The sequence below is a fragment of the Nitrosomonas sp. Nm132 genome (assembly GCF_900100485.1).
Classification (GTDB): Bacteria; Pseudomonadota; Gammaproteobacteria; order Burkholderiales; family Nitrosomonadaceae; genus Nitrosomonas.
Window position 1 is genome coordinate 1 of sequence record NZ_FNDH01000019.1, and the last position, 48,954, is coordinate 48,954.

Below are 48,954 nucleotides of genomic sequence, written 5' to 3' on the forward strand. Positions count from 1 at the left end.
TTGTTTGACTGCCTATTTTTGTATCTCCTCCCCTGGCACATGTAATCGATTGATTTATATTTGTTCTTTAGAATGCTTTAAAAACGAGGGATGCTCCGAGATCAGGTTGTCTGTATTTGAGGAAAATGAGGCCGAGCACGACATGCTTGTAGACAGCGACATCGAGCATGGGCAGCAACTTGTTGGCCATGGTCCACAGGCGTTTGTCGAGATCGTTGAGGAATTGCTGTTCTGCAAGGTTCATAGGGTTACTGCATGGCTGTATCTGTTTGGGAGTGCCGATTTGAGCACTTGGCAACGCATGAGTCAAGCAGGCTATATTCAATACGGATATTCAAATGCGATTCTTCAACACCCAGCGATCAATCAATTCACATAGTTCATCAGGATGGGTGGCAGGCAACCAGTGCTCGGAGTCAACCGTGGCAAATTCTACTTGTGGTAACTGCTGCAGCAGGGCTTGGGTGCGCTTTGGGTCGGTGATGCTGAGTCCGCCTGACTGGATGACGAGGGCAGGGCAACGCACCTCAGCAACGGGCAAGGGGCGCATGATTTCGATCAGGTTGTTAAGGTACTGCGCGGTCGGAATCACCTTGAGGTCATGCTTGGGTTTGCCATAGTCTGCCAGTATTGTTTTCAACTCGTCTGGGCCTGCTTGATGCACGCGGCGATCCAGCACCTGCAGGTCCAGCGTGCCGAGCTGGCGCCGATAGAAGCCGAGCCAGTTGAACAGTTTGATCAGCGCTACGGCAACACGCAGCAGCGGAATGAATGGCCGCAGCCGGGCGAGCACGCCAGTGACAGCTTCAGGAGCTATCGGTTCGATCAGCACCAGTCCAGCGCAGCGATCGGGATAGCGCGCGGCAAAGTTGAGCGCGATGTTGGCGCCGAGGCAGTGACCGACGATAATCGCGCGCGATTGCTGCTCGTGCTGCAGCAACTCAGCGATATCTTGACACCATTTCTCGATGCGTGCCGGGCCACGCCAAATCGATTCGCCGTGGCCGCGCAGATCCGGGCGCAGCAGCAGCCGGCCGGCTGCTAGGCGGCTGTGCTGAGTGAAATGCCACCAGCGGCTGGAGTTGCTAGCAGCACCATGCAGCAGCACGAGAGGCATGCTTTTTTCATTTTGTGCGGGTGTCCATCGCCGGTAGGTGAGCGTGACGCCGTCTTTACTCTGGAAATGCCGCTTTTCATCGATTTGCAGGCGTCCACTTTTTTTCAAGCGGCGATTGACCATCCAGTGATAGAGCCGCGACAGCAAGGGCCGAATCACTGGCAGACCGATTAACCAGGCGAGCGGTTTGAGTAGCGGCACCCGGGCCATCAGCACAATATAAGCATCCAGTTCAGAAACAATCCGCTGGTGTTCATCGTGAACATGCAGTTCGCTCAAGGCTTTGTGCGGATCGATGCCGATATCATGCAGGTGGGCGTCCTGCCCGGTAATATCGAACCAGCATACGTCCTCACCCCCTTTGCCTGCCAGTTTTTCATAATTTTGCCGATCCTTGATGCAAGCCGGGCAGGCGCCATCGTAATAGACCGTGATTTTTTTCTTTTCCTCTCCCATTAGCTACTTCCCCCTAATGAAAAGTCATCCGCCTGGTAGAATCATTACCATTTGCGGGAGTTTGTCGAATCGCCAGACTGCGTCAATGCTGGTTTTCGACAGGGACTTAGACCGAACAGCATATTGGTAACTATGCTACTGGAACGGTTTTCTAGCCAGCCGTGAAAAAAGTTTTACACATAAAGAAGCACATTTGAAAGTGCATGGCTCATTTACATTCTAAATCAAAACCGGCTTTGCCAGGCTCCTTTGCGGAAACCTGAAGCGATGCAGGACGCAACCGCCTGAGGTTATCCTTAGTTTGCGCTATCGAGCACAATCAGTTTGCGTGTTGCGCGTGTCATGGCAACATATAACAGGCATGCTTCTTCTTCATTACTCGTGCCTGCGTCAGCTTGCATGTTTGCCGCGGGAATGGCGACCAGTGGAAATTCCAGTCCTTTGCTGCTGTGAAAAGTGAGCAGTCTGACGGTGTTCTGCTTTTCGCTAAATTGAATAGTGTCTTTCCAGCTAAAGGGAATTCCTGCACCAGTAAGCGCATTATTGATAGTCTTGCCTACGGGATCCCAGTGACGATAAAGAATCGCCATCTCCTTCCAGGGCATGCCGTCTTGATGGGCCGCTTTCAGTTGCTTAGTGATGTATCTTGCTTGTTCCTGAAGACTGGGGAGCTTGATCAGCAATGGTTTAGGACCTTGGCGTCCGGCAGAAACCGGCATCAGCCTCGGTGCACTGTCTTCGTCTGTTTCGGTGGGCGTGAGCAACTGTCTGGCAAATTGACCCGCAAATTGAAGAATTTCCTGGGTATTGCGGTAGTTGATTTTGAGTATGGTGGTTCGCCCTTGTGCCTGGATGCCTATGCTCTTAAAGCTGAAGTGGCGTTTTTCTTTTGTGTGGTAAATGGATTGAACGTCATCATACAGAACCAGCAGTGAATTCGTGCGTGCATCTACCATTTGGACTACCAGCTTGAGCCATTCCGGACGAAAATCATGGCCTTCATCGATCAACACTGCTTCGTACTGTCCGGAAGGAATGAGTTTGTTATCTACCGCGCGGATGAGCCGATTCACCATGTCATCCCAATAACCATCGCGCTCGCCATCTCCTTCGGGCAGGTCAACGTGATAAGCCGTGAGCTGGCGGCGGCACCAGGCATGGAAAGTATGGACATTGACTTTGCTGCCGATTTCTTTTTGCTGTATCCAATGTTCAAGGCGTTTGGCAAGTATCCTGTTATAGCAAAGTATCAGAATCGGTTTAGCGCAAACCTTGGCAAGATATTTTGCGCGGTAGCCGAGAATCAGCGTCTTACCAGAGCCCGCCACCCCGTGGATAACTCGATGACCGTCGCCAAGGCTGCGCGCAAGTTGTTCCTGCTGTAAATCCATGACTTGTAAAATATCCGGTAGCTCGCCAACCGGTGCTGTAGCACTGTTCAATAGCTCGTCCTGTTTTGCGGGTATCCGGATTTCCGGGAACATATGCCAGCGTATCCGATCCATCTGCGGCAGGCTCAGATTGCCATAACCACTCACGGTAAACATATCCCACAAGCGTTTCTGGAACACTTCCATCTCCACCGATTCAACCATTTCATCCTGACAGATGACACGGCGGGGTTCCAATACTTCACCTAAATCAGTGCTTTCAAACTGCTTGCGGCTGATATTGGGAAGCACTACTCCATACGTCCAGGGGAAGAGGAGCTGACCCTGCATCCGGCCGTTGCTAAAAACCAGTTGCGGATCTCTTTGCAGCATATCGGCCACTACCTGAGCATATTGACGAGCTTGTTCAAGCGGATTGCGCTTGTGTATCAATCCTTCGGGCATAAGCAAAGTCACATCCGTTTTGGTAATGACCTGGATGCTATCCCGTTTCCAGTCCTTGATTTCCAGAATCAGCAAGCCACGTTTGGGGTGCAGCATAATAAAATCCGGATGCCTCATCGATTGACCGATAGGGATGTCATACCAACAAAGGTAATCGTCTTCCAGCTTTGTTTCCAGACGCTGAGCGAAACGTCTTTCGCCGGCAGTCATGCGGGAAACGCAGCTAGAGTAGCTAGGGATTAAAGTAGTCATGTTTTTATTAACGGCGATTACAACCTTCTTTTTAGCGCCAAGAGCATTCTAATTTTTTAAAGAAAGGTATTTTTGAGTTGTGTAATTGAACATTACCGCCTGAGCGATGGTGCTTCTTTCGTTGTCGACGCAGAATTGGTGATATTCTAAAGGAGAAATTCTAACCTGGAAGGCTTCCCGGTTAAATCTCTTGTGAAAGGAGCGCGTTATGACGATTACACTCAACCATACTATTGTTCCGTGTTTTGATAAGCAGGCATCCGCAGCGCTTTATTGCAGACTATTTGGCTTTGAATATTTGGGTAATTTTTCTCGTTTCATCGTGGTGCGCGTGAATGATACGCTGTGTCTGGATTTTGATAACAGGGAGAAATTTGAATCCCATCATTATGCATTTAAGGTTTCCGAGCAGGAATTTGATGAAATATTTGCGCGCCTGCAAGCGGAAAAACTCAAATATGGCAGCGGCCCCGGCGAGGCCGAGAATATGACAATCAATCATAATTATGGTGGGCGCGGAGTTTATTTCCGTGATCAGAATGGCCATTTGCTGGAAATGCTGACCGCAGATTATGAAATGCCGCCTCAATAATTGCTGTCATCGAGCTGTGCGTTACTCACATTAGTCTGGGCACCCAAGGAATGCTGCGGACGGAGAATTGGCTGATGAGAGGAGGCCTATATTCTTTGTCATGCAATCTTTTCTTATCAAGGCCACACCTCACTGAATACGGCCAGCGGATAGGTTATCCTCAAGCGCCCTGGAGTACGCCAGCGAAACTTCTTCGATAACTGATGATATATCTGCGTTGGCACCAGTAATATCTGCTAGAGGCACGCCACGCAGAATAGCCATCCAATACAGCAGCTCTATCATTTCCGCTGCAATGCATGCTGAACAAATCCCTGATCCCGACGGAATTTCCAGTGATTTTGAGTCTGGATTATGATCTTCTTTCACCGCGTCAGCGAGAGGATTGGTCAGCTTAGCAATTGCTTTTGCTGTAGCAACATTGACATTGCCTGGATTGAGTATAGGAGCAGATCTGAACGCTTTATTGTTAGGGGGAGTTGAAAATGCCATTTTTTTCTCTTTTCGTTAGTTTTTCATCAATAAATGCGTCATAACCCTTAGAGGAGACGCAAGCTTTGGTTGGTAGTACATCATCATCTCTCTTGATCCAGCTTGTGTGCTGTAGATCGCAAGTGACCGATGATGATTACAAGATAACTGATCCAGATTGGATCCTCTGTGAGAAAAATCACACCAAGTGGTGCCTATGGCCCAACTGCCAATTAATCCGACCAGCTGGCCTCTTTGATTCGTCCTCCCTGAAAGCAACATTGCACACCACAGCTGGGATAGCGGCAGGCAGAATCAAGGCATGCTAACCCGAATATTTCATAAATTCGCGTGATGATCGCGCAGGATTTTGATTAATAGGGAAGTTTTGAGAAAGAGGGGTGTAGTGACTCATACACCCGACTGAGCAAAATCTTTCTTATTAATCAAAAGACAAGTGAGGGCACGTGCCAATTTATGAAATATTCGGGCTAATCTGATTCTGCCATCATTTGCTGCTGGCAATGCTTACATGCCTACTACACCGCCATCTTCACGGGATACGACTACTGTGGCGGAACGTGGACGCGCGCCGCTGGGATTAACCATTACAGCTGGCTCGCCGGGATGTTTGAAGACTTTGCCATTATCCGGCCAGTTACTGGTAAAGCTGTTTGCGCCGGATCGGTCTCCAGGGTGTTGCAAGTTGACAAACAAGGATTTGCCATCGGGGGTTGAGGTGATACCGGTTACCTCACAGTCCTGTGGTCCCACCAAGAAACGTTTGATTTCTCCGGTAAAGGGATGGGCGGCCAGCATCTGGTTGTTGCCAAAAGGACCGCTACTTTGTTGTGAGCCGCTCATGTCGGTCTGAATCCAGAGAATGCCATTTTGATCAATCCAGAGACCATCTGGACTGGCAAAGATATTATCCTGGGTCAAGGCGAGGCCGCTTTGCTCTGGCAGAATCTGACTGTCAGTTTCAGGGCCGGCCAGCACGAAAATATCCCAAGTGAATTGGGTTGCCCAGGGGCGATTGCCTTCCTCGCGCCAGCGGATGATATGGCCATAAGGATTGGGGGCCCGTGGATTGGCGGCATCAATGGTACCTGCACTGCGGCTGCTGTTGTTGGTCAGGGTCATGTAGACTTCACAGGTTTGCGGATGCACCGTACCCCATTCTGGCCGATCCATTTTGGTTGCGCCTACCACATCGGCTGCCAAGCGGGTATTGACCAGGACATCGGCTTGATCCATGAAGAAAACACTCTTGCTGAGTGACATGGCATGAAAATACGGATCATTGATATCCAGCGCGAGCCATTCTCCCGTACCTTCATCGTTAAAGCGGGCTGCATATAGAATGCCTTCATCCAGAATATCCCCATTGATCTCTTTGCTGTAGCGAGCCTTGGTGACGAATTTGTAAATATACTCATTTTGCGCATCGTCACCCGAGTAGAAAACGACTGGCTGGCCGAGTTGTGGCGGTGCGACCCAGCAACCTTCATGGGCAAATCGACCCATGGCGGTACGCTTGATGGGCTTGCTGTTGGGATTGAATGGATCGATTTCCACAATCCAGCCGTGTCCATTGGCTTCGTTCCGATAATCCTCGTTTGCACTGCTTCCTTTTACCGATACGTCGAAACGAATGTGCTCATCAGCGCCACTTTGTGCAGTTTCCCAGCGGTAACGGCCATTATGGGTACTGACTCCATAGCGACTGTGTTCTCTGGGAAGGCTGGCGCGATTAACAAAATAGCTCGCCCAATTTTCTTCGCAGGTCAGGTAAGTTCCCCAAGGGGTATAACCATTACCACAGTTGTTGATAGTACCGCGTGCTTCGATTCCAGCAGGACTATACTTGGTTTTGACCAGATCGCTGCCGCGAACGGGGCCTCTGATTTCCATGGGTGTGCCTGCGGTGATGCGGCGGTTATAAAGTCCATTGATGATCCGCCAGTTACCGTCTGTGTCTTTACTGATTTCGACGATGCTGACACCATGTGCGGCAATTTCCTTGCTGACTTCATCAGCTGGACGTTGTCCAGCGATCAGGCTGGGGCCATGGGTATGCAGCACATTTTGGTCGACGTATTCATGATTGACAGTCAGCAAACCATGGGTGTTGGGGTTATCTTCAAATGGAAAATAATGCATCCCATCGTGATGCGCGCCGACTTGCTGTTCCTGATCAACACCAGAGTTGGATGCATCCGGAGCATAAGCAGGGTAACTGCCGGTAATGGGGGTGCCCCAAGGAATCACGGTTTGTGCTTTATAGCCAAGTGGGATAGTAACGGTATCAGAGCGCGTGATGGGGATGGCATTGAAACCTAAAGTAGGGTTCAATACAAATGGCGGGTTAGGTGATTGTGTGAATTTTGTGGCGATCGAGGCGCTTGATGCTGCCTCAGCCTGAGTCGTTAACTCTGGTAAACCGAACATGCCTGCCACCGCTATACTCAGACTACCGGTCAGCATTTGCCGGCGTGACAATCTTTTCTCAAGGAGGGTTGAAAAATGGGGATTGTCCGAATGATTGCTCATGGGTTCATCCCCATGATCGCTTTCCACGCTATTGTTATCTTTATCGCTCATATCTGTCCTCACTTCAAATAGGAATAGGGAGCAAGGAGTTATAAACGATGAAGATGTTATTTTTGTGACATTTTTGTAACGAAAAGATTGCCAGCGCTCGGTAAAAGAGCGGCTTTCATTAGGCAACGTTTTAACAAGAATAAAGACTCAATGACGCTGGATCCGCTCCAGAGAAAGGATAATATTCCGTCAGTTTTCTCCGCTCATGCCATATTCAATAGGTGTTTTGATGAAGAAGACATTGATTCCTTCTTCGCGTAGCCGGGTGAGTATGCGCTCAACATCTGCTGCACTGAGCGCCATTGTGACTTCAATGGGTTGATCACTCAGCTCAAAGAAATGTGCTGAATGCAGCTTGCCGTCATGACCAAATCCTTCGGCTGCGACAAACAAGGTGGCCCCCCTGATGCCAAGTTTACGCGCTTCCTGCAATAACCACTCGCCTAAGGGTAAACCACCATGTTGGCGGGACTGCTGGGTAAGAAAAGTTAATTGATAGCCGCGCATAATCTTGTTTCCTTGAATTTAGGCGTTCCTGAACAGTGAAATCGTCGCTAGCCCGAGCATCGTCATCAACAATGATCCCATCACATGTAAGCCGATGGCGCCGGCTGCCCAGAGTAGCCGACCCTGTTGAATGAGTGTCACTATTTCTGCAGAAAAGGTGGAGAAAGTGGTGAGTCCACCCAGGAAACCGGTGATGATGAATAAGCGCCACTCGGGCGCCAGTTCGGGATGATTGGCAAATAGAGCAAGCGCCACTCCGATCAGATAACCGCCAATGAGATTGGCGACGAGGGTTCCCGGTGGAATGGCTGGAAACAGCGCATTGAACGAAATTCCAAGAAACCAGCGTAGTACGGCGCCCAGCGATGCACCAATGCAGATGGCGAGTATGGAATGAAACATTAACTTGTATGATTGTGAGTAGTGATTAATTTACTGGTGTTTGCAGATGATATGTTGTACAACCATTAAATAGGCGGATTCAGTATTCTAGCTGGTATGGTGCCGCCGGTAAGTCCATTATCTATGATTATATCTGTGTTATCCGAAAGCTGATTAGCTCACTTTATTTCTTACCGATTTTCTTCAAATGATTAAGATGTTGCATGTCCTGCGCGATAGCTGGCAGAAAGCCAGAAAGGTGGTGGCCTTTATTGCACCCTACAAACGGCAAGTCGCTTTCAGCCTAGTGGCGCTCTTATTTACAGCAACGATTATGCTTTCGATCGGGCAAGGCATCCGGTTATTGATCGATCGTGGCTTGGCGACCCAATCGATTGAGCTGCTGACGCAGTATATGGTTATTTTTATTTTGCTCATTGTCGCGCTTGCTGTGGGGACCTTTACTCGCTACTACTGGGTGACCTGGCTGGGTGAGCGTGTGGTAGCTGACATTCGCTGTAAGGTATTCGATCATTTGATCAATTTGCACCCTGGTTTTTTTGAGAATAATCGCAGCCTCGAGATTCAATCGCGCCTGACCGCGGATATGACCTTGCTGCAATCCGTTATTGGCTCATCCGTTTCTGTCGCCTTGCGCAATCTCGTGATGCTGATTGGTGGAATTGTCTGGTTATTTATAACCAATACCAAATTGACAGCGCTGGTGTTGATCAGCGTACCGCTGGTGGTGGCGCCTATTTTGGTGTTTGGCCGCAGGGTGCGGCGTCTGTCCCGTCAAAGCCAGGACAGAATTGCAACAGTGGGCGCCTACATTGGAGAGATTCTGGGGCAGATAAAGACCGTGCAAGCCTATAACCATCAGGAGATCGATAAAGATATCTTTCATCGATATGTCGAAGATGCCTTTGCCATAGCCAAGCAACGCACCACTCAGCGTGCCATGCTGATTACCGTGGTCATCATGTTGGTGTTCGGCGCAGTCGGTTTGATGCTTTGGGTGGGCGGGATGGATGTGATTGCAGGGCAGATTAGTGGCGGTGAATTGGCGGCATTTATTTTTTACAGCATTATCGTGGGTTCTGCAGTAGGCTCGATCTCGGAAGTGCTGGGAGAGCTTCAGCGCGCTGCGGGTGCCGCTGAACGTACCGTGGAGTTATTGTCTGCTCCCAGTGAAATAGTGTCTCCAGCAAGCCCGAAATCTTTGCCGGTCTTAACGGGGCGCATCGAAATAGAGCGATTGTGTTTTGCTTATCCTTCCCGTCCTGAGGTGCTTGCTATCAACGAATTGTCACTGACTATTAGGGCAGGTGAGATGTTAGCTTTGGTCGGTCCATCCGGAGCAGGAAAGTCGACCTTGTTTGATTTGCTATTACGTTTCTTTGATCCTCAATCTGGTGGCATAAGGCTGGAAGGTATCGATATCCGTCAGTTGGAAATCACAGGCTTACGAGCTTGTTTTGCGCTGGTCTCACAAAATCCGGTCTTGTTTTATGGCAGTATCAGCGACAACCTTCGCTATGCCTGCCAGGACGCAACGGATGCGGAAGTGGAAGCCGCCGCCAAAGCAGCCTTTGCACATGAGTTTATCGTTAGTCTTCCCGAAGGGTATCAAACCCATTTGGGTGATACAGGATTGGGATTGTCAGGCGGGCAGAAGCAGCGAATTGCCATTGCCCGTGCGATTCTGGCCGGTGCGCCGATTTTGTTGTTGGATGAAGCAACCAGTGCGTTGGATGCGGAAAGTGAATACTGGGTACAACAGGCGCTGTCTCAATTGATGGCACACCGTACCACGATAGCGATTGCGCATCGTTTGAGTACTGTGAAATCAGCAGATAGGATTGCAGTCCTCAATCATGGATATTTAGAAGCGCTCGGCACACATGCGGAGTTGATGGCAACCAGTGAGCTCTATGCGCGATTGGCATCGTTACAATTTCATATGCAATGAGTGGAGTGGTGTGGTGACACGTAAACTAATTTGCCAGCTTTCAGTAGGCTTTTCTTGTTGCGCTGCAGTTGCATGCTTCGCATGCAGGATCTTTTTTTAAGTTGATTGTTCGCCATTTCATGGTCAGCCCATCAAGTATCAGCAAACGACCATTAAGCGTTTCGCCTATGCCCAGCAAAACCTTGATCGTTTCTGCTGCCTGAGTGCAGCCTATGATACCGGCCAGGGGTGCAAATACGCCCATTACGGCGCAATTGGGATCATCATCTTCGCCAGCAACGGGAAAAAGACAATGATAACAAGGACTGTTGGCATAACGCAGGTCAAATACCGAGACTTGGCCGTCAAAGCGTACAACAGCACCTGAGATCAGCGGTTTTTTCTGAATGATACAAGCTTGGTTGATGGCATGACGGGTGACAAAATTGTCGCTGGCATCTACCACGGCATCAACGGAAGAGAGCAGATGCAATAGAACCTCTTCAGTTACCTGTTTCTGTAAGGTCGTGATTTCAATCTCTGGATTGATATGATGCAGGGTTTTTCGGGCGGAAGCCGTTTTGGGCAGGCCGATCGCGTCGGTGCTGTGAATGATTTGCCTTTGTAGATTGGTGAGATCGACGTTATCTTTATCGCAGATGACGATTTTTCCGATACCACTGGCGGCAAGATACAACGCGGCGGGTGAGCCAAGCCCCCCCGCCCCAATGATCAGGACGCTTGATTGCGTTAACTTTTCTTGTCCCCGTACATCGATTTGGGGCAGCAAAATATGGCGACTATAACGCAATAGCTGATTGTCATTCACGGCCCTCCCACCTCACTTTTTCAGCTATTGCTTTTTATATTTCAGGAACTCGCTGCTTTTTTAGCAGTTTTTGTAGACTTTCTTTTTGAATCTGCCTCAATTCCCTTTAGATGCTTAATGGCTTTGGTGAGCAAGAGATCATCGCTCGAGCCAAACTCCATGGGAGCACTCTTTTTCTTAGTCGTAGATTTTTTACTTTTGGGTTTATCTTCAGATCCATTGGGTTTTTTTGCGCTGGTAACATCATCTCCATTATTCCCCTCATTTTGGTTGCTACGCAGATGCCGGGTAAGATCTGATTCACGCAATTGCCGGGACGCATCATCCGTTTCATCGACTATATCCGGCGTAATCCCCTTAGCCTGAATGGACTGTCCGTTAGGTGTGTAGTAACGCGCTGTTGTCAGCTTGATTGCTGTATTGTTGCCAAGGGGAAGAATAGTCTGTACTGAACCTTTGCCAAAAGTTTGGGTACCCATGACGACAGAGCGCTTGTGATCCTGCAGGGCACCTGCGACAATTTCAGAGGCCGAGGCTGAGCCCCCGTTTACCAGTGTGATCATAGGTACCGTTTTAATTTCCGACGGTAATCCTGTTAAATAATCCTTACCTGGATTACGCAAGTAATATTCAGGGCTAGCCATGAGTCGCATTTTTGCATCGCTTGTGCGCCCTTCAGTATAGACGACGAGTGCGTTGGTCGGAAGAAATGCGGCTGATACGGCCACAGCACTGTTTAGCAATCCGCCGGGATCATTTCGTAAATCAAGCACAAGTCCTTTCATGGGAATTTTGCTTTCTTTGAATAATTTTTCAATCGCCTGAGCTAAATTTTCACCTGTATGTTCTTGAAATTGTGTGACACGTAAATAACCGTAACCAGGTTCAATTAACTTGGCTTTGACGCTTTCGATTTTGATAATGGCGCGAACTAATGTGAATACTAGGGGTTCAGCTTCGCCTTCCCGAGCGATCGTAAGTGTAATCGAGGTGTCAGGCTTACCACGCATGCGCTTGATAGCCTCGTTGAGTGTCATGCCTTTAACCGCGGTATCATCCAGTTTGATAATCAGATCACCTGTTTTGATACCGGCCCGGAATGCTGGAGTATCCTCAATCGGCGAAATGACTTTGACCAAACCATCTTCCATAGTAACTTGGATGCCGAGTCCACCAAATTCGCCTTGTGTGCCGATTTGCAGTTCCTTGTATTCCTCGCTATCCAGATAGGCAGAGTGCGGATCCAAGCCAACCAGCATGCCGTTGATGGCTTCAGTAATAAGTTTTTTGTCCTCGACGGGTTCCACATAATCGCTTTTAATGCGACCAAATACCTGTGTAAAGGCACGTAACTCTTCGATTGGGAGAGGAGGCAACTCTGCTTGGAGCGCTTTATCGGCTACAGCGGAAAAGTTGAGACTGATCAACACCCCGGCAGCAACACCGGAGAGGACTAAACTGAGTTTTTTAACAAAATTATGCATCACGTATTCTCCGCACCTATCAACTTTACAATTTTTACCATAAATTTCATTCTATTTTTACCCAGGTTAATGGGTCAAATGGTTTACCCTGGTGTCGCAATTCAAAGTATAAACCCGATTCACGATTACCACCGCTGTTTCCTACAGTCGCAATCGTGTCGCCGCTCTGAACCCGATCACCAACACGTTTGTAGATAGTTTCATTGTAACCATAGAGACTCATGTAGTTGTTGCCATGATCCAAAATCATAAGGTTCCCAAATCCACGCAACCAATCAGCAAATACAACTTGCCCGTTCGCTATGGCTTTTACCTCATTACCATTTTGGGAACGAATAAATAATCCTTTCCATTTAATTCCTCCTTCTTGCCGTGGACTGTCAAAACGATTGACAAGTTCCCCTCGTACCGGTAATCGTAGCTGTCCTCTGAGTGATGCAAATGAACTTCCCTTCACAGAAGAATCAGGAAGCAAGCGGTTATGAAGCGAGGATGGAGATGATTTATGAGCAGAAGGAGGGGGGGATTTTTTTTGAGTGAGTAGTCTATTGATTTCTTTTACCAGGTTGGATAGGCGTTGCTCATCACTTTTGAGTTTGCTGATTTCTTGTTGTTGCTGGGTAATTTCTTCGGAGAGGTTTGCAAGAATTTTTTCACGTTTGCTTTTTTCTTGTTCCAGCTGATGCTTTCGGTTGGTCTGCTCAGTTTGAATCTTTACGATCTCTTCTCTTTTTAGGTGACTCTCGTCAGCTAATATGTCTAGCCGTTCAAGCTGAGTGCGTAGGGTATCAATATTTTCAGAGCGTGCCCGCTTTAGGTATCCATAGTAATGAAGATTGCGTGCTATTTGATTGGGATCTTGCTGCCTGAGTAGCAACTGCATGTAATCCTGCTGTCCCTTGAGGTATTGATAGTAAAGCATTTTACCGAGCTGCTCTTGCTGCACTTTAATCTGGTTTTGAATTTGTTTGGATTGATCCAGTAATTGATCGAGACTGCTATTGGCGTCAATCTGTTGTTGAGCAAGCGTAGCCAAGATTCGGTTAGTTTCGCTGATGGCACGTTCCGAGTCGCGTAAAGCATCTGCCGCTTCAGTTTTAGATGTTTCCTTGCTGGCCAGATCTTGTTGTAAGGCTTTAATGCGATTTTGTAATTGCTTTAAGTTTTCTTTGTTCGCTTGGGGATTGGCATATAGTTGGCCTGTGCATATCAGAGCTAAAAAAAACATCATGATTCTGCACAGTGTAACACTTGCACTGTAACACATGGCTTATTTCAAATATCGTGCAAAATGTATATGAATCCGAGATTTTCTAGGGTACGCTAAGTTAAACATTTACTTTAGCCTGGTTTGCTACAGCTGACGTGGCTTCTTCAATTTCGGCTGAGTTGCCAAGATAGTAGCTGCGCATGGATTTTAAATTATCGTCGAGCTCATAAATCAGGGGAATACCCGTAGGTATGTTGTAGTTAAGAATATCCTGATCTGAAACATTATCAAGATACTTGATGAGTGCTCGCAAGGAATTACCATGCGCCACAATGATTGTTCGTTGCCCCGCTTTGACTTGAGGTGCAATAGTTTGGTTCCAAAAAGGTAAAAATCTAGTAATCGTATCTTTGAGGCTTTCGGTCAGAGGGATGTCCTGTTTGGATACGTTGCTATAGCGAGGATCCAATCCAGGGTAGCGTTCATCATCAGTTGTAAGGGCTGGAGGCTGAATGTCGTAACTGCGCCGCCATAGCAAGACTTGCTTATCGCCGTAGCGGGTAGCTGTTTCTGCTTTATTCAATCCTTGCAAAGCCCCGTAATGCCGCTCATTCAGTCGCCAGGTAAGATTAATTGGAACCCACATCTGGTCCATTTGATCAAGCGTGATCCAGAGCGTACGTATGGCGCGTTTTAGCACTGAAGTATAAGCAATATCAAAGATAAATCCATTTTCTCGTAAAAGCCGGCCAGCAGAGCTGGCTTCTTCCAGTCCCTTGGGTGTTAAATCTACGTCTGTCCAGCCGGTAAAACGATTTTCCTTATTCCAAATGCTTTCTCCATGACGCAGGAGAACGAGTTTTTTCATGTTGACCTTCAAAAGAAGAAGCTAGTAGTTTGTAAAAGCGACTGATGTACCAGAATTTTATTATATTTTGACAAAGAAAGCAGCATGTTGCAGTGATCTTCATTTTTTGTTGTTTGTATTAGATCATTTCGTAATCATATAAAAAATATAGTTGTATTTCTGTTTGGGCGACGCTCTCCCTATGTATATGTATGCAAGTTTCAGTGGAGATCTTGGAGCCAATATCGTAAGGTACTCTAAGAATTATCGGAATCTCCATGATGGCTTATAGTGTTGTCTTGCTATCATCGCTGACAGATCTGACAGATTTTTTTAAAGATGGAGATTCTTGAATACTTTGCTAAAATAACAGGTTATTAAAAAAGCCGAATGGCAAAACTAAAACGGGCGCTTACTTCTATGGAACCAACCTTTTTACAGGAAAATATTTTTTTCATTATTGCTGCTATTATGAGTGGTGGAATGCTGTTATGGCCAATGATTTCACGCAACTCTGCCAAAGAAATAGATGTCCAGCAGGCGATCAGGTTTATTAATTACGATAATGCGCTGATACTTGATGTTAGGGATGATAGTGAGTATGCTGAAGGACATCTTCCTGATTCTAAACATATTTCTTCTGAGAAGATAGATGAAAGTTGGCATGAGTTAGAGAAATTCAAGGACAGACCCATCGTTGTGATATTTCGACCTGGGTTGCGAGCCGGTCATGCTGGTGCGGTTTTGCGTAAGAATGGCTTTAAGAAGGTTTACAATCTTGGTGGTGGGATCGATACGTGGCGGCGAGAAAATCTTCCAATGGTAAAAAATCGCTAAACAGGTAGGAAGAGGATATGGCAAAGGTGGTCATGTATGTATCGGGTTATTGCCCTTACTGTACAATGGCAGAGAAGTTATTGCGATCCAGGGGCGTTGAGGAAATAGATAAGGTCAGGGTTGATTTGCATCCTGATCAGCGCGCTGAAATGATAAGAAAAACTGGGCGTCGAACCGTTCCCCAAATCTATATTGGGGAAACGCACATAGGAGGCTATGATGATCTTGCGCGACTCGATCAGCAGGGAGGCGTCATAAAACTGCTATCAGCCTAATTTCTTAGTGATGTTTTATCATTTAATAATCTTTATTATCAATTATTCCAATTGGAATCTAACATGAGTGAGCAGCAGCCAGTATTTGCTATTGAGAAAATTTATGTCAAGGATCTTTCTCTTGAAATTCCGAATGCACCGCATATTTTTCTTGACCGGGAAGTTCCTGAGATTAACTTGCAGTTGAGTACTCAAGATGCTTGTATTGAGGGGGATATATACGAGGTTATGTTGACGATCACTGTTACTGCCCGAGTTAAGGAGAAAACCATGTTTCTGGTTGAGGCTCACCAGGCAGGGATCTTTCGGATACGTAACGTGCCGGGAAATGAGATTAATCCTGTGTTGGGTATCGTATGTCCAAATATCTTATTTCCTTATTTGCGCGAAACTGTATCGGATATCGTAACACGCGCAGGTTTTCTCCCAGTTATACTTAATCCCGTCAATTTTGAGGCGATTTATCATCAGAAAAAACAGCAGGCCGAATCAGAAATCGGGGTGGGTCAAAAAACATCTGAAACAGAAAGCGTGCACTAGAAGGAGGTCTGCTTGGTGCAAAGAAGGGGCTTAATCGGAAGTTTCTTTCTGTTTTTTTTGCTTGTTTTTCCGCGTTGGAGTGTAGCTACAGAAACAGAATTTTTCTCTATCTCGGAGAATGCTGTCGTAATGTATGACGCTCCCTCGCTGAATGCTGAAAAATTATATGTAGCAAGCCTTCATTTGCCACTAGAAGTAGTAGCAAAAGTTGAGGGTTGGGTTAAAGTACGTGATAGTAGTGGCGCGATTGCATGGATAGAGAAGAAATTCCTAAGTGATAAGCGCTTTGTAATTGTGACTGCTCCATTTGCTGATGTATATCAGTCAGCGGATGTTCATTCACCTCTTGTTTTTCAGGTCGAAAGGAATGTGGTTGTAGAATGGTTAAGCTCCGACATCGCTGGTTGGGTTAAAGTACGTCGCCGGGATGGTCAAATTGGTTATATCAGATCTAATCAGGTCTGGGGCTCATGAAGATTGCAATATTGGGGGCGGGTGCTTGGGGCACAGCATTGGCTATCAATCTTTCTGCGAGTCATCAGGTCACATTGTGGACGAGAGATCCGGGTCAACTGGCTGAACTTGTATCGCATCGAGTCAATCGGCGGTATCTTCCCGATTTATTTTTGCCTGATTCCTTGAGATTGACATCAGAGCTTGATTCTGCTGTTAAGGCTGCTGAATTTATTCTGATGGCTATCCCTGTTGCTGGATTGCGTGAGTTATTGCAGAAAATTAGAGGAACAGGTAGAGCATTACCAGTAATTCTTGGGTGCAAGGGTTTTGAGGTACGGTCAGCAATGCTGCCCCATCAAGTAGTGCGGGAGGTATACTCTGCAACAGCGCCTTATGGTATTTTGTCAGGCCCAAGTTTCGCACAAGAAGTGGCGCGGGGATTGCCTACAGCACTAACATTGGCATCAGATGACGATGCGTTTTCTAAATATATTATTGGCGAAATTCACACAACCTACTTACGTATTTATTCAAGTAGCGATGTGGTTGGTGTAGAAACGGCTGGAGCAATAAAAAACGTTATTGCTATAGCTACAGGAATTTCTGATGGATTGAAGCTGGGTAATAATGCGCGTGCTGCATTGATAACTCGTGGTTTAGCAGAAATTACGCGTATGGGCGTGGCGTTAGGGGGGTGTAGAGAGACATTTATGGGGTTGGCTGGAATTGGCGATCTGATATTAACTTGTACCGGCGACATGTCGCGTAACCGGCAAGTAGGGATGATGCTGGCTGCTGGCCAATTGCTACCTGAGATTTTACAGAAAATCGGGCATGTGGCAGAAGGGGTGCATACGGCGCGAGAGGCAGAGCAAATGAGTCGGCGCTTAAAGATTGAGATGCCTGTGACACAAGCGGTGTGTAGTATTATTTATGATGACGTGCCTGCTGAAAGGGTTGTTAAAAAAATTCTCGACCGTGAACCAAAAACAGAGTTTGATTAATTATTGATGCTTGGAATGCACTGCGACGCATTGAGTAAATGTGTATTTTTAAAATCTATTGGTACTTATTTTTTAATATGAGATTTTGCCGGGTTTGGGTTTGGTTTCCTTGGTTCTTACTTGCTGCTCTTTAAGAGATTATCTCTATATTTGTGGTTGAAAATACCCAAAAAAAGAAATTTTCAGGCAATGACTTGACCAGGTGAAGATGGCTTGATATAAGGGCATCTGCAAGACTTTCTGTTTGTGATTTAACTATCAATAACCCAAAAGGGGAATTAAATGAATAAATCTGATCTCATTGATGCCATCGCAGAGTCTGCCGGTATTTCTAAAGCATCCGCAGGAGATGCATTAAATGGAGCGCTATCTGCGATTAAAGCTGCGCTTAAAAAGAATGAAAGTGTCACGTTGGTTGGCTTTGGCACTTTTAAAGTAGGAAAAAGAGCAGCCCGTACCGGTCGCAATCCCCGTACTGGAGCAGTCATAAAAATCAAAGCAGCCCAAGTGCCCAAATTCACCGCTGGTAAAGCGCTCAAAGATGCGGTAAACTAAGCATCTCCTTAGGGGGAAGGGTGGGGTGCTTAGCTCAGCTGGTAGAGCGTCGCCCTTACAAGGCGAATGTCGGCGGTTCGATCCCGTCAGCACCCACCAATCAGCGAGCAAGAGTTGGTTTTATAGGTTAGGAGTGGTAGTTCAGTTGGTTAGAATACCGGCCTGTCACGCCGGGGGTCGCGGGTTCGAGTCCCGTCCACTCCGCCAAGTCAGTATAATTATTAAGGGCGAATTTAAATAGTGTTGTCCTAGCGCTACTTAGCCTTACTTCTCATTTATTTCACTGGATTTTAGCTGTGTTTGATTTTGTTCATCGAAAAAGGACGATCGTTCAGGTTATTTTGTTGCTGGCTGTGTTGCCATTTATGTTTTGGGGCATGGAGTCGTATCGTGCTGACGGTCGGGAGAGCTATGTTGCAGTTGTTGAAGGTGAAGAGATTCAGCGGAGAGAGTTTGAGCAAGCGCTTAGGAATCAACATGAGACTATGCGTAATATGCTGGGAGATAATTTTGATAGCGCGCTATTAGATAATCCTGAGATGCGTCTAGCAGTTTTAGATAACTTGATTCAGAGAAAGTTGTTGAAACGCGAGGCAGTTAATGTCGGACTGACTGTTTTGGATTCACAATTGGCACGTGAGATTCAGAGTATTTCAGCTTTTCACGATGATCAAAAGTTTTCTTACCAGCGCTATGAGGAGTTACTGCGTCGCCAGGAAATGACACCAGCGATGTTTGAGTCGCGTGTGGCGACTGAGATTATGCAGCAGCAGTTGCAAGAAGCAATTGCAAAAAGCGCGATGGTTCCAGAGACTGTAGCCCGGAATGTAGCTCACTTAAGTGAAGTGAAGCGTGAAATAAATCAAGCTCTGATTGAGCCGAAGCAATTCGTATCACAGATTATTCCGGAGGAAGCAGCAATACAGTCTTATTATGATAATCATCAAGCGGATTTTCTTTTGCCTGAGCGAGTGCGCATCGAGTATTTGGTGTTATCTCTAGAAGAATGGGCTCAGCAAGAAGAAGTTAGCGTAGATGAAATCAAAAAATATTTTGATGAACACCAAAGTGAGTATGGGCAGGAGGAAGAGCGAAAAGCCAGTCATATTTTAATAGCTGTTTCTGGAACAGCTTCAGATGATGAGAAAGCTGTGGCGCGTGGCAAAGCGGAGAATTTACTGTCTCAATTAAAAGCAGAGCCAGCGAAATTTCCTGAGCTAGCAGGTGAGCATTCGGAAGATCCTGGCTCAGCAAAATTGGGAGGAGAGCTCGGTTTCTTAAGGCGTGGCGTGTTGGTTAAGGAGTTTGAAGATGAGCTATTCCAGATGCAGCCTGATGAAATTCGAGGTCCCATTGAAACAGCTTTTGGTTTTCATATCGTCAAGCTTTCAGAAATAAAACCGGCCAATGTGGCGCCCTTGGAAGAGGTAAGAGATGACATTGAGCAAATTCTGAAGCGTCAGAAGGCTGCAAGTAATTTTGGTGAAATTGCAGAAGATTTTAGTAATACGGTATACGAGCAAAGTGATACTTTGCAACTAGCCGCGGAAAGATTTGGCTTGTCAATTAAACAAAGCGGGTGGGTCGATAGAAAATCGAAGGAACCCGCCATCATTGCTAACGAAAAATTGCTGGAAGTAATTTTTTCAGAGGATGCTGTTAATGATAAGCGCAATACAGAAGCAATCGAAGTAATGCCTGATACTTTTGTTTCTGCTAGGGTATTGGAGCACGAGTCAGCCGCAATTCAATCATTAGATGTGGTTAGAGATGAAATCAGTGAGCGAGTGAAGCGACAGCTCGCTACTGAAATGGCTGAGAAAGAAGGTAGAGCCAAACTGGCTCTATTACAGGCAGGTAAAGACGAATCAATTTCATGGGGTGATGCTAAAGAGATATCTTATATGCAACCGCAAGGGATAGATATAGGTATTTTGCGTACTATTTTCCAAACAGAAATAGATAAGTTACCAGTTTATACAGGAATAGTGGGGTCAGATGGCAACTTCAACTTGATCCGTATTAATCGTGTTATTGAACCAACTTCTTCAGATAAGGATAAGGCTCAATATCAGGCTCTTGCTAATCAATTAAAACAGATGCTTGTTCAGGAGGAATTATCATCGTATCAACTTGGCCTTAGGCAGCGATACGATGTAAAAATCCAGGAAGAAAGCTACTAACAGCTTAAAAGATTATTATTCATCGAGATCAAAAGCGATTGTATTAAATCCAGCATCAACATAGGTAATTTCACCCGTAATACCGCTTGCTAAATCACTACAGAGAAAAGCGGCAGCATTACCAACTTCCTCGGTCGTTACATTTCTTCGTAATGGGGAAACCTTTTCAGCATAACCTAGAAGCTTTCCAAAATTTCCTATACCGGATGCGGCCAGTGTTTTAATCGGCCCAGCGGAGATTGCATTTACGCGTATACCCTTTTTGCCCAGACTGGAAGCCATGAATCGTACATTTGCTTCCAGGCTGGCTTTAGCTAGGCCCATGACATTGTAACTTGGCATGACGCGGACAGCCCCCAGATAACTGAGTGTTAAAAGTGCAGCATTCCTTCCTTGCATTAATGCCAAGCCAGCTTTTGCTAATGCTGTAAAACTATAAGAACTGACATCATGGGCAATATGAAATGCTTCACGATTTACACTTTCAAGATAATCTCCAGTTAATGCCTCTCGTGGTGCGAATGCGATGGAGTGTACAATGCCATCAAGGCCATCCCATTCTTTAGCTAAATCTTCAAAGCACTGATTAATTTCTTCATCATTTCTTACATCACAACGAAACAGCAAGCGACTCTCAAAATCACCAGCTAGTTTTGCAACGCGATCTCTTACATCTTCTCCTTGGAAGGTAAAGGCAAGTTGTGCGCCTTCACGTTTCATGGCTTTGGCTATACCATAGGCGATAGATCGATTGCTGAGTAACCCGGTGATGAGGATACGCTTATTGTCTAGAAATCCCATATATGTCCTTCCGTTTGTCAAATTTAAAATAATTATAGCTTAAGGTTTATGATAAAGGAGTATAGCGGGGATTACTAAATTGTCGAACAGCTAACCCGAATATTTCATAAATTGGCACGTGCCCTCACTTGTCTTTTGATTAATAAGAAAGATTTTGCTCAGTCGGGTGTATGAATCACTACACCCCTCTTTCTCAAAACTTTCCTATTAATCAAAATCCTGCGTGATCATCACGCGAATTTATAAACTATTCGGGCTAAATATAAATGTATATTTATCTATCATCGTATTTTCCTACGCTATCTCCTGTAAAAAAGCGGTGAAAAATAAACTAAATACTGTAGATACAGTGGCTCATCATCGATATCATGTTGAATGATTTATTTTCAATTGCAGTGACATGACCTGGATACTTTTTTATCCCGGATATCCAATTTCTTTTTTAAGGATTCCTTAAAATGAATCCACTTATTATTTTGATTTTATTCCTGACGGCCTGTAGTGGGACAATATGGAATCATCCCTATCCAAGGGATGATTCCGGAAAAAATATTCTTTACAATGCATTTGCCGAACGCCCGAAACATCTTGATCCCGTTCAATCATATAGTTCCAATGAAATTTTGTTTACTGCTCAGATATACCAACCTCCTTTGCAGTATCACTATTTGAAACGTCCCTATGCTCTTATCCCGCAGACGGTGGACAAGATGCCTGTGGTGCAATATTTCGACGTGAATGGAGAACTCTTGCCTGCCGAGACTGATGTCTCAAGCATTGCCTATTCCGTTTATGAGATTTCTATTAAGCCAGGTATCTATTATCAGCCTCATCCAGCATTTGCAAGGGATGATCAGGAAGCGTTCCTCTATCACGATCTAACCCGAAAGGATTTGCGAGAAATTTTCAAGCTTACCGATTTCTCTCAAACGGGTATGCGGGAATTGCTAGCGGAGGATTATATTTATCAAATCAAACGCTTGGCACACCCAAGATTGCATTCCCCCATATTGGGTTTAATGGCAGACTATATCGTAGGGCTCAGAGAGTATGCTGAAACCTTAAGAAAGGAGGCTGATGCCGCGTCTAAAGATGCTTACTTTGATTTGCGCAAATTTCGATTGGAAGGAGTGGAATGGGTGGATGCGTATACTTATCGAATCAAGATAAAAGGTAAGTATCCCCAATTCATTTATTGGCTGGCAATGCCGTTTTTTTCACCCATTCCATGGGAAGCGGACCGCTTTTACGCTCAGTCAGGGTTTGCAGAAAAAAATATTACACTGGATTGGTATCCCATAGGTACGGGACCTTATATGCTTACTGAGAATGATCCTAATCGAATTATGGTCCTGGAAAGGAATCCCTGTTTTCAGGGAGAGCTTTATCCTTCCGAGGGTATGCCTGATGATATAGAAAATGGATTGCTGGAGGATGCCGGTAAACCCCTTCCATTCATAGACAAAATTATATTCAGTCGTGAGAAGGAGGGTATTCCGCGTTGGAACAAATTTCTGCAGGGATATTATGATGCTTCAGGAATCGGCTCTGATAGTTTTGATCAGGCAGTGCAATTAACTGGACAAGGTGAGGCAACAGTAACAGAAGTGATGCAGTCTCAGGGAATACGATTGGAGACAGCTGTAGCGCCTTCTACTTATTATATCGGATTCAATATGCTTGACCCGGTTGTGGGAGGACGTACTAAGCAAGAAAAACAATCTGCCCGTAAATTACGGCAAGCAATTTCAATAGTAGTGGATTATGAGGAATACGTCTCGATATTTGCCAATGGTCGAGGCATCCCTGCACAGGGCCCTATTCCACCCGGGATTACCGGCTATCGAGAAGGCGAGGAGGGAGTCAATCCGATCGTCTATAAATGGCAAGACGGGCGGGCACATCGTAGGTCGATCAATGAGGCCAAAGCATTACTGGCGGAAGCCGGCTATCCCAACGGTATAGACGCTAAAACCGGTGCGCCGCTTGTATTGTATTTCGATGTCACTGCACGTAGTGCAGATGACAAGTCAATACTTGACTGGATGCGCAAACAATTTAGAAAAATTAATATTCAGCTGGTTGTTCGAAGCACTGACTATAACCGCTTTCAGGACAAGATACGCAAAGGTAATGCCCAGATTTTTGAGTGGGGTTGGAATGCAGATTATCCTGATCCTGAAAATTTTCTGTTTTTACTATACGGCCCTCAGGGTAAAGCTGGTAATAATAGCGGGAACAATGCAGCTAATTATGATAATGCCGAATATAACAGCTTGTTCGAGCAGATGGAAAAAATGGAAGATAGCCCAGAACGAGAGCAGATCATCGATCGTATGGTAGGAATGCTGCGTCAGGATGCGCCTTGGCTGTGGGGGTACCACCCAAAAGATTATGCTTTGTATCATGCTTGGTATGGAAATGTGAAACCTAATAAATTGTCTTATAACAATATTAAATATCTGCGCATTGATCCTGCTTTGCGTGAGCAAAAGCGGCGTGAATGGAATGAGCCGGTGATATGGCCAATAGGAGCGGGAGTAACTGTGCTTGTATTAAGTCTTGTTCCTGGAGTCATTGCCTATCGCCGCAGAGAGCGAAAGGTCGAACTCAAGAGATCCGCTGCATAAATTATAGGGTAATTTTTAAGTCAATATGCTTAATTACATTATTAGACGTGTTCTCTATGCAATTCCAATTTTAGTGGGTGTTAATCTCATCACGTTTACCTTATTTTTTGTGGTTAACACTCCTGATGATATGGCGCGAATGCATCTAGGTATCAAGTATGTGACTGACGAGGCAATCATAAAATGGAAACAAGAGCGCGGTTATGACAAGCCTCTGCTGTATAACACAGAGGCTGAAGGTGCTGCAAAATTGACGAGCACTATTTTCTTTGAGAAATCGATTGCAATGTTCGTATTTGATTTTGGCCGTGCTGATGATGGACGCGATATTGCGCACGAAATTAAATCCAGAATGCTGCCCAGTTTAGCCATTGCGTTGCCAGTATTCTTATTGGGATTGCTGGTTTATATTACTTTTGCGCTAGTTATGGTTTTTTTTCGCATGACTTATATAGATTTCTGGGGCATTGTATTGTGTGTGGCGCTCATGTCGATTTCAAGTCTGTTTTACATTATTGGTGGACAATTCCTTGTGGGTAAGCTATGGCATTTAGTACCTATTTCTGGTTATGGTAATGGACTGGATGCAGGCAGATTTCTGCTTTTGCCCATTATCATCGGGGTAGTGGGCAGTGCTGGTGCGAATGTGCGATGGTATCGCACAATTTTTCTGGAAGAAATGAATAAGGAGTATGTTCGGACTGCACGCGCAAAAGGTTTGCCAGAAAGCATTGTGTTATTCAGACATGTGCTTAAAAATGCCATGATTCCGATTCTTACGGGCGCAGTGGTAGTGATTCCATTATTGTTTCTTGGCAGCCTGATTGCCGAATCGTTTTTTGGCATACCTGGATTGGGAAGCTATACCATCGAAGCTATCAATTCGCAGGATTTTGCCGTAGTGCGTGCTATGGTCTTTCTGGGCTCATTGTTTTATATCATAGGTCTGATATTGACCGATATATCCTATACCCTGGTAGATCCAAGAATCAGGCTGGGGTAATGAATGCAATGGATGCTATGCATCATGGAATACTTTCTGCCTAATAATCAACGGGTATGGGATCGAGACTGCGCCATAAATACCATGTTGCAACCGAACGCCAAGGCTGCCAGTTCGTAGCAATGGTTTGTATTCTACTCTTCTCTATTGGCTGATTGGCGTTGTAGTGAATGCTGATAGCCCGTTGCAACCCGATGTCGTCTAATGGTAATACGTCTGGTCGCTGCATGTGAAAGATCAGAAACATTTCCGCGGTCCACCGACCAATACCCTTTATCTGGATAAGGTGAGCAATCAGCGCCTCATCATTCATTTCCTGCCAGGCAGTTTCGTCGTATCCGCCGTTTATGAATCGCTGGGATAGATCTTGTAGATAGCTTATTTTTCTAGCAGACAGGCCGCATGCCCGTAATGTATTGGCATCGATGCTATACAGGTTCTCAGGGGTGGTCTCTGACAAAGCAATCTCTAGTTTATGCCATACGCTTGCTGCAGCTTTGACTGAAATTTGCTGACCAACAATGGCGCGAGCCAGTGTAGTGAAAGCGTTTCCGTGTGAGTGAAGCGTTGATTCGCTAAACTGGCTAACGAGCCGTTGCATGACGGGATCTCGTTTTGCCAAATTATCCGTCGCCTGTTCCCAGAATACGGGTGCTACACGTTGTTCTTTCCTGAGTAAAACCATTCTTCACCGTATTTGTTCACCGTATTTGCTTTCGTAGCTAAAAATAATTTGTTGCTTGATCGAGAGATCATTTTACATGATGCGCTAGCGATATTAATCGGCAATTTACTCGCAATATTACGTCTATCTTATTTATTTTTAAGGTTTTGTTCGCTTGCTCTTAAGTCTTTGTCGTTAAAGTAAAAGTGCATGGTTTTTTACTTGACTGAGCTCATTTTTTTGATTAGAGTGGAAAAGAGTGGGGTTAAGAGTATTAAAGTGGGGAATCGTGGGGGTATTGGGTGTAGGGTAAAGTTTTCTGGGAAATAAAGGGGCAGCATGTTTCGTGGCGTTACACAACTGTGCTTGGACGGCAAGGGTAGATTTGCGGTGCCTGCAAGGTACCGTGAGGAATTGTCGTCCAGTTGTGCCGGGAATTTGGTGATTACTGCTGATCCTTCAAGGTGTTTACTGATTTATCCCCAACCCGCCTGGGAACCTATAGAAAAAAAACTGAATAGTCTTTCTAGTTTCAATCCACAGAGCCGTAGTTTGCAGCGTCTTATTGTGGGTAATGCCTGTGATGTTGAGATGGATAGTGTTGGACGGATACTGGTAGTGACACCATTACGCCAGTTTGCCGGTTTGACCAAGGATATTGTATTGGTAGGTCAGGGTGAAAAATTTGAGTTGTGGGATGCTGAGAAATGGAATCAGGAAATTGAGGCAGCACTTGTTTACAAAGATGGCAATATGCCACCCGAGCTTGAAGGATTCTCATTGTAATGTTGTGGTATTGCTGTGCATTTGCCAGTTTTGCTAAATGAAGCTGTCGATGCGCTGATACTCAGAACAGACGGTGTTTATGTGGATGGGACGTTTGGGTGCGGTGGACATAGTCGTTTGATTTTATCTCGATTGGGTAAGAAAGGCCGCCTGATTGCGTTTGATAAGGACTTGGACGCAGTTAAAGTGGCGGCGCAGATTGATGATAAGCGATTCGATATAAGACATAGCAGTTATGTCAAGATGCGGGAGGAATTGCAAGTATTAAAGGTAGAGCGGATAGATGGGGTGCTGCTGGATCTTGGGGTTTCGTCATCGCAATTGGATGAAGGCGCGCGTGGATTCAGTTTCCGCTCGGAAGGGCCGCTTGACATGCGTATGAATACCAGCTGTGGAGAAACAGCAGCAGAGTGGCTTAATTCTGTTACAGAACCGCAATTGGAAGAGGTGATTAGAAACTATGGTGAAGAACGGCATGCTAAGCAGATTGCAAGGGCAATTGTTATGGCACGAGCACGGCAACCCATTTCAACCACGATTCAGCTTGCCGAGATCGTAGCAGCGGTCGTGCGTACGAATGAGTATCAGCGGGGAGGAAAGCAGCATCCGGCGACACGTACTTTTCAGGCGATACGCATTCATCTCAATCAAGAACTTGAAGAATTGTCATTAACCTTGCCGCAATGTGTAGACTTATTAAACCCAAGAGGGCGATTGGTTGTAATCAGTTTTCATTCGCTTGAGGATCGTATAGTAAAACGTTTCATGCGCACTGAAGCAAGTCCAGACAGGTTGCCGCGCAAACTTCCTCTGCGTGATAAAGAGGTGAAGGATTTGAGTAAGCAGCGGTTACAAATAATAGGTAAGGCACTGCGTCCCAGTGCACGGGAAATAGCGGTTAATCCACGAGCTAGAAGTGCAGTCATGCGTGTGGCAGAAAGAATCATAATTAACGAGTAATTATATGATTAAACTGAATATTTCCCTGGCTATAATTCTTGTTATTTGTGGGTTGGGCATAGTAACTTCGCAGCACGAGGCACGTAAGCTTTTCATATCGCTGGAGAAAGAACAGGAGCTGGCTGATCAACTGACAATAGAGTGGAATCAGTTGCTACTTGAGCAGAGAACATGGGCAATGCATGGCCATGTTGAAAAAATTGCCCGGGGGCAGCTTGATATGATCGTGCCAGCACCCCAAAGCATTCGGGTTATTTTGCCCGATTATTCCGCAGGTCCAGCTTATTCTACTTCTTCTAAGGAGTTTCGTTGATCATGAGGCGCGACTCTGCATTGTCTTTAGTTTTACCTATCTGGCGTTCACGCTTGCTGATAATGCTATTGCTGCTGGGTTTGGTTGCGTTGGCAGGGCGTGCCATTTATTTGCAGGGGCTGAATAAGGATTTTTTGCAACAACAAGGACAATCCCGCTATAGCCGTATCGTGGAATTGAATGCGCAGCGTGGGAAAATAACCGATCGGCATGGTGAAATACTGGCGATCAGTGCGCCCGTAAAATCTGTTTGGGCTGATCCGCAGAAAATGAATGCTACGCCGGAGCAATTGCAGGCATTAGCTCATTTAATCGAAATAGATGTGGACGATATTCGTAAGCGGATTTCTGATCAAGATAAGAGATTTGTCCATCTAAGAAGGCAGTTGTCACCGGAAATGGCATCTGGTGTGGCTAACTTGAATATATCCGGTGTGTATCTTAAGCGGGAATTTTATCGATATTACCCAACAGGTGAGATGGCTGCCCATATTCTTGGTTTTACTAACATAGACGGAAAGGGGCAGGAGGGCGTGGAGCTGGGATGGGAAGATATCCTTACTGGCGAGCACGGTAGCCGTCGTGTGATTAAGGACCGTATCGGGCGTGTTATAGAGAGTGTCGAGAAAATTCGCTCGCCTAGGCCTGGTCAAAATTTGATGTTATCGATTGATAGTAAAATACAGTATCTTGCCCACCGGGAGCTAAAGCGAGCAGTAAAAGCCAATCATGCCAAGGCGGGTAGTGTTATTGTGCTGGATGTGCAGACAGGAGAAGTGCTGGGATTAGCCAATTATCCTACGTACAATCCTAACCAACGATCAAGTATACGAGCAGGAAAAACACGTAATCGGGCATTGGTTGATGTCTTTGAGCCGGGCTCGACCCTGAAGCCATTTGCTGTTGCTGTTGCGATGGAAACAGGCAAGATTAACCCTGATACGTTGTTTCAAACATCTCCAGGTACACTCAAGATCGGAAACGCTACCATACGTGATGTCCGTAATAAAGGAACACTCTCCGTATCACAAGTTATCCAGGAATCGAGTAATGTGGGTGCCGCAAAAATTGCTTTGCTATTACCTCCTAAAACATTGTGGGAAATGTTGAGCCGTTCCGGTTTTGGTATGCCGACAGGATCGAATTTTCCTGGGGAGGTCAACGGTCGATTGCGCCCGTATCATAAGTGGCGACCGATCGAGCAGGCCACAATGTCCTACGGTCATGGAATATCGGTCAATTTAATGCAATTGGCGCGAGCGTATACTATCTTTGCTGCTGAAGGGCAGTTAAAGCCTGTTTCACTATTGAAACGTGACGCTCCCCCTGTCGGTCAGCAAGTGATTTCTCGCAAAACGGCGTTGGCCATGAGCAGCATGCTAGAAACCGTGGTCCAGCCTGGTGGTACCGGGTTACAAGCTAAAGTTAACGGTTATCGGGTTGCTGGAAAAACAGGAACAGCCCATAAGCCATTGGAAGGTATGAAAGGTTATGCAAAAAACCGATATATCTCTACATTTGTTGGCTATGCGCCAGTATCTAACCCCCGTCTGGTTGTCGCAGTCATGATTGATGAGCCTTCGGCAGGTCAGTATTACGGAGGAGCCGTGGCAGCCCCTCTATTCAGCCAAGTGATGACGGGTGCTTTGCGACAATTGGGTGTTCCACATGATGCACTTGGCAATATTGTAACTTCTCCTATGCCTGTTACGCTGAAGAGCGAGGGATGACGCCAGAATCTATGCGGAAATCAGATGGAAATTTTGTAGCCAAACTTCTTGATCAGCTTGGCGTGCCAGTCGAGCACTTGACTGCGGACAGTCGTAAGTTGAAGCCAGGTGATACATTTCTTGCCTATGCCGGTGAGAGATATGATGCGCGTAAAGATATTCCTCAGGCCATTGCAGTAGGTGCTAAGGCTGTGATTTGGGAGAAGAATCAATTTTCTTGGGATCCGCTATGGAAAATACCCAATTGTGCAGTAGCAGGGTTGCAAGCTAAAGCCGGAGTGATTGCCGGTCATGTTTATGGATATCCTTCACGTGAATTATGGTTGGTAGGCATTACTGGCACTAATGGTAAAACTTCATGTAGCCACTGGTATGCTCAGGCAATGACAGCTTTGGGGAAAAGAACAGCAGTTATTGGCACATTAGGGAATGGATTTTTAGAAACGCTAAAACAGTCGCAAAATACGACGCCGGAGGCAGTGTCTCTCCAGGCGGAATTTGCGAGGATATTGCAAGACGGTGCAGAGTATGTAGCGATGGAGGTTTCATCCCATGGTCTTGTTCAGGGGCGAATTAATGGCGCTGAATTTGATGTGGCAGTGTTGACTAATTTGTCACGAGATCATCTTGATTATCACGGAAGTATGGATGCCTATGCTGCTGCCAAAGCAAAATTATTTTTCTGGCCAACACTTAAATGCGCGGTCTTAAATCTGGATGATATGCTGGGAATGGAATTGTCTCGTCAGCTTGCACACAAAGATATGCAAGTTATCGGGTATGGATTTAACCAGCCAGACAATATGGGAAGACATCCACAAAACTTGAGGATACTGCGGGGAAGGAACCTTAAAGTGAGCATTGATGGCCTGGAATTCGATGTGGAGTTTGAAGGGCAGCGGAGAAGCTTGCAGGTTAATGTTCTGAGCAGATTCAATGCCTCGAATCTGCTGGCTGTTCTGGCTACTTTGTTTGCGAATGGAATCGATTTCCACGAGGCGGTGGCTGCATTATCACAGGTTAAACCGATTGCAGGCAGAATGGAGAAGTTTGGCGGGGGAAATCAACCCGTGGTAATCGTTGATTATGCCCATACCCCGGATGCTCTGGAAAAGGTGTTGACGGAGTTACGAGAAACAGTTTATAGCAGGCAAGCAAGAAATAAGTTTGATTTAAGAAATCCGAGGCTGATTTGTGTATTTGGTTGTGGTGGTGATCGGGATCGGGGAAAACGCAGCTTAGCTGGCGAAATTACCACGAGGCTTGCCGATGAAGTCATCATTACCAGCGATAATCCGCGCAGCGAAGAGCCGCGAGCCATTATTGACGAAATAGTCTCGGGTATATCCCACCATAATTATTCAATTGAAGAAGATCGTGCCTCTGCAATTTATCAGGCGATACACAATGCGCGTAAAGGGGATATGGTGCTGATAGCCGGTAAAGGATCTGAAGCGTATCAGGAAATCAAGGGACAAAAGATTCCGTTTGATGACCGTGAAATTGCGCAACAAGTGTTACATGATCTGACTAACCTGAAATTCCAGGCACAAAGATGATGACGGTACTGGAAGCTGCCCGTGCTCTTAACGCAGACTGGTGGGGTGAAAATGTGTTGTTCACAAGCGTGAGTACCGATAGTCGAACGATCAAACATGGCGACCTGTTTGTAGCATTGTCCGGCGCACGATTCGATGGCCATCAATTTATTGCCAATGCAAGAGAGAAAGGGGCCGTTGCTGCCTTGGTTGAGAAAAAGGCTGATAATGGAGAATCCCTATCAGAGTTTTGCTGGATACAAGTCTGTGATACCCGACTAAGTCTAGGTCAATTATCAGCTTATTGGCGCACGCGTTTTTCATTGCCACTCGCGGCAGTCACTGGAAGCAATGGTAAAACGACTGTCAAGGAAATGATAGCCTCCATTTTTCGTGAGGCTGTTAAGACACGCCTTGATCAAAGCGATTCCGCTTCAGACAGTGTGCTGGCGACCTTAGGTAACCTTAATAATGATATCGGTGTGCCACAAATGCTGTTAAGGCTGCGTGAACAGCATGCTTATGCCGTGATTGAAATGGGAATGAATCACGCCGGTGAGATTGCTTATTTAACTCGGTTGGCTAAACCAACCGTAGCTGTTATTACCAATGCTGGCGCAGCCCATATTGAAGGACTGGGGTCAGTAGAAGCGGTGGCGCGGGCCAAAGGTGAAATCTTTGAGGGCTTGATGAGTGATACAGGAGTAGCCATTATCAATGCAGATGATGAGCATGCTTCACTATGGCGCGGGCTGGCAGAAAATAGGCGGATCATTGATTTTGGTTTGAATAATCCAGCACAAGTAACTGCTTATCACCAATCTGATTCTTCCGGAGATGTATGGATACTGAAACTTCCAGAGGGGAGTGAGGAGATGCGATTACAAGTACCCGGACAACATAATATCTACAATGCTCTTGCAGCCGCAGCGACAGCGGTTGCTATTGGTATCGATAAACAGACGATCGCAGCAGGATTACAAGCGTTCAGTGGCGTGCAGGGGCGTATGCAAAAGAAACTTGGCTTATACAAAGCGACTTTAATTGATGACACTTATAATGCCAATCCGGAATCAATGCGGGCAGCACTCGCAGTGCTGGCTAATTCGCCTGGAAAAAAAGTGCTGGTGCTTGGTGATATGGGGGAATTAGGTACAGGCGCAGCAGATTTCCATTACCAGATTGGCGTGGAAGCGAGTCATGCCGGAATAACGGAATTGCTTACGTTGGGTGATCTAAGCAAGCATACAGCAGTTGGATTTGGTAGCAGCGCCCGCCATTTTACAAGTATGGATGCCTTACTGGTGGAAGCTGAGAAGTTACTGGACATCAATGTCACCATATTGGTAAAAGGCTCGCGTTTTATGCAGATGGAACGGGTGATAAGACGATTAGAGGTTTAAGGCGCTATGGATTCTTGACGAGAAGTGGATGGCAGTGGTAGTCAAATGCAATATCAGCAACCTGTATTGTTCTAAGGATAAAAATGCTATTAGTAATCACCCAATGGATTGCACAAGATATTCGTGCATTTAATGTTTTTAGCTATATTACTTTACGCACGATGCTGGCTGCACTTACCGCCCTGGTGATTTCATTCATCGTCGGCCCGGCGATGATACGCAAGCTAACGGCATATAAAATCGGCCAGTCCGTGCGCAATGACGGTCCGCAAACTCATCTTGTTAAGGCGGGTACCCCAACGATGGGGGGAGCGTTGATACTCGTTGCAATCATGATTACAACACTGTTATGGGCGGATCTGTCTAATCATTATATTTGGACTGTTTTATTGACAACTTTGGGGTTCGGTATCATTGGCTGGATAGATGATTATCGCAAAGTAGTGCATCGTAATTCCAAGGGTCTTTCTGCATCAGCTAAGCTTCTCTGGCAATCACTCATTGCATGTTGTGTGGCATGGTATCTCGTTTCAATTGCCGAGTTCCCGGAGCAGACCAATATGATTGTGCCATTCTTTAAAGAAGTAGCGATTCCCTTGGGTATATCTGGTTTTGTACTGCTGACTTATCTCGTTATCGTGGGAACGAGCAATGCCGTGAATTTAACAGATGGGCTGGATGGCCTTGCCATTATGCCAACGGTCATGATCAGTGGTGCGCTGGCAATTTTTGCCTATGTGGCCGGCCATGTTGTCTTTGCAAAATATCTTGGCATTCCTTATATCCCCGACGCAGGTGAGCTGGCTGTTTTTTGTGGCGCCCTTGCAGGTGCTGGTCTGGCATTTCTCTGGTTTAACACTTATCCGGCCGAAGTATTTATGGGCGATGTTGGCGCGCTTGCACTGGGTGCAGCATTAGGTGTGATAACCGTGATTATTCGCCAGGAAATCGTGTTGGTCATCATGGGGGGAGTATTTGTCATGGAAGCCTTGTCGGTGATGCTGCAAGTAGCTTCATTTAAGTTATTCGGTAAGCGTATCTTCCGTATGGCACCTCTTCATCATCATTATGAATTGAAAGGATGGCAGGAGAATCAGGTGGTCGTCAGATTCTGGATCTTGACGATCATTCTAGTATTAGTGGGATTATCAACATTGAAGCTGCGATGAATTTACGTGATAAAAAAGTGCTGGTTCTGGGAATGGGTGATACCGGTCTATCCATGACGAAATGGTTGACCCGCCTGGGTGCAGAGGTGCGTATCGCTGATAACCGTACCGCGCCGCCTAATCGTGAAGCACTGGAACAGGTGATTCCTGCCACAAAAATATACAACGGACCATTCAGGGCAGAAGCATTTGATGATGCTGAGCTCATTGCGATCAGCCCAGGCATACCGTTGGCTGAGCCGCTTGTGCAAGAGGCTGTGAAGCGTGAAATCCCTGTGGTAGGAGATATTGAATTATTTGTCCAGGCGCTGGATCAGCTTGAGCAACCGAGACCCAAAATTCTGGCAATTACTGGATCGAACGGAAAGACGACTGTTACGACGATGGTCGGTGACATGGTTAGAAATGCAGGATGGGATGTTGAAGTGGCAGGTAACATTGGCCCAGCGGTATTGGAAACACTGATGCAACGCATGGATTTAGGGAAATTGCCGCAGTATTGGGTGTTGGAGCTTTCTAGTTTTCAACTAGAAACAACACAAAATCTTGGTGCTGATGCAGCGGCAGTGCTCAATTTAAGTGAAGATCACTTTGATCGCTATGCAGGGATGCATGACTATGCTGCAGCCAAAGCAAGACTGTTTGTCGGTGATAACAAAAGTATCCAGATTCTGAATCGGAATGATGCAACAGTACGTGCCATGGCAATACCTGGCAGAAAACAGATGACTTTTGGCTTGGATGAACCCGTCTCTGATATGGATTTTGGCCTGCTGCGAAGTGGAGCAGATCTGTGGCTAGTTCAGGGGGGAATGTACTTACTGAACACTAAAGAGATGATGATTCCGGGTATGCATAATATTGCCAATGCCCTGGCAGCGATGGCGTTGTGTCGTGCTGTAGCATTGCCCTATGAGCCTTTGTTAAAAGCTTTGCGTGAGTTTAAGGGATTGCCTCATCGCATGCAGAAAATCGCTGTTATTAATAATGTTACTTTTTATGACGATTCCAAAAGCACCAATGTGGGATCTGCGATTGCAGCGTTGAATGGGATGCAGAAAAACATTGTGCTGATTGCAGGGGGAGATGGAAAAGGGCAAGATTTCTCTCCGTTGAAGCAACCCGTAGCTGACTACGCGCAGGCAGTGGTGCTGCTTGGTCGTGATGCTAAAGAGATCGCTGATGCGATCACCGATTGCCAGGTTCCGATCCATTATGCTGCAGCAATGGATGAAGCTGTACGGATAAGTTTTTTATTGGCACGACCCGGTGATGTGGTACTACTGTCTCCAGCCTGCGCTAGTTTGGATATGTTTAGGAATTACATCCACCGGGCAGAGGTTTTTATTGCTGCTGTCAAAGAAATTGAGGAAAAGTTTATTTGTTCTGATCAGGAGAGTCATTGATCCATGATTGACCAGCCCGCTGTTAATCGCCAGAAAATAACAATCGATTTTGATTTCTATCTGATTTGGTCGGCACTGGTATTGCTAAGCTTGGGGTTGGTCATGGTTTATTCTGCATCAATCGCAATCGCCGAGTCGGAATATGGTGAAAGTGGCTCATACCATTATTTGATACGCCATGGCATTTACTTGCTTGTGGGTCTATTGATGGGTTTTTTTGCTTTCCAATTCCCTATGCGCGCATGGCGGAAATATTGTCCGTATTTGTTTTTAGTCGGAATTATATTATTAATTTTAGTATTGATTCCAGGAATTGGCCGTGAAATTAATGGCAGTCAGCGATGGATTTCATTGGCAATAGTCAACTTTCAGCCATCTGAGCTGATGAAGCTGTTGATGGTGATTTATGTTGCGGATTATGTGGCGCGTAAATTGGCTTACCTGGATCACTGGCGTAAAGGTCTTTTGCCTATTTTGGCGCTGATATCAGCGGTAGGTTTTTTGTTACTGCGGGAGCCTGATTACGGCGCATTTGTGGTCGTGACTGGCATTGCGATTGCCATCATGTTCATGGGGGGGATGAATCTAAAGCTGTTTGCCGGAGTGACTGGTCTGTTAATCGTTTGTTTGAGTTTATTAATTGTAACAGTAGGTTATCGTAGTAACCGTATTGATGGTTTCCTGGATCCATGGGCTGATCCTTATGGCAAGGGTTATCAGTTAAGTCATGCATTGATTGCATTTGGACGAGGTGAATGGTTGGGTGTGGGTCTGGGGGGGAGTGTAGAAAAGTTGTTTTATTTGCCGGAAGCACATACTGATTTTATGTTTGCTGTGCTTGCTGAAGAATTGGGGTTTGTGGGGGTGGCAACGGTCATGGCGATGTTTGCCTGTATACTCATGCGCGCTTTTGTCATCGGCCGCACCGCTGCCATGCTAGAAAACTATTTCTCAGCACTTGTGGCGCAAGGTATTGGCGTCTGGCTAGGGTTCCAGGCCTTTATCAATATGGGTGTGAATATGGGCGTGCTGCCGACTAAGGGATTAACACTACCGCTTATGAGTTTTGGGGGCAGTAGTATCGTCATTACCTGTATTGCGCTTGCTGTTTTACTGCGAGTGGATTGGGAGAACCGGCAAAAAATAAAAGGATTAAGCGTGTGATGATTATGGCAACTACTCTAGAGATGTGAAGGTGGCGCGAACAATCATGATTATGGCTGGTGGAACGGGTGGTCATGTTTTCCCGGGATTGGCGGTGGCTGATTATATGAAGTTGCTAGATTGGAATATCGTATGGTTGGGTACGCATCATGGCATGGAGGCAGCATTGGTACCGCAGCATGGCTATCATATTGAACTCATTGGGTTTTCCGGTCTTCGCGGAAAAAAGGCGATGGACTGGCTATTGTTGCCATGGCGATTGTTATTGGCTTTCTGGCAGAGCGCCCGAATAATCATCCGCACTCAGCCGGATGTAGTATTGGGGATGGGTGGCTATCCTGCTTTTCCAGGCGGTATCATGGCCTCATTGTTAAACAAGCCGCTCTTAATCCATGAACAGAATGCGATTGCTGGTCTTACCAATAGAATGCTCGCAAAAATCGCTGACGAAATTTTACTGGGCTTTCCTGATGCCATAAAAGGCGCAAACGGCAAAGTACAAGTGACCGGGAATCCGGTGCGAGATGACATTTTACGGCTGCCAGCTCCTGAACAACGTTTTGCCGGCCGCACCGGGAAACTTAAGATATTGGTAATCGGGGGCAGTTTAGGCGCGCATATATTGAATACGATTGTGCCAAAGGCCTTGAAACTGATTCCGGAAAATGAGCGCCCCTGGGTCACGCACCAGGCAGGAAAAAAGCATTTGGATGAGCTGCAGCGGAATTACGCTGAATCTGGCGTAGAAGGTGACTTGGTATCTTTTATCGAGGATATGGCTGCGAGCTATGCTGAATGTGATCTGGTTATCTGCCGTGCAGGTGCGCTGACCCTATCTGAGCTGATGGTGGCGGGGGTAGCCAGTATTCTTGTTCCTTATCCATTTGCAGTAGATGATCATCAAACTGTGAATGCGCAGTTTCTAAGCAAACATAATGCCGCACTATTATTGCCTCAATGGAGATTGAATCCTGAAGATCTGGCAGATTTGATCAGGGGGTTTACGCGCGAAAAATTACTGGCAATGGCAACACTTGCACGCAGTCTGGCAAAACCGGATGCAACCAGAATGGCCGCAGAAGCTTGTCTGGAAATAGGAGAATCCGGAAGATGAAACATAAAGTTAGACATGTGCATTTTGTAGGGATTGGCGGCTCCGGCATGGGAGGAATTGCTGAGGTCATGATTAATCAGGGTTACCACGTGAGTGGCTCGGATCTGTCCAATAATCTGACCACTGAGCGTTTGCAGGGGCTAGGGGCAACAATTCATATTGGCCATGCCAAGGAGAACATTGCTTCTGCCGACGTTGTTGTGACTTCAACCGCGGTAAAGCCGGATAATCCCGAAGTTGCTACAGCGCGTGAACGTCGTATCCCGGTAGTGCCTCGTGCCATGATGCTGGCGGAGTTATTGCGCTTACGCCAAGGGATCGCTGTTGCGGGTACCCATGGTAAAACGACGACAACCAGTTTGATTGCGAGTATTTTGGCAGAAGCAGAGCTTGATCCGACTTTCGTGATTGGTGGCAAACTTGAAGCAGCAGGCAGCCATGCCAAACTCGGTAGTGGCGAGTTTATCGTGGTAGAGGCCGATGAGTCTGATGCTTCCTTTCTTTATTTGAAGCCCATTCTGGCAGTCGTGACCAATATCGATGCTGATCATATGGCGACTTATGGTCATGACTTCAGTAAGCTCAAACAAACATTTGTCGAATTCATCGAGCACTTACCTTTCTACGGCATGGCGGTATTGTGTCTGGATGATAAAAATGTACGTGACATTTTGCCGGCAACGACCAAGCCTGTGACAACCTATGGTTTGTCAGAGAGTGCGCAGATTAGTGCGACCGATATCCGCCATGATGGCGGCAGAATGCACTTCCGTGCGCGAGTGGGTGTAAATGGCACAGCACGGCAGTTTGATGTCACGCTCAATTTGCCGGGCCTGCATAATGTCCAGAATGCCCTTGCAGCCATAGCAGTGGGTAACGAGCTTGGCGTGGCTGATGTTGCCATCATTCGTGCTCTGGCGACGTTTGGAGGGGTCGAGCGACGTTTTCAACGCTATGGCGAGGTCAAGTTACCCGGACAAAGCAGCTTTACCTTGATTGATGACTATGGTCATCATCCTGTGGAAATTGCTGCAACCATGGCCGCAGCGCGAGGCGCGTTTCCTGGCCGACGGCTGGTATTGGTTTTTCAACCCCACCGTTATACCCGTACGCGTGATGTATTCGAAGATTTCGTCAGGGTATTGTCTGCCGCTGATGCATTACTGCTGACCGAGGTTTATGCGGCTGGGGAGGATCCTATCGTTGCCGCAGATAGCAAATCACTCGCCCGCGCCATTAGAGTGCAGGGAAAATTGGAACCCATTTATATCGAGCACGTCGATGAGCTTCCTGCAGCTATCCATAGGATTGCGCAGGATGGGGATGTCGTATTGATAATGGGAGCAGGTTCAGTAGGGAAAGTGGCTTCCCGTGTGGTGCGGACGACGAAAAAATTTGCTGTCATCGGTGGATGAATCAATGAACATGCTTGTTTTGAGTCATACAAAATTTAGTCAATCGGCACCTTGCTCTCATGTAGCCAGTATGAGTTTCTCAGGGGAAGAAGATTTTTTGGGTGTTATCGATATCAGTCTGCTACGAGGTGAGCTACGTGTGCGCGAATCAATGAGAAAGCATGTCTCCTGGCGCGCCGGAGGTGTGGCAGAGTATGTTTACTTGCCGGCTGATTTGCACGATCTTGCTCTATTTTTACGCCATTTACCCAGAACTAAACCGGTTTGTATGATTGGGCTGGGGAGTAATTTGCTGGTGCGCGATGGGGGTTTTCACGGCGTAATTGTGGCATTACATGCACGACTCAATGAGTTATTTCTGGTCAAGCAGGATCAAGCAGATGGGTTGATTTATGCTGGAGCGGGCGTGCCTTGCGCCAAGCTGGCACGTTTTGCAGCATTACATCATCTGGCTGGCGCGGAATTTCTGGCCGGGATTCCCGGTACGGTAGGCGGAGCCTTGGCAATGAATGCGGGATGTTATGGAGCAGAAACCTGGCAGATTGTTGAAAAGGTTAGAACCATCAATCGAGCCGGTGAACTGCATGAGCGGAACCCGGAAGATTATCTTGTCGGCTATCGGCATGTCGCATTACAGCAGAAGTTTAGTAACGTAGACGGCGAGGAATGGTTTGCCGGTGGCTGGTTCAGATTAGAACGGGGCGATCACGATATTTCCCGGCAAAAAATCAAAGCATTGTTAACAGCACGGATTAATAGCCAGCCATTGAATTTCCCAAATGCAGGTTCGGTATTTCGTAACCCGGCTGGAGATTATGCAGCACGCCTGATTGAAGCGTGCGGTCTCAAAGGATATCGTGTGGGTGGGGCAATGGTTTCAACCAAGCACGCCAATTTTATTATCAATAATGGGAATGCCACCGCTTCGGATATCGAGGCGATCATTGCCATGATACGCAATACCGTGAAAGAAAGAACAGGAACTGAATTGATTCAGGAAGTTCGGATTATTGGTGAGATCAGGGGTAATGGATCATGAGTATGCCTGATTTCGGAAAAGTTGCAGTCTTGCTAGGGGGGCGTTCAGCAGAGCGTGAAATTTCACTTAAAAGCGGCGAAGCCGTGCTCAGTGCGCTGCTGAGAAAAGGAGTGGATGCCCATCCTTTTGATCCTGCTCGGTACCCTATGGAGGCACTGCTGCAACAAGGATTCAATCGGGCATTCATCGCATTGCACGGCCGTTTCGGAGAGGATGGTTCGGTCCAGGGAGCACTGGAACTGATGGGACTGCCTTATACAGGCAGTGGCATTCTTGCGAGCGCGCTGGCAATGGATAAATGGCGCACTAAATTGATCTGGGAGGCCGTGGGAATCAGTACGCCACGTTATGTCATCATCGATGCTCAAAGTGATTTTGATGAAGTCGCAGATTATCTTGATCTGCCATTGATCATCAAACCTGTACGCGAAGGCTCAACGATAGGTCTAAGCAAGATTAATGCAAAGAAAGATTTTTCAGATGCTTATCAGTTGGCGGCGCAGCATGATTCGATTGTATTGGCGGAGCAGTTTATTGCGGGTAAGGAATTGACCGCTGCGATTCTTGGCGAGACGCCGCTGCCACTGGTGCACATAGAAGTAGCAGGGGAATTATATGATTATCATGCCAAATATCTTGCGAATAATACCCGTTATTTCTGCCCGAGTGGCTTGCCGGATGAATTGAGTCACCAGTTACAGGCACAGGCCTTGCAGGCACACAAAATTCTGGGATGCGAAGGGTGGGGCAGGGTAGATCTGATTCTGGATAAGGATGACCAGCCTTATTTTCTTGAAGCGAATACTTCCCCGGGAATGACTGATCATAGCCTTGTGCCGATGGCTGCAAAAGTTGCAGGTATTTCGTTTGAAGATTTAGTCGTAAAGATTTTGGCATTGTCCCATGTGGAATAATTACCGGATGCTGAATTTATTTGCCAACATGATGTTTACAGGCGTGATATTGGCTGCGATTTATGTCCTTGGTATAAGGGTGATAAAATTACCCCTTTTCGCACTAAAGGAAATTAGTGTGGAAGGAATGAGTGCTAATCAGTCGGAGAACGCTAAGCTGCAGCATGTTACCCGTCAACAGATTCAGAGTATTGTCCTGAATGAAGTCAGAGGAAATTTTTTAACAGTTAATTTGGATGCATTACGGGAAGCTTTTAAGGATTTGCCGTGGGTGCGGGCAGCAAAGATTCAGCGCAACTGGCCATCAGGGCTGAAAGTGATGCTCGAAGAATATACCGCGTTCGCGTACTGGGGCGATGCTGCGTTGGTGAATAGGCAAGGTGAAATATTTCGCGCCCCGACTGACGAAATATTACCGGTTTTTATAGGCCCTACTGAAGAAAGTACCGCTGTAATTATTGAGCAATATGAGATTTTCAACAAAGTATTGGAGCCAATCAGACAACGTGCTGCAGAGATTGAACTGTCTCCACGGCACGCTTGGCTCGTTCGTCTGGAAAATGGAACACTGTTAAAACTGGGGCGTGAGAAAATTGAAACTCGGCTGAGGCGCTATGTTTCAGTCTATAGGCAGAGTATCGTGAACCTGAATCAGTCAATACCTTTGGATTATGTGGACTTACGTTATCCTAATGGATTCGCTATACGTATGTCTGAAGCAATGCCACAGGTTCCGCGTAAGACCGGTGCCGGGAAGAAGTTGTGAAAATCAGGGAGGAATGTTAAATGAATAAAGCCAAGGAAGGCAGAGACCTGATCGTTGGTCTGGATATAGGCACTTCAAAGATTGTGGCTATTGTTGCTGAAGTAAAACCTGAGGGTGGTTTTGAAATTATTGGTCTGGGGAGTCACCCATCGCGCGGACTGAAGAAAGGAGTTGTGGTCAACATTGAAACAACGGTCACTGCGATTCAGCGCGCACTCGAAGAGGTTGAATTGATGGCAGACTGTAAGATTAGTGAAGTTTACACCGGAATCGCAGGCAGTCATATTCGGGGATTCAATTCACACGGCATGGTCGCGATCAAGGACAAAGAAGTCTCGTCGATGGATGTGGAGAAAGTGATGGAGACTGCTAAAGCGGTCAATATTCCGGCTGATCAGCAGATTCTGCACATCCTTAATCAGGAGTTTATCGTCGATGGTCAGGAAGATGTGCGAGAGCCTATTGGTATGAGTGGGATACGGCTTGAAGTAAAGGTGCATATTGTGACCGGCGCAGTATCGGCCGCACAAAATATTATTAAATGCGTTCATCGTTGCGGGTTGGAAGTACGCGATTTGATTTTGCAACCGTTAGCTTCGGCGATCGCAGTCTTGTCTGAGGATGAAAAGGATTTAGGTGTGTGCCTCGTGGATATCGGGGGGGGGACAACTGATATTGCGGTGTTTACCAATGGCGCAATACGCCATACTGCAGTTATTCCGATTGCGGGCGATCAAATCACGAATGATATCGCCATGGCATTACGTACCCCGACCAAAGATGCTGAAGATATCAAATGCCGTTATGGATGCGCCTTACGTACGTTGGCTGATGTGCGTGAGGTGGTGGAAGTGCCGGACGTAGGTAATCGAGGAGCACGCCAGCTTTCCAGGCAAACACTCGCAGAAGTTATTGAGCCACGCGTAGAAGAGCTTTATTTATTGATACAAGCTGAATTACGTCGTAGCGGTTTTGAACAGCTCCTGTCATCTGGAATCGTCATTACGGGTGGCAGCAGCTCTTTACAGGGAATGGTGGAACTGGGGGAAGAAATATTTCATATGCCCGTACGCCTAGGGATGCCACAGTATGAAGGTAACCTAGAGGAAGTCGTTCGTACACCCAGATTTTCCACAGGTATTGGTTTAATTATGGCTGGTATGGAGGAGCGCAGGCTTCATCATCATAGTCATTTACAGGGGGGATCGGCTAAGCAGGTTTTTGCAAAAATGAAAAGTTGGTTCCAGAAAAATTTTTGACCATTGCGCTGTGAGCAGCGGATTAAAAGAAGTTATCCAAAATTTAACATGCTAAAGGAGAAGCAACATGTTTGAAATCATGAATCCCGAAAGTCAGGAAGCCGTGATTAAAGTGATCGGCGTAGGAGGATGTGGTAGCAATGCGGTAGACCATATGATCCTAAATGAAACAAAAGGTGTTGAATTTATTTGCATCAATACCGATGCGCAGGCGCTCAAAGGGAATCGTGCACCCACGTTACTGCAACTCGGTACGGGCATCACCAGAGGACTGGGAGCCGGTGCCAATCCGGAAATCGGGCGTGAGGCCGCTTTGGAAGACCGGGATCGTATCGCTGAGCTGATTCAGGGTGCAGATATGCTGTTCATTACCGCCGGCATGGGCGGCGGTACTGGAACGGGCGCAGCGCCTGTGGTGGCGCAAATAGCTAAGGAAATGGGCATTCTGACCGTTGCCGTTGTCAGCAAACCCTTCTCGTTTGAAGGAAAACGTCTGAAAGCAGCGCAAGCTGGCATGGAGGCCTTGTCACAGCATGTTGATTCATTGATAGTCATTCCTAATGACAAGCTGATGATGGTGCTGGGTAACGATATCAGCATGCTGGACGCGTTCAAGGCAGCCAATGATGTACTGTATGGAGCAGTAGCGGGTATTGCGGAAGTGATTAATTGCCCTGGGTTGGTGAATGTCGATTTTGCAGACGTTAAAACAGTCATGTCGGAAATGGGTATGGCCATGATGGGGTCGGCAATGGCGAGCGGCGTCGACCGTGCACGCATGGCAGCAGAGCAGGCAGTCGCTAGCCCGTTGCTGGAGGAAATTACGCTGGCGGGTGCGCGTGGAGTATTAGTCAATATTACGGCGAGCTCAGGCATGAAAATGCGCGAAGTTCATGAAGTAATGAATACCGTTAAGGAACTGACAGCTGAAGATGCGACAGTTATCGTCGGCACGGTAATCGATGAAGGAATGAACGAGAATCTACGTGTAACGCTGGTTGCGACCGGACTGGGAAGTGTTACGCAAACTCAGAGCAGACCTTTGACCGTCATTCATACCCGTACGGGAACTGATGACAGAACCTCAACCATGCACTTTGATGAGCCCGCTGTGATGCGTACCGGCAGGAGAAGCAATGCTACGGTAGCGGCAATGCAGCAATCAGGAGTCGATCCGATGGATATTCCCGCATTCCTGAGAAGACAAGCTGATTGATTGATAACTGGCTCCAAAAATAATCACCTGATGCAAAAGTGATTTGATGATCTGATTCCAGATTTGTAGTTTCTAAATGCATGTTACGCTGCCTCTGTTGCTTATAACAGAGGCAGTATTACAAGTAGCACAAGAATTATATCCGGCTCAATAAGAGTACTCACTGATCGCTGAGATTTATTTCCAAGCACAAAGCCTCGTCAAACTTTTTCCGTAAAGTTTTATCAAAATAACAACATGTGTTCTCCGAATGGAGTAATTTTTCTGGGGATCGCAGGAATTGACCGTACAGCCTGGGGTGAAATTTTTTCAAAAGTAGTATGGCCCTAAAACTTCTATCCTGATATTTTTAAACTTGGAGTATGTGGTTTTACGGATACAGGATAAGGCGCAATGACACCGCATAGTCATGCTATTTGGTTCTATGTGAAATATAGTGGGTAAGACTGATTACATTTTGTGTTTTCTGTATCATCCAAATATCCACAGATTGTTCTTAGGGAATTATGTCATAGGTTTGTGAAAGCTGATTCTGAGTTATGAATTCTATTCTATATTCATGAATAATATAAACTATTAGTAATACAAGTAGACCTCATTTACTCGCATTGACCCACAATCAAAGCATCACATGTCTAGAAGAAGATAAAATCATGAGGTAGAAAAGAAACTCAAACTTACACTATTCACCCACTACAAATCACATAGAACCTGTTAAATTTCAAGGTGTTGCAACGCAGGCATATACCCAGAAAACTGTGCAATCTGTACCGAAACGAGAATGCACCAGAAGGTGATAGTAAATTTATAGCAAAGATTGGAATATTCATAATGTTAACGTTCAAGTGAGTAATCAACTGAGGAATCCCGGTTAGAATTTAGTGATAGACTAAAAAAATATTTGTACTATGTAACTGTAACTTCAGTCATATAGGGTTGGGTGAGGTAGATAGAAGAGGTCGATATATGGAAATTTCTAGCATCTGGAAATATCTGGATAATGTTTGGGTAGTGAGCGGATGGGTACTGGTCATGTTGATTTGTCTATTGAAGATGCTATCAGTCAATGATCTAAACAACCGTAAAACGAAACAGCAAATGTACAAGGGGATTAATTATCTGTTGGTGCTCAGTCTAACCGGTATGGCGTTGAGTACGCTGTTTTCTCAAAACAGCAATCTAACAGCACTTCAGCAAGCAGGTACCGATTTATTTGATGCTACTTCCTTTCCCAACCAAGATCATATTGATGCTAAATCACAATCTATCAGCAATAATTCCAGTGCCGCTGTAAATACTGCGGGGAGTGCGGACTTTGATCAGTTACTCCACGTAATGCCTGATCGCACGCGTTCAGAGCGCCCCAATACGATTAATCAACAGATCAGAGGTGATAGTGGGGCCATCAATCCCGATGAAGAGGATTTTCATTAAGAGAAAATATCTGTGATAGAAACAATCTCAACTTCTGTGCGCATTTGCTAAAATGAGGGTTCGATATCGAACACTGCCCGCATTGTGGTGGAATAATGAGCATTATCATCGCTATCCAGAAATCTCGTGGGATGGTAGCGTTGGACGCTTACTGGCGTCCTGTATGCCATTGAGGTGGAAGGCAAGCACCTGACGATCGAAGATCGTCAACAACTGCGGGTGGAAAAAAGCCTGCCTGCACTCGATGCGCTGCATGATTGGTTAATACAAACCCGCATGCAAACTGCCAATGGTGGCGGTTCTGCCAAGGCTTTGGACTATACCCTCAAACGCTGGTCGAGTCTGATTCGCTACGCAGAAAGCGGGCACTTGCCGATCGATAACAACCCCGTAGAAAATGCCATCCGACCCATTGCACTGGGCAAAAAGAATTGGCTATTCACTGGATCGGAACGTGCTGGTCAACGCGCAGCTGCCATCCAGACCCTGTTTGGCAACCGCCCAGCTCAACAACCTGGATCCGTCTGCCTGGCTCAAAGATACGCTCACTAAACTTCCCATTTGGCCCAACAGTCGTATCGATGAATTGTTACCCTTAACACCGGAGTTCATTAAATCACTAATGCAGAAACAATAATAGGTGGTAGCGTTGAACGCTTACCGTGGGATCGCCAAAATTCTCGATTCAGATGACAGGTTTTAGTCCATACGAGGTATACCAGGCGGATTCATGAATTCGCTCTTCAAGTTTCCGGTATGAAAATCCGCGTCAACTCACAAATTGCGCGGCGTAGTATTTTGCGGTGAGTTTCTCTCCGGTGGCGTTCTCGATCATGTCGTTCCACAGGAGGGTACGTCCGGGCTTGAAGATGTTATCGATGAACCAGGTTCCGGCCTCGGTGCGGCCGACATAGGCCTCGCGGCAGGAGTTGTCGGATTTCAGTATTTCTCGGCAGATATAAGCATGCAACTGAGATGCGAGCAGTTCTCCCATCAGGTAGTTGTGGTAGTAGGCCGGGTAGAGAGCGACATGGATCTTGGAAGCCCAGTCGGGCTGGTCACGTCCTTCCGGCTTGCGGAGCAGCTGGTATTTCTCTACCAGCTGCCACCACAGGCTGTTGAGATCCTGATCGGGATTTTCGTACAGAGCCTTTTCAAAACGATACATGACTTGCGCCCAGCGACTGAATACCAGTTGTTCGAGACGGAGGGTCTGGAACATGATATCCGCAGTCTGCTGCGCCTTGCCAGCCGGCACACCCGCGACCTGTTCCAGCCAACCCGGATTGCTCGCGAATCGTCCGAAGAGCATGGCGATAGCCTCGGTCGTGAAGGTATGAGCGGGTTCGCGCAACACCCAAGGGACGCTGCGGTCGTTGAACTTGTCGTAGACCGCATGACCGTACTCGTGTAGCGTGGTGTCCATCCAGTTGTATGTCGGCTTGATGTTGCACACGACGCGCACGTCGCCCGCGCGATCGATGTCAGTGCAATAGGCGTGCTGATACTTTCCCTCTTTCTCGAACAAGTCGCTGTGTTCGACAAGATCGTCGATCGGCATGTTAAGTCCAGCGAAATACCGCTTCGCCAGTGCGACGATATCCTTGTCCTTGTAAAACACATCAAGGTCTATGTCATAGATCTTCGGCGCTTCCTGGAAAAAACGGTTCTGATAATGCCAGGGCATGAGATTCTCGACGGCCACATCATACCGTTCGGCAAGTTTGGCATCCATGTCGGATTTCAGTTGCGCAAACGCCGCTGCGGTCAGCTCGTCGAGTTCGTCAAATAGCGTCTCGATTTGCGTGGAATTTTGCTCGCCCAATTCTAGCCTCATAGTGTGATAGTTAGCGAAACCGAGTTCGTGCGCCGCCTCATTGCGCATGCGCACCAGGCGTAGGACGTCGTTGGCGACGACGCTGCCGATTTCTTTGCTCGCTATCCATGCTGCCTCGAGCTCAATGCTGTTGGTAGAACAGCAGAGAATTTCCTCGATCTCATTGTCGGTAAGCTTCTTGCCTTCTACTTCCGCGCGAAAAATCGAAAATTTCTTTTCGTTCTCATTTTGCAGGCGAATCATCTCCTCGAGCTTGTCTTCTTCAAGCTGTTTTTCGAGATAGGAAAGATACAGCACATCGAGCTGCCGCCGCAGCATCGGGTCCGCAAGGGTATTCGCCTCACGGATCCGCTTGAGCGTCTCGAAATCCTCCTTGCTGGCGAACACCCGGGTCAGCTGCACCTCGAAATCTGCGGCGCGGCTGTAATCCTCTTCTTTTCCTGAGATCGTGGCACTGAAATAGGCCAGCGCCGCTTGCTTGTGCAGGGGAATGACCTTAGCCTCGAATTTCTTTACAAATGCCTTGAATTCTTCCGTCATGCGATCTTGCTCCGATGTGTCAAAGGATGAAAGCAGATCCAGAAGCGCCAGGATGGCGCGCAAACGACACATGAAAGCCTCTGGTAAATATTCTGCGTATAGCTGCGAATAACCCATAATTTACCACATCCGCCTAGTAATTCCGATTTCCCCAAGTATTCCCTTCTAAGGTGACCGGAAGCTGGCTGGAAATCAGGAACAGTTTTACCTATGTACCGCAAAATCAGAATTATCCTTGATTGATTGGGAGGAGCATGGTGTCCTGGGACACCGCCTCAATCACCGGCACAGACCCGTGACTTCTTCGAGCCCGCCTGATTTTAGATCGCACTGATGCACACAACTTTTTGTATTTCAGAGCTGGCCCTTTTCCTCGAGTGTCTTCCACTTGAAAGACAAAAATGCATTCAGTTTCTGACGTATTTGACGTATTACATACTTGAGCTAAAAAAGGATTTTTTAATTGTTTATCAATAAGAATTATTCCTACATGTTTATACGTATTCTTTTAGCCAGCGTATTTCGATAATCTATTGAAGCATTAAGCTTAATAAAAAGGTGTTTATTTTCCCTATACCTCATCTTGGGTTCCATAAAGAGCTTTTCACAGAAAAACATTTAATAACCAAAAGGAAATTGATTTATGAAGGCAGCTGTTACAGTATCGTCACTGTTAGTTCTTATACTTCTGGCTGGGAGCGCTTATAGTAACGACTCGCTTGAATTCAAGGCCAAACTTCTCGGAGACCAGGAGGTTCCACCTGTGGACTCCCGGGTTCGGGGAGTGGTGCAGTTCGAAGTTAATAAAGACCATACAATGATAGATTACAAGCTTGAGGTTAAAACCCGTAAAAAAGAACCAGTGGGTTTACTTGGGGCTGCGGGTGCGCATATACATTGTGCGCCTGTTGGTGAGAATGGGCCAGCGGTGGCTTTTCTCGCGGGTGTTGTTAGCGGTGGATTCGAAGGCAAGGTTGAGATTAAAGCGACTCTCACGGATGCGAATATTGTCAACACTAGTTGCGGTGCAACCATTCAGGAACTTGTCGAGGCAATGCGCGCCGGGAATACCTATGCAAATGTACACAGCGTCAAAAATCCCTCTGGCGAAGCGCGGGGACAGATAGAGCTGGACGATTGATAACCCATCTGAAGTTTAAAAAGAGGCGGTAGACGCAAAGGCCATATTGGTTTGGCTATTTGCTGTGGTGACCACCTTCTTTCATTGCAAAGTATAGCCTCCCCTCCCGGAGCCAGAACGAGACTGAGAAATCTTCGTCAGTGATGGCCAGCGACGTATCGATTGCAGGATGTTAATCGGGTCAGCTGGCTATCGTCAGCCGGCAGCGTTTACGTAGCAGTACCAGGAGGGCAGGGCAATCGCGCTTAAATTATCCCAATAACCCGGAGTAAATACTCATTATCCCATCCTGCTTTTAAACGCTTGGTTTTGATGCCAACCTTGGA

The 48,954-nt window shown here is 46.5% G+C and carries 43 protein-coding genes, 2 tRNA genes and 1 pseudogene; 33 read left to right on the forward strand and 13 right to left on the reverse strand.

The genetic code is table 11. The features are described from left to right. The coding region (locus tag BLP80_RS15920; protein WP_218120414.1) for a hypothetical protein at positions 1-379 on the forward strand (379 nt) is incomplete at its 5' end. Here BLP80_RS15920 and BLP80_RS08465 read toward each other — a convergent pair. Together BLP80_RS08465 and BLP80_RS08470 are read right to left on the reverse strand one after the other, a co-directional pair. Next, positions 335-1,573, reverse strand: coding sequence for an alpha/beta fold hydrolase (locus BLP80_RS08465; protein ID WP_090542255.1), 1,239 nt, complete (start codon positions 1,571-1,573; stop codon positions 335-337). The two genes, BLP80_RS15920 and BLP80_RS08465, sit on opposite strands and share 45 nt — an antisense overlap. 296 nt (positions 1,574-1,869) lie before the next feature. Further along, positions 1,870-3,660, reverse strand: coding sequence for a DEAD/DEAH box helicase (locus BLP80_RS08470; RefSeq protein ID WP_176754319.1), 1,791 nt, complete (start codon positions 3,658-3,660; stop codon positions 1,870-1,872). Between the two features lie 208 nt (positions 3,661-3,868). Between BLP80_RS08470 and BLP80_RS08475 the strand changes: the two genes are divergently transcribed. After that, positions 3,869-4,252, forward strand: coding sequence for a VOC family protein (locus BLP80_RS08475; protein WP_090542259.1), 384 nt, complete (start codon positions 3,869-3,871; stop codon positions 4,250-4,252). A 129-nt stretch (positions 4,253-4,381) separates the two neighbouring features. Here the strand turns inward: BLP80_RS08475 and BLP80_RS08480 are convergent, their stop codons facing one another. From BLP80_RS08480 to crcB, 4 genes are all read right to left on the reverse strand, one after another. Then, positions 4,382-4,744, reverse strand: coding sequence for a hypothetical protein (locus tag BLP80_RS08480; RefSeq protein WP_090542261.1), 363 nt, complete (start codon positions 4,742-4,744; stop codon positions 4,382-4,384). A gap of 507 nt (positions 4,745-5,251) precedes the next feature. Continuing rightward, positions 5,252-7,327 (reverse strand): PhoX family protein, encoded by a 2,076-nt coding sequence (locus tag BLP80_RS08485; RefSeq protein ID WP_090542262.1) that lies wholly within the window; start codon positions 7,325-7,327, stop codon positions 5,252-5,254. 189 nt (positions 7,328-7,516) lie between these two features. Further along, positions 7,517-7,834, reverse strand: coding sequence for a DUF190 domain-containing protein (locus BLP80_RS08490; RefSeq protein WP_090542264.1), 318 nt, complete (start codon positions 7,832-7,834; stop codon positions 7,517-7,519). Between the two features lie 18 nt (positions 7,835-7,852). Further along, positions 7,853-8,236, reverse strand: a complete 384-nt coding sequence (crcB, locus tag BLP80_RS08495; protein ID WP_090542266.1) for a fluoride efflux transporter CrcB — start codon at positions 8,234-8,236, stop codon at positions 7,853-7,855. A 187-nt stretch (positions 8,237-8,423) separates the two neighbouring features. On the opposite strand from crcB, the gene BLP80_RS08500 reads away from it, so the two are divergent. After that, the gene (locus BLP80_RS08500) at positions 8,424-10,187 is read left to right on the forward strand and encodes an ABC transporter transmembrane domain-containing protein (RefSeq protein ID WP_090542268.1); all 1,764 of its coding nucleotides are present in this window, start codon (positions 8,424-8,426) and stop codon (positions 10,185-10,187) included. Between the two features lie 40 nt (positions 10,188-10,227). Here BLP80_RS08500 and BLP80_RS08505 read toward each other — a convergent pair whose 3' ends face one another. From BLP80_RS08505 to gpmA, 4 genes are all read right to left on the reverse strand, one after another. Further along, complete coding sequence (locus BLP80_RS08505) at positions 10,228-10,995, reverse strand: HesA/MoeB/ThiF family protein (protein ID WP_090542270.1); 768 nt, start codon at positions 10,993-10,995, stop codon at positions 10,228-10,230. A gap of 41 nt (positions 10,996-11,036) precedes the next feature. After that, the gene (locus BLP80_RS08510) at positions 11,037-12,479 is read right to left on the reverse strand and encodes a S41 family peptidase (RefSeq protein WP_090542272.1); all 1,443 of its coding nucleotides are present in this window, start codon (positions 12,477-12,479) and stop codon (positions 11,037-11,039) included. A gap of 46 nt (positions 12,480-12,525) precedes the next feature. Then, entirely contained in the window at positions 12,526-13,707 is a 1,182-nt protein-coding gene (locus BLP80_RS08515) for a murein hydrolase activator EnvC family protein (RefSeq protein WP_256325020.1), read from the reverse strand. A gap of 100 nt (positions 13,708-13,807) precedes the next feature. After that, positions 13,808-14,557 (reverse strand): 2,3-diphosphoglycerate-dependent phosphoglycerate mutase, encoded by a 750-nt coding sequence (gene gpmA / locus BLP80_RS08520; RefSeq protein WP_090542276.1) that lies wholly within the window; start codon positions 14,555-14,557, stop codon positions 13,808-13,810. 369 nt (positions 14,558-14,926) lie between these two features. Between gpmA and BLP80_RS08525 the strand changes: the two genes are divergently transcribed. The 9 genes from BLP80_RS08525 (at position 14,927) to BLP80_RS08565 (ending at position 20,386) form a co-directional block, all read left to right on the forward strand. Beyond that, positions 14,927-15,373 carry a rhodanese-like domain-containing protein gene (locus tag BLP80_RS08525; protein WP_090542278.1) on the forward strand — a complete coding sequence of 149 codons (447 nt, stop codon included), beginning with the start codon at positions 14,927-14,929 and terminating at the stop codon, positions 15,371-15,373. A gap of 17 nt (positions 15,374-15,390) precedes the next feature. Beyond that, positions 15,391-15,648: a glutaredoxin 3 gene (gene grxC, locus BLP80_RS08530; protein WP_090542280.1), complete on the forward strand. Its 258-nt coding sequence runs from the start codon at positions 15,391-15,393 to the stop codon at positions 15,646-15,648. Between the two features lie 63 nt (positions 15,649-15,711). After that, the gene (secB, locus tag BLP80_RS08535) at positions 15,712-16,188 is read left to right on the forward strand and encodes a protein-export chaperone SecB (protein WP_090542282.1); all 477 of its coding nucleotides are present in this window, start codon (positions 15,712-15,714) and stop codon (positions 16,186-16,188) included. A gap of 15 nt (positions 16,189-16,203) precedes the next feature. After that, positions 16,204-16,662 carry an SH3 domain-containing protein gene (locus BLP80_RS08540; protein ID WP_256325022.1) on the forward strand — a complete coding sequence of 153 codons (459 nt, stop codon included), beginning with the start codon at positions 16,204-16,206 and terminating at the stop codon, positions 16,660-16,662. Then, positions 16,659-17,648, forward strand: coding sequence for an NAD(P)H-dependent glycerol-3-phosphate dehydrogenase (locus BLP80_RS08545; RefSeq protein ID WP_090542284.1), 990 nt, complete (start codon positions 16,659-16,661; stop codon positions 17,646-17,648). Before BLP80_RS08540 ends, BLP80_RS08545 begins: the two co-directional genes overlap by 4 nt. Positions 17,649-17,930: 282 nt before the next feature. Continuing rightward, complete coding sequence (locus BLP80_RS08550; protein WP_090542286.1) at positions 17,931-18,203, forward strand: HU family DNA-binding protein; 273 nt, start codon at positions 17,931-17,933, stop codon at positions 18,201-18,203. Positions 18,204-18,226: 23 nt separating this feature from the next. Next, positions 18,227-18,302: transfer RNA gene (locus BLP80_RS08555), tRNA-Val, on the forward strand. A gap of 31 nt (positions 18,303-18,333) precedes the next feature. Then, positions 18,334-18,410 (forward strand) — tRNA-Asp (locus BLP80_RS08560). Between the two features lie 89 nt (positions 18,411-18,499). Continuing rightward, entirely contained in the window at positions 18,500-20,386 is a 1,887-nt protein-coding gene (locus tag BLP80_RS08565) for a SurA N-terminal domain-containing protein (RefSeq protein ID WP_090542288.1), read from the forward strand. A 15-nt stretch (positions 20,387-20,401) separates the two neighbouring features. Here the strand turns inward: BLP80_RS08565 and BLP80_RS08570 are convergent, their stop codons facing one another. Continuing rightward, complete coding sequence (locus BLP80_RS08570) at positions 20,402-21,187, reverse strand: enoyl-ACP reductase FabI (RefSeq protein ID WP_090542290.1); 786 nt, start codon at positions 21,185-21,187, stop codon at positions 20,402-20,404. A gap of 458 nt (positions 21,188-21,645) precedes the next feature. Here BLP80_RS08570 and BLP80_RS08575 point away from each other — a divergent pair, with 458 nt between their 5' ends. Beyond that, positions 21,646-23,817, forward strand: coding sequence for an ABC transporter substrate-binding protein (locus tag BLP80_RS08575; RefSeq protein ID WP_090542292.1), 2,172 nt, complete (start codon positions 21,646-21,648; stop codon positions 23,815-23,817). Positions 23,818-23,842: 25 nt separating this feature from the next. After that, the gene (locus tag BLP80_RS08580; protein ID WP_090542294.1) at positions 23,843-24,820 is read left to right on the forward strand and encodes an ABC transporter permease; all 978 of its coding nucleotides are present in this window, start codon (positions 23,843-23,845) and stop codon (positions 24,818-24,820) included. Between the two features lie 40 nt (positions 24,821-24,860). Here the strand turns inward: BLP80_RS08580 and BLP80_RS08585 are convergent, their stop codons facing one another. Beyond that, on the reverse strand, positions 24,861-25,505 hold the full coding sequence (locus tag BLP80_RS08585; RefSeq protein ID WP_090542296.1) for a DNA-3-methyladenine glycosylase family protein: 645 nt from the start codon (positions 25,503-25,505) through the stop codon (positions 24,861-24,863). Positions 25,506-25,823: 318 nt separating this feature from the next. On the opposite strand from BLP80_RS08585, the gene mraZ reads away from it, so the two are divergent. From mraZ to BLP80_RS08675, 18 genes and pseudogenes are all read left to right on the forward strand, one after another. Further along, a complete protein-coding gene (gene mraZ / locus BLP80_RS08590) occupies positions 25,824-26,270 on the forward strand; it encodes a division/cell wall cluster transcriptional repressor MraZ (protein ID WP_090542298.1) in 447 nt (148 codons plus the stop codon). A 15-nt stretch (positions 26,271-26,285) separates the two neighbouring features. Then, positions 26,286-27,230, forward strand: a complete 945-nt coding sequence (rsmH, locus tag BLP80_RS08595) for a 16S rRNA (cytosine(1402)-N(4))-methyltransferase RsmH (RefSeq protein ID WP_090542299.1) — start codon at positions 26,286-26,288, stop codon at positions 27,228-27,230. Between the two features lie 4 nt (positions 27,231-27,234). After that, positions 27,235-27,543, forward strand: coding sequence for a cell division protein FtsL (gene ftsL / locus BLP80_RS08600; RefSeq protein WP_090542301.1), 309 nt, complete (start codon positions 27,235-27,237; stop codon positions 27,541-27,543). A gap of 2 nt (positions 27,544-27,545) precedes the next feature. Next, positions 27,546-29,273 (forward strand): peptidoglycan D,D-transpeptidase FtsI family protein, encoded by a 1,728-nt coding sequence (locus tag BLP80_RS08605; RefSeq protein ID WP_090542303.1) that lies wholly within the window; start codon positions 27,546-27,548, stop codon positions 29,271-29,273. Next, complete coding sequence (locus BLP80_RS08610; protein WP_090542305.1) at positions 29,270-30,832, forward strand: UDP-N-acetylmuramoyl-L-alanyl-D-glutamate--2,6-diaminopimelate ligase; 1,563 nt, start codon at positions 29,270-29,272, stop codon at positions 30,830-30,832. Before BLP80_RS08605 ends, BLP80_RS08610 begins: the two co-directional genes overlap by 4 nt. Continuing rightward, positions 30,829-32,214 (forward strand): UDP-N-acetylmuramoyl-tripeptide--D-alanyl-D-alanine ligase, encoded by a 1,386-nt coding sequence (gene murF, locus BLP80_RS08615; RefSeq protein ID WP_090542307.1) that lies wholly within the window; start codon positions 30,829-30,831, stop codon positions 32,212-32,214. The genes BLP80_RS08610 and murF overlap by 4 nt, the downstream gene beginning before the upstream one ends. Before the next feature lie 83 nt (positions 32,215-32,297). Further along, positions 32,298-33,383 (forward strand): phospho-N-acetylmuramoyl-pentapeptide-transferase, encoded by a 1,086-nt coding sequence (mraY, locus tag BLP80_RS08620; protein WP_090542309.1) that lies wholly within the window; start codon positions 32,298-32,300, stop codon positions 33,381-33,383. Then, positions 33,380-34,789, forward strand: a complete 1,410-nt coding sequence (gene murD / locus BLP80_RS08625; RefSeq protein WP_090542311.1) for a UDP-N-acetylmuramoyl-L-alanine--D-glutamate ligase — start codon at positions 33,380-33,382, stop codon at positions 34,787-34,789. Before mraY ends, murD begins: the two co-directional genes overlap by 4 nt. 3 nt (positions 34,790-34,792) lie before the next feature. Continuing rightward, entirely contained in the window at positions 34,793-35,953 is a 1,161-nt protein-coding gene (gene ftsW / locus BLP80_RS08630; protein WP_090542313.1) for a putative lipid II flippase FtsW, read from the forward strand. 46 nt (positions 35,954-35,999) lie between these two features. Beyond that, a complete protein-coding gene (gene murG / locus BLP80_RS08635) occupies positions 36,000-37,067 on the forward strand; it encodes an undecaprenyldiphospho-muramoylpentapeptide beta-N-acetylglucosaminyltransferase (protein WP_090542333.1) in 1,068 nt (355 codons plus the stop codon). Continuing rightward, positions 37,064-38,482 carry a UDP-N-acetylmuramate--L-alanine ligase gene (gene murC, locus BLP80_RS08640; protein ID WP_090542315.1) on the forward strand — a complete coding sequence of 473 codons (1,419 nt, stop codon included), beginning with the start codon at positions 37,064-37,066 and terminating at the stop codon, positions 38,480-38,482. The genes murG and murC overlap by 4 nt, the downstream gene beginning before the upstream one ends. A gap of 70 nt (positions 38,483-38,552) precedes the next feature. Continuing rightward, positions 38,553-39,521, forward strand: coding sequence for a UDP-N-acetylmuramate dehydrogenase (murB, locus tag BLP80_RS08645; protein WP_090542335.1), 969 nt, complete (start codon positions 38,553-38,555; stop codon positions 39,519-39,521). Continuing rightward, entirely contained in the window at positions 39,518-40,435 is a 918-nt protein-coding gene (locus tag BLP80_RS08650) for a D-alanine--D-alanine ligase (RefSeq protein WP_090542317.1), read from the forward strand. The genes murB and BLP80_RS08650 overlap by 4 nt, the downstream gene beginning before the upstream one ends. Before the next feature lie 7 nt (positions 40,436-40,442). Then, positions 40,443-41,201 carry a cell division protein FtsQ/DivIB gene (locus BLP80_RS08655; RefSeq protein WP_256325021.1) on the forward strand — a complete coding sequence of 253 codons (759 nt, stop codon included), beginning with the start codon at positions 40,443-40,445 and terminating at the stop codon, positions 41,199-41,201. 20 nt (positions 41,202-41,221) lie between these two features. After that, complete coding sequence (ftsA, locus tag BLP80_RS08660) at positions 41,222-42,460, forward strand: cell division protein FtsA (protein WP_090542321.1); 1,239 nt, start codon at positions 41,222-41,224, stop codon at positions 42,458-42,460. A 67-nt stretch (positions 42,461-42,527) separates the two neighbouring features. Beyond that, positions 42,528-43,676 carry a cell division protein FtsZ gene (gene ftsZ, locus BLP80_RS08665; protein ID WP_090542323.1) on the forward strand — a complete coding sequence of 383 codons (1,149 nt, stop codon included), beginning with the start codon at positions 42,528-42,530 and terminating at the stop codon, positions 43,674-43,676. A 966-nt stretch (positions 43,677-44,642) separates the two neighbouring features. Beyond that, a complete protein-coding gene (locus tag BLP80_RS08670) occupies positions 44,643-45,110 on the forward strand; it encodes a hypothetical protein (RefSeq protein ID WP_090542325.1) in 468 nt (155 codons plus the stop codon). Between the two features lie 153 nt (positions 45,111-45,263). After that, positions 45,264-45,747: pseudogene (locus BLP80_RS08675) on the forward strand (transposase); the annotation flags it as partial. A gap of 132 nt (positions 45,748-45,879) precedes the next feature. Here the strand turns inward: BLP80_RS08675 and BLP80_RS08680 are convergent. Next, the gene (locus BLP80_RS08680) at positions 45,880-47,604 is read right to left on the reverse strand and encodes a M2 family metallopeptidase (RefSeq protein WP_090542327.1); all 1,725 of its coding nucleotides are present in this window, start codon (positions 47,602-47,604) and stop codon (positions 45,880-45,882) included. A gap of 526 nt (positions 47,605-48,130) precedes the next feature. Between BLP80_RS08680 and BLP80_RS08685 the strand changes: the two genes are divergently transcribed. After that, a complete protein-coding gene (locus tag BLP80_RS08685) occupies positions 48,131-48,628 on the forward strand; it encodes a CHRD domain-containing protein (RefSeq protein ID WP_090542329.1) in 498 nt (165 codons plus the stop codon). Positions 48,629-48,954 lie beyond the last annotated feature (326 nt).

Bases quoted from the DNA above. Each gene is read 5' to 3' on its own strand.
- BLP80_RS08465 (WP_090542255.1), bottom strand. From the start codon at position 1,573: ATGGGAGAGGAAAAGAAAAAAATCACGGTCTATTACGATGGCGCCTGC.
- BLP80_RS08470 (WP_176754319.1), bottom strand. From the start codon at position 3,660: ATGACTACTTTAATCCCTAGCTACTCTAGCTGCGTTTCCCGCATGACT.
- BLP80_RS08475 (WP_090542259.1), top strand. From the start codon at position 3,869: ATGACGATTACACTCAACCATACTATTGTTCCGTGTTTTGATAAGCAG.
- BLP80_RS08480 (WP_090542261.1), bottom strand. From the start codon at position 4,744: ATGGCATTTTCAACTCCCCCTAACAATAAAGCGTTCAGATCTGCTCCT.
- BLP80_RS08485 (WP_090542262.1), bottom strand. From the start codon at position 7,327: ATGAGCGATAAAGATAACAATAGCGTGGAAAGCGATCATGGGGATGAA.
- BLP80_RS08490 (WP_090542264.1), bottom strand. From the start codon at position 7,834: ATGCGCGGCTATCAATTAACTTTTCTTACCCAGCAGTCCCGCCAACAT.
- crcB (WP_090542266.1), bottom strand. From the start codon at position 8,236: ATGTTTCATTCCATACTCGCCATCTGCATTGGTGCATCGCTGGGCGCC.
- BLP80_RS08500 (WP_090542268.1), top strand. From the start codon at position 8,424: ATGATTAAGATGTTGCATGTCCTGCGCGATAGCTGGCAGAAAGCCAGA.
- BLP80_RS08510 (WP_090542272.1), bottom strand. From the start codon at position 12,479: ATGCATAATTTTGTTAAAAAACTCAGTTTAGTCCTCTCCGGTGTTGCT.
- BLP80_RS08515 (WP_256325020.1), bottom strand. From the start codon at position 13,707: ATGTTTTTTTTAGCTCTGATATGCACAGGCCAACTATATGCCAATCCC.
- gpmA (WP_090542276.1), bottom strand. From the start codon at position 14,557: ATGAAAAAACTCGTTCTCCTGCGTCATGGAGAAAGCATTTGGAATAAG.
- BLP80_RS08525 (WP_090542278.1), top strand. From the start codon at position 14,927: ATGGCAAAACTAAAACGGGCGCTTACTTCTATGGAACCAACCTTTTTA.
- grxC (WP_090542280.1), top strand. From the start codon at position 15,391: ATGGCAAAGGTGGTCATGTATGTATCGGGTTATTGCCCTTACTGTACA.
- secB (WP_090542282.1), top strand. From the start codon at position 15,712: ATGAGTGAGCAGCAGCCAGTATTTGCTATTGAGAAAATTTATGTCAAG.
- BLP80_RS08545 (WP_090542284.1), top strand. From the start codon at position 16,659: ATGAAGATTGCAATATTGGGGGCGGGTGCTTGGGGCACAGCATTGGCT.
- BLP80_RS08550 (WP_090542286.1), top strand. From the start codon at position 17,931: ATGAATAAATCTGATCTCATTGATGCCATCGCAGAGTCTGCCGGTATT.
- BLP80_RS08570 (WP_090542290.1), bottom strand. From the start codon at position 21,187: ATGGGATTTCTAGACAATAAGCGTATCCTCATCACCGGGTTACTCAGC.
- BLP80_RS08575 (WP_090542292.1), top strand. From the start codon at position 21,646: ATGAATCCACTTATTATTTTGATTTTATTCCTGACGGCCTGTAGTGGG.
- BLP80_RS08580 (WP_090542294.1), top strand. From the start codon at position 23,843: ATGCTTAATTACATTATTAGACGTGTTCTCTATGCAATTCCAATTTTA.
- BLP80_RS08585 (WP_090542296.1), bottom strand. From the start codon at position 25,505: ATGGTTTTACTCAGGAAAGAACAACGTGTAGCACCCGTATTCTGGGAA.
- mraZ (WP_090542298.1), top strand. From the start codon at position 25,824: ATGTTTCGTGGCGTTACACAACTGTGCTTGGACGGCAAGGGTAGATTT.
- ftsL (WP_090542301.1), top strand. From the start codon at position 27,235: ATGATTAAACTGAATATTTCCCTGGCTATAATTCTTGTTATTTGTGGG.
- BLP80_RS08605 (WP_090542303.1), top strand. From the start codon at position 27,546: ATGAGGCGCGACTCTGCATTGTCTTTAGTTTTACCTATCTGGCGTTCA.
- BLP80_RS08610 (WP_090542305.1), top strand. From the start codon at position 29,270: ATGACGCCAGAATCTATGCGGAAATCAGATGGAAATTTTGTAGCCAAA.
- murF (WP_090542307.1), top strand. From the start codon at position 30,829: ATGATGACGGTACTGGAAGCTGCCCGTGCTCTTAACGCAGACTGGTGG.
- mraY (WP_090542309.1), top strand. From the start codon at position 32,298: ATGCTATTAGTAATCACCCAATGGATTGCACAAGATATTCGTGCATTT.
- murD (WP_090542311.1), top strand. From the start codon at position 33,380: ATGAATTTACGTGATAAAAAAGTGCTGGTTCTGGGAATGGGTGATACC.
- ftsW (WP_090542313.1), top strand. From the start codon at position 34,793: ATGATTGACCAGCCCGCTGTTAATCGCCAGAAAATAACAATCGATTTT.
- murG (WP_090542333.1), top strand. From the start codon at position 36,000: ATGATTATGGCTGGTGGAACGGGTGGTCATGTTTTCCCGGGATTGGCG.
- murC (WP_090542315.1), top strand. From the start codon at position 37,064: ATGAAACATAAAGTTAGACATGTGCATTTTGTAGGGATTGGCGGCTCC.
- murB (WP_090542335.1), top strand. From the start codon at position 38,553: ATGAGTTTCTCAGGGGAAGAAGATTTTTTGGGTGTTATCGATATCAGT.
- BLP80_RS08650 (WP_090542317.1), top strand. From the start codon at position 39,518: ATGAGTATGCCTGATTTCGGAAAAGTTGCAGTCTTGCTAGGGGGGCGT.
- BLP80_RS08655 (WP_256325021.1), top strand. From the start codon at position 40,443: ATGCTGAATTTATTTGCCAACATGATGTTTACAGGCGTGATATTGGCT.
- ftsA (WP_090542321.1), top strand. From the start codon at position 41,222: ATGAATAAAGCCAAGGAAGGCAGAGACCTGATCGTTGGTCTGGATATA.
- ftsZ (WP_090542323.1), top strand. From the start codon at position 42,528: ATGTTTGAAATCATGAATCCCGAAAGTCAGGAAGCCGTGATTAAAGTG.
- BLP80_RS08670 (WP_090542325.1), top strand. From the start codon at position 44,643: ATGGAAATTTCTAGCATCTGGAAATATCTGGATAATGTTTGGGTAGTG.
- BLP80_RS08680 (WP_090542327.1), bottom strand. From the start codon at position 47,604: ATGGGTTATTCGCAGCTATACGCAGAATATTTACCAGAGGCTTTCATG.
- BLP80_RS08685 (WP_090542329.1), top strand. From the start codon at position 48,131: ATGAAGGCAGCTGTTACAGTATCGTCACTGTTAGTTCTTATACTTCTG.